This window comes from Burkholderia cenocepacia, assembly GCF_900446215.1.
Lineage (GTDB): Bacteria > Pseudomonadota > Gammaproteobacteria > Burkholderiales > Burkholderiaceae > Burkholderia > Burkholderia cenocepacia.
In genome coordinates this window covers 56229-112322 of record NZ_UAQZ01000003.1, presented here as the reverse complement: position 1 = coordinate 112322, position 56094 = coordinate 56229, and the positions used below count along the sequence as shown (strand labels likewise).

59 protein-coding genes, 6 tRNA genes and 3 rRNA genes (2 of these 68 running past the window's edge) are annotated in these 56094 nt (G+C 61.5%); 10 read left to right on the top strand and 58 right to left on the bottom strand.

Annotated features, from left to right (window positions below; translation table 11 throughout):
• The 56 genes from dsbD to DTA15_RS10945 form a co-directional block, all read right to left on the bottom strand.
• Positions 1-1154: the 5' portion of a protein-disulfide reductase DsbD gene (gene dsbD / locus DTA15_RS11235; protein ID WP_012492294.1), read on the bottom strand. The gene continues 691 nt to the left of window position 1, outside the view; 1154 of the gene's 1845 nt are visible here — the first part of the coding sequence; it begins with the start codon at positions 1152-1154; its stop codon lies off the left edge, out of view.
• Entirely contained in the window at positions 1147-1473 is a 327-nt protein-coding gene (cutA, locus tag DTA15_RS11230; RefSeq protein WP_006494457.1) for a divalent-cation tolerance protein CutA, read from the bottom strand. Before cutA ends, dsbD begins: the two co-directional genes overlap by 8 nt.
• Before the next feature lie 203 nt (positions 1474-1676).
• Positions 1677-2072, bottom strand: a complete 396-nt coding sequence (gene rplQ, locus DTA15_RS11225) for a 50S ribosomal protein L17 (protein WP_006477175.1) — start codon at positions 2070-2072, stop codon at positions 1677-1679.
• 138 nt (positions 2073-2210) lie between these two features.
• On the bottom strand, positions 2211-3188 hold the full coding sequence (locus DTA15_RS11220; protein WP_006477176.1) for a DNA-directed RNA polymerase subunit alpha: 978 nt from the start codon (positions 3186-3188) through the stop codon (positions 2211-2213).
• 124 nt (positions 3189-3312) lie between these two features.
• Positions 3313-3936 carry a 30S ribosomal protein S4 gene (gene rpsD, locus DTA15_RS11215; RefSeq protein ID WP_006477177.1) on the bottom strand — a complete coding sequence of 208 codons (624 nt, stop codon included), beginning with the start codon at positions 3934-3936 and terminating at the stop codon, positions 3313-3315.
• A gap of 154 nt (positions 3937-4090) precedes the next feature.
• Complete coding sequence (gene rpsK / locus DTA15_RS11210) at positions 4091-4492, bottom strand: 30S ribosomal protein S11 (protein ID WP_004197937.1); 402 nt, start codon at positions 4490-4492, stop codon at positions 4091-4093.
• Positions 4493-4520: 28 nt separating this feature from the next.
• Positions 4521-4886: a 30S ribosomal protein S13 gene (rpsM, locus tag DTA15_RS11205; protein WP_006400641.1), complete on the bottom strand. Its 366-nt coding sequence runs from the start codon at positions 4884-4886 to the stop codon at positions 4521-4523.
• A gap of 38 nt (positions 4887-4924) precedes the next feature.
• A complete protein-coding gene (rpmJ, locus tag DTA15_RS11200; protein ID WP_004199844.1) occupies positions 4925-5041 on the bottom strand; it encodes a 50S ribosomal protein L36 in 117 nt (38 codons plus the stop codon).
• Between the two features lie 20 nt (positions 5042-5061).
• Positions 5062-5280, bottom strand: a complete 219-nt coding sequence (gene infA, locus DTA15_RS11195; protein ID WP_004521905.1) for a translation initiation factor IF-1 — start codon at positions 5278-5280, stop codon at positions 5062-5064.
• Between the two features lie 7 nt (positions 5281-5287).
• Complete coding sequence (secY, locus tag DTA15_RS11190; RefSeq protein WP_006482915.1) at positions 5288-6637, bottom strand: preprotein translocase subunit SecY; 1350 nt, start codon at positions 6635-6637, stop codon at positions 5288-5290.
• A 42-nt stretch (positions 6638-6679) separates the two neighbouring features.
• On the bottom strand, positions 6680-7114 hold the full coding sequence (rplO, locus tag DTA15_RS11185) for a 50S ribosomal protein L15 (RefSeq protein ID WP_006482880.1): 435 nt from the start codon (positions 7112-7114) through the stop codon (positions 6680-6682).
• A 26-nt stretch (positions 7115-7140) separates the two neighbouring features.
• Positions 7141-7323 (bottom strand): 50S ribosomal protein L30, encoded by a 183-nt coding sequence (rpmD, locus tag DTA15_RS11180; RefSeq protein ID WP_006400644.1) that lies wholly within the window; start codon positions 7321-7323, stop codon positions 7141-7143.
• 15 nt (positions 7324-7338) lie between these two features.
• Positions 7339-7857 (bottom strand): 30S ribosomal protein S5, encoded by a 519-nt coding sequence (rpsE, locus tag DTA15_RS11175; protein WP_006482895.1) that lies wholly within the window; start codon positions 7855-7857, stop codon positions 7339-7341.
• Between the two features lie 14 nt (positions 7858-7871).
• Complete coding sequence (gene rplR, locus DTA15_RS11170) at positions 7872-8237, bottom strand: 50S ribosomal protein L18 (protein ID WP_006477183.1); 366 nt, start codon at positions 8235-8237, stop codon at positions 7872-7874.
• Between the two features lie 12 nt (positions 8238-8249).
• Positions 8250-8780: a 50S ribosomal protein L6 gene (gene rplF, locus DTA15_RS11165; RefSeq protein WP_006477184.1), complete on the bottom strand. Its 531-nt coding sequence runs from the start codon at positions 8778-8780 to the stop codon at positions 8250-8252.
• Between the two features lie 18 nt (positions 8781-8798).
• Positions 8799-9194: a 30S ribosomal protein S8 gene (gene rpsH, locus DTA15_RS11160; RefSeq protein ID WP_006477185.1), complete on the bottom strand. Its 396-nt coding sequence runs from the start codon at positions 9192-9194 to the stop codon at positions 8799-8801.
• Positions 9195-9208: 14 nt separating this feature from the next.
• The gene (rpsN, locus tag DTA15_RS11155; RefSeq protein ID WP_006482884.1) at positions 9209-9514 is read right to left on the bottom strand and encodes a 30S ribosomal protein S14; all 306 of its coding nucleotides are present in this window, start codon (positions 9512-9514) and stop codon (positions 9209-9211) included.
• A gap of 7 nt (positions 9515-9521) precedes the next feature.
• On the bottom strand, positions 9522-10061 hold the full coding sequence (gene rplE / locus DTA15_RS11150; protein WP_006482882.1) for a 50S ribosomal protein L5: 540 nt from the start codon (positions 10059-10061) through the stop codon (positions 9522-9524).
• Between the two features lie 16 nt (positions 10062-10077).
• On the bottom strand, positions 10078-10386 hold the full coding sequence (gene rplX, locus DTA15_RS11145) for a 50S ribosomal protein L24 (protein ID WP_006477187.1): 309 nt from the start codon (positions 10384-10386) through the stop codon (positions 10078-10080).
• A gap of 9 nt (positions 10387-10395) precedes the next feature.
• On the bottom strand, positions 10396-10764 hold the full coding sequence (gene rplN / locus DTA15_RS11140; RefSeq protein ID WP_006482918.1) for a 50S ribosomal protein L14: 369 nt from the start codon (positions 10762-10764) through the stop codon (positions 10396-10398).
• Positions 10765-11073: 309 nt separating this feature from the next.
• On the bottom strand, positions 11074-11346 hold the full coding sequence (rpsQ, locus tag DTA15_RS11135) for a 30S ribosomal protein S17 (RefSeq protein ID WP_006477189.1): 273 nt from the start codon (positions 11344-11346) through the stop codon (positions 11074-11076).
• A complete protein-coding gene (rpmC, locus tag DTA15_RS11130) occupies positions 11343-11537 on the bottom strand; it encodes a 50S ribosomal protein L29 (RefSeq protein WP_006400652.1) in 195 nt (64 codons plus the stop codon). The genes rpsQ and rpmC overlap by 4 nt, the downstream gene beginning before the upstream one ends.
• Positions 11538-11546: 9 nt before the next feature.
• The gene (rplP, locus tag DTA15_RS11125; protein WP_006482873.1) at positions 11547-11963 is read right to left on the bottom strand and encodes a 50S ribosomal protein L16; all 417 of its coding nucleotides are present in this window, start codon (positions 11961-11963) and stop codon (positions 11547-11549) included.
• A 2-nt stretch (positions 11964-11965) separates the two neighbouring features.
• Positions 11966-12766: a 30S ribosomal protein S3 gene (gene rpsC, locus DTA15_RS11120; RefSeq protein ID WP_006482899.1), complete on the bottom strand. Its 801-nt coding sequence runs from the start codon at positions 12764-12766 to the stop codon at positions 11966-11968.
• Positions 12767-12777: 11 nt separating this feature from the next.
• Positions 12778-13107 carry a 50S ribosomal protein L22 gene (rplV, locus tag DTA15_RS11115; RefSeq protein ID WP_004199272.1) on the bottom strand — a complete coding sequence of 110 codons (330 nt, stop codon included), beginning with the start codon at positions 13105-13107 and terminating at the stop codon, positions 12778-12780.
• 12 nt (positions 13108-13119) lie between these two features.
• Positions 13120-13395, bottom strand: coding sequence for a 30S ribosomal protein S19 (gene rpsS / locus DTA15_RS11110; protein ID WP_004199273.1), 276 nt, complete (start codon positions 13393-13395; stop codon positions 13120-13122).
• Positions 13396-13405: 10 nt separating this feature from the next.
• The gene (gene rplB, locus DTA15_RS11105; protein WP_006482900.1) at positions 13406-14233 is read right to left on the bottom strand and encodes a 50S ribosomal protein L2; all 828 of its coding nucleotides are present in this window, start codon (positions 14231-14233) and stop codon (positions 13406-13408) included.
• Between the two features lie 2 nt (positions 14234-14235).
• On the bottom strand, positions 14236-14550 hold the full coding sequence (gene rplW, locus DTA15_RS11100; protein WP_004199275.1) for a 50S ribosomal protein L23: 315 nt from the start codon (positions 14548-14550) through the stop codon (positions 14236-14238).
• Entirely contained in the window at positions 14547-15167 is a 621-nt protein-coding gene (rplD, locus tag DTA15_RS11095; RefSeq protein WP_006482894.1) for a 50S ribosomal protein L4, read from the bottom strand. The genes rplW and rplD overlap by 4 nt, the downstream gene beginning before the upstream one ends.
• On the bottom strand, positions 15167-15817 hold the full coding sequence (gene rplC / locus DTA15_RS11090; protein WP_006482922.1) for a 50S ribosomal protein L3: 651 nt from the start codon (positions 15815-15817) through the stop codon (positions 15167-15169). The genes rplD and rplC overlap by 1 nt, the downstream gene beginning before the upstream one ends.
• Positions 15818-15995: 178 nt before the next feature.
• Positions 15996-16307 carry a 30S ribosomal protein S10 gene (rpsJ, locus tag DTA15_RS11085; RefSeq protein ID WP_004199280.1) on the bottom strand — a complete coding sequence of 104 codons (312 nt, stop codon included), beginning with the start codon at positions 16305-16307 and terminating at the stop codon, positions 15996-15998.
• 287 nt (positions 16308-16594) lie between these two features.
• Complete coding sequence (tuf, locus tag DTA15_RS11080) at positions 16595-17785, bottom strand: elongation factor Tu (protein WP_006482910.1); 1191 nt, start codon at positions 17783-17785, stop codon at positions 16595-16597.
• 42 nt (positions 17786-17827) lie between these two features.
• Positions 17828-19930 carry an elongation factor G gene (gene fusA / locus DTA15_RS11075; protein WP_006482929.1) on the bottom strand — a complete coding sequence of 701 codons (2103 nt, stop codon included), beginning with the start codon at positions 19928-19930 and terminating at the stop codon, positions 17828-17830.
• A gap of 123 nt (positions 19931-20053) precedes the next feature.
• A complete protein-coding gene (gene rpsG / locus DTA15_RS11070) occupies positions 20054-20524 on the bottom strand; it encodes a 30S ribosomal protein S7 (RefSeq protein WP_006477195.1) in 471 nt (156 codons plus the stop codon).
• 172 nt (positions 20525-20696) lie between these two features.
• On the bottom strand, positions 20697-21077 hold the full coding sequence (gene rpsL / locus DTA15_RS11065; protein ID WP_006400662.1) for a 30S ribosomal protein S12: 381 nt from the start codon (positions 21075-21077) through the stop codon (positions 20697-20699).
• 226 nt (positions 21078-21303) lie between these two features.
• Entirely contained in the window at positions 21304-23151 is a 1848-nt protein-coding gene (gene recQ, locus DTA15_RS11055) for a DNA helicase RecQ (RefSeq protein ID WP_006482904.1), read from the bottom strand.
• Positions 23152-23430: 279 nt separating this feature from the next.
• A complete protein-coding gene (gene rpoC / locus DTA15_RS11050; protein WP_006482896.1) occupies positions 23431-27672 on the bottom strand; it encodes a DNA-directed RNA polymerase subunit beta' in 4242 nt (1413 codons plus the stop codon).
• Between the two features lie 21 nt (positions 27673-27693).
• On the bottom strand, positions 27694-31800 hold the full coding sequence (rpoB, locus tag DTA15_RS11045) for a DNA-directed RNA polymerase subunit beta (protein WP_012492293.1): 4107 nt from the start codon (positions 31798-31800) through the stop codon (positions 27694-27696).
• Positions 31801-32181: 381 nt separating this feature from the next.
• Entirely contained in the window at positions 32182-32556 is a 375-nt protein-coding gene (gene rplL / locus DTA15_RS11040; RefSeq protein ID WP_006482911.1) for a 50S ribosomal protein L7/L12, read from the bottom strand.
• A gap of 63 nt (positions 32557-32619) precedes the next feature.
• Positions 32620-33117 carry a 50S ribosomal protein L10 gene (rplJ, locus tag DTA15_RS11035; protein WP_006482916.1) on the bottom strand — a complete coding sequence of 166 codons (498 nt, stop codon included), beginning with the start codon at positions 33115-33117 and terminating at the stop codon, positions 32620-32622.
• Positions 33118-33426: 309 nt separating this feature from the next.
• Positions 33427-34125, bottom strand: a complete 699-nt coding sequence (gene rplA / locus DTA15_RS11030) for a 50S ribosomal protein L1 (RefSeq protein ID WP_006482906.1) — start codon at positions 34123-34125, stop codon at positions 33427-33429.
• Positions 34126-34557: a 50S ribosomal protein L11 gene (gene rplK, locus DTA15_RS11025; protein ID WP_006477201.1), complete on the bottom strand. Its 432-nt coding sequence runs from the start codon at positions 34555-34557 to the stop codon at positions 34126-34128.
• A 141-nt stretch (positions 34558-34698) separates the two neighbouring features.
• Positions 34699-35256 carry a transcription termination/antitermination protein NusG gene (gene nusG, locus DTA15_RS11020; protein ID WP_006400672.1) on the bottom strand — a complete coding sequence of 186 codons (558 nt, stop codon included), beginning with the start codon at positions 35254-35256 and terminating at the stop codon, positions 34699-34701.
• Position 35257: 1 nt separating this feature from the next.
• On the bottom strand, positions 35258-35638 hold the full coding sequence (gene secE / locus DTA15_RS11015; protein ID WP_006482892.1) for a preprotein translocase subunit SecE: 381 nt from the start codon (positions 35636-35638) through the stop codon (positions 35258-35260).
• Between the two features lie 42 nt (positions 35639-35680).
• Positions 35681-35756, bottom strand: a tRNA-Trp gene (locus DTA15_RS11010).
• A gap of 59 nt (positions 35757-35815) precedes the next feature.
• Positions 35816-37006, bottom strand: coding sequence for an elongation factor Tu (tuf, locus tag DTA15_RS11005; protein ID WP_006482910.1), 1191 nt, complete (start codon positions 37004-37006; stop codon positions 35816-35818).
• A 66-nt stretch (positions 37007-37072) separates the two neighbouring features.
• Positions 37073-37147 (bottom strand) — tRNA-Thr (locus DTA15_RS11000).
• Between the two features lie 22 nt (positions 37148-37169).
• Positions 37170-37243, bottom strand: a tRNA-Gly gene (locus DTA15_RS10995).
• A 43-nt stretch (positions 37244-37286) separates the two neighbouring features.
• A tRNA-Tyr gene (locus DTA15_RS10990) sits at positions 37287-37372 on the bottom strand.
• A gap of 305 nt (positions 37373-37677) precedes the next feature.
• Entirely contained in the window at positions 37678-37932 is a 255-nt protein-coding gene (locus tag DTA15_RS10985) for a hypothetical protein (RefSeq protein ID WP_034178289.1), read from the bottom strand.
• Positions 37933-39539: 1607 nt separating this feature from the next.
• A 5S ribosomal RNA gene (gene rrf / locus DTA15_RS10980) occupies positions 39540-39652 on the bottom strand.
• 155 nt (positions 39653-39807) lie between these two features.
• Positions 39808-42688, bottom strand: a 23S ribosomal RNA gene (locus DTA15_RS10975).
• A 279-nt stretch (positions 42689-42967) separates the two neighbouring features.
• A tRNA-Ala gene (locus tag DTA15_RS10965) sits at positions 42968-43043 on the bottom strand.
• A 39-nt stretch (positions 43044-43082) separates the two neighbouring features.
• Positions 43083-43159: transfer RNA gene (locus DTA15_RS10960), tRNA-Ile, on the bottom strand.
• A gap of 63 nt (positions 43160-43222) precedes the next feature.
• Positions 43223-44755 (bottom strand): 16S ribosomal RNA (locus DTA15_RS10955).
• Together the 16S, 23S and 5S rRNA genes with 2 tRNA genes alongside form the textbook arrangement of a ribosomal RNA operon.
• A 565-nt stretch (positions 44756-45320) precedes the next feature.
• Positions 45321-46586, bottom strand: coding sequence for an SGNH/GDSL hydrolase family protein (locus DTA15_RS10945; RefSeq protein ID WP_006482890.1), 1266 nt, complete (start codon positions 46584-46586; stop codon positions 45321-45323).
• Between the two features lie 200 nt (positions 46587-46786).
• Here DTA15_RS10945 and paaA point away from each other — a divergent pair, with 200 nt between their 5' ends.
• The 8 genes from paaA (at position 46787) to DTA15_RS10905 (ending at position 53040) form a co-directional block, all read left to right on the top strand.
• Positions 46787-47785, top strand: coding sequence for a 1,2-phenylacetyl-CoA epoxidase subunit PaaA (gene paaA, locus DTA15_RS10940; RefSeq protein WP_006482888.1), 999 nt, complete (start codon positions 46787-46789; stop codon positions 47783-47785).
• A gap of 35 nt (positions 47786-47820) precedes the next feature.
• Complete coding sequence (gene paaB, locus DTA15_RS10935; RefSeq protein WP_006482881.1) at positions 47821-48105, top strand: 1,2-phenylacetyl-CoA epoxidase subunit PaaB; 285 nt, start codon at positions 47821-47823, stop codon at positions 48103-48105.
• 10 nt (positions 48106-48115) lie between these two features.
• Positions 48116-48919: a 1,2-phenylacetyl-CoA epoxidase subunit PaaC gene (gene paaC / locus DTA15_RS10930; RefSeq protein WP_006482907.1), complete on the top strand. Its 804-nt coding sequence runs from the start codon at positions 48116-48118 to the stop codon at positions 48917-48919.
• Positions 48920-48944: 25 nt separating this feature from the next.
• Positions 48945-49499, top strand: coding sequence for a 1,2-phenylacetyl-CoA epoxidase subunit PaaD (paaD, locus tag DTA15_RS10925; RefSeq protein ID WP_006482879.1), 555 nt, complete (start codon positions 48945-48947; stop codon positions 49497-49499).
• Between the two features lie 2 nt (positions 49500-49501).
• Positions 49502-50590, top strand: a complete 1089-nt coding sequence (gene paaE, locus DTA15_RS10920) for a 1,2-phenylacetyl-CoA epoxidase subunit PaaE (RefSeq protein ID WP_006482925.1) — start codon at positions 49502-49504, stop codon at positions 50588-50590.
• Positions 50591-50717: 127 nt separating this feature from the next.
• Positions 50718-51539, top strand: a complete 822-nt coding sequence (locus DTA15_RS10915; RefSeq protein ID WP_012492290.1) for a DUF1835 domain-containing protein — start codon at positions 50718-50720, stop codon at positions 51537-51539.
• Between the two features lie 13 nt (positions 51540-51552).
• Positions 51553-52158: a TetR/AcrR family transcriptional regulator gene (locus tag DTA15_RS10910; protein ID WP_006482923.1), complete on the top strand. Its 606-nt coding sequence runs from the start codon at positions 51553-51555 to the stop codon at positions 52156-52158.
• Between the two features lie 234 nt (positions 52159-52392).
• Positions 52393-53040, top strand: a complete 648-nt coding sequence (locus tag DTA15_RS10905) for a GNAT family N-acetyltransferase (protein WP_006482926.1) — start codon at positions 52393-52395, stop codon at positions 53038-53040.
• 66 nt (positions 53041-53106) lie between these two features.
• On the opposite strand, the gene DTA15_RS10900 is transcribed toward DTA15_RS10905, so the two are convergent.
• Positions 53107-53631 (bottom strand): Lrp/AsnC family transcriptional regulator, encoded by a 525-nt coding sequence (locus DTA15_RS10900; RefSeq protein WP_006482889.1) that lies wholly within the window; start codon positions 53629-53631, stop codon positions 53107-53109.
• Between the two features lie 214 nt (positions 53632-53845).
• On the opposite strand from DTA15_RS10900, the gene hppD reads away from it, so the two are divergent.
• Complete coding sequence (gene hppD / locus DTA15_RS10895) at positions 53846-54943, top strand: 4-hydroxyphenylpyruvate dioxygenase (RefSeq protein WP_006482885.1); 1098 nt, start codon at positions 53846-53848, stop codon at positions 54941-54943.
• Positions 54944-55076: 133 nt separating this feature from the next.
• Here the strand turns inward: hppD and DTA15_RS10890 are convergent, their stop codons facing one another.
• Positions 55077-55271: a hypothetical protein gene (locus tag DTA15_RS10890; RefSeq protein WP_006482893.1), complete on the bottom strand. Its 195-nt coding sequence runs from the start codon at positions 55269-55271 to the stop codon at positions 55077-55079.
• A 329-nt stretch (positions 55272-55600) separates the two neighbouring features.
• On the opposite strand from DTA15_RS10890, the gene DTA15_RS10885 reads away from it, so the two are divergent.
• Positions 55601-56094, top strand: partial view of an indolepyruvate ferredoxin oxidoreductase family protein gene (locus DTA15_RS10885; protein ID WP_006491408.1) — the start only. The gene runs 3097 nt beyond the window's last position; only the first 494 of its 3591 coding nucleotides appear in the window; the start codon lies at positions 55601-55603; its stop codon lies beyond the right edge, outside the window.

Genomic DNA, 56094 nt, shown 5'->3' with positions numbered 1-56094 from the left:
TCCATCCACGCGCCGGCGCGCGGCAGCACCGTCCCGGCCCCGACGCCGACCACCAGCAGCGGCACGCCGAGGCCGAGCCCCATCGCGAACAGCGCCGCGCCGCCGAGCAACGCGTTGCCGGTATGCGCGATGAACGCGAGCACCGCGAACAGCGGCGCCGTCATGCACGCGCCGACGACCAGCGCCGACAACGCGCCCATCGCCGCGACCGCGACGAAGTGGCCGCCCTGGCGCGCGCTCGATGCCTCGGCCGCGCCGTTCTGCCAGCGCTCCGGCAACGCGATGTCCTTGCCCGAGATCAGCGACACTGCAAACGCGGTCAGCAGCACGCCGAACGCGCCAAGCACCCACGGATTCTGCAGCCACGCGCCGAGGCTCTGGCCAACCAGCGCGGCGGCGATGCCGAGCACCGTGTAGACCAGCGCCATGCCGACCACGTAGGTCAACGACAACGCAAAGCCACGCGCATGCGTCGCGCGCGTGCCCTGGCCGATGATGATCGCGGACACGATCGGAATCATCGGATACGAACACGGCAGCAGGCTCAGCACGACGCCCGCGACGAAGTAGAGCGCGACGATCGTGAAGAAGCCGTGGCCTTCGAGCAGCGACTGCGCGAAATCGGCGCTCGTGACCTTGTCGAACCAGCTACCCGCGGCAGCCGTGTCGCCGGACGACGATGCGGCGCCGAGCGCGGCGCCATCGACCTTCATCACGTGCTCGGCCGGCGGATAGCAGATCCCTTCGTCCGCGCAGCCTTGCGACGTCACCGCGAGCTCGAACGGCCCGGCCGCCTGCTTCACCGGCACGTGAACGACGACTTCGTCGCGATAGGTCTCGACGTCCTTCTGGAACGTCTGGTCGAACTTCACGTGGCCGGCCGGGAACTGCGGCTCGCCGAGCGTCGCCTGGCCACTCTTCACCGCGAACGCGAACCGCTCGCGATACATGTAATAGCCGTTGGCGATCTTGAAGCGGACGTCCACCTGTCCCGGCGATTCGCTCGCGCTGAACTTGAACGCGACCGACGGATCGAGGAAATCGTCGGCCGCGCGCGCGACGGACAGACCGCCCAGCACGAACACGAACGACAACAGGACCGCAACAAACCGCAGCGCGCGCACGCGCACCGAAAGCGCCATACCGTTAAACATGAAATAGACGTTGAGTTTCGTTGGTCACCCACTGGCCATACGCGGCCGATGCCGTCGTTTGCCACGAGACGATTTCAGGCGTCTCGTAAGGATGATGCGCGACAATAAATCGCTCCAGTTCGAGCGCTCGCACGGGACTCGTCTTGAACAGCAACTGGATCTCTTCGGCCGTTTCGACCTTGCCCTGCCAGTGATAGCGCGACTTGATCGTGCCGAGCTCCGATACGCATGCGGCCAACCGCGCGTCGAGCGCGCCGTCGGCAAGCGCCGCAGCCGTCGCCGCATCGGGCACCGTCGTCAGCATCAGCACCACTATCATCCGCGCCCTCCTCGCTGGTCTGCCGGCTCCTGCCGGCGCCGGTCACCCCGTTCAGGGGCCGCACCGGTTGCCCCGTATCGTAACGCAGCCCGCGCGACGCTGCCGGCACCGGCCTGCGACAATCGATCGCAGCCGACATCCCAAAAACAAAAAGGGCCAAGCATTCGCTCGGCCCCTTTCAGATCCTGCTGCGTACCGGAAGCTTACTCAGCTTCTTGCACGTTTTCCGTTTCGTCGACTTCCGGACGGTCGAGCAGTTCGACCAGTGCCATCGGTGCGTTGTCGCCCACGCGGAAGCCGAACTTCAGCACGCGCAGGTAGCCGCCCGGACGGTTCGCGAAACGCGGACCGAGCACGTCGAACAGCTTCGCCACCGAGTCACGATCGCGCAGGCGGTTGAACGCCAGGCGACGGTTTGCCAGCGACGGCTTCTTGCCGAGCGTGATCAGCGGCTCGACGACTTTACGGAGTTCCTTCGCCTTCGGCAGCGTCGTCTTGATGACTTCGTGCTCGATCAGCGAGTTGGACATGTTACGGAGCATAGCCAGACGGTGGCTGCTCGTGCGGTTCAGTTTCCGCAGACCATGACGATGGCGCATTTCAGTTTCCTTGATTCAAAGTTTTGATCCAGCTCTTCTATCGCACCTCGGAGGGTGCACGGGCCGGTAACGAAAAAAAGCAAGGTGCGGATTTTAAAGGAAAATCCGCATCTTTGCCAACTACAGCAACAACCGGGCTTACTTGTCGAGACCAGCCGGCGGCCAGTTCTCGAGCTTCATGCCCAGCGTGAGACCGCGCGAAGCGAGCACTTCCTTGATCTCGTTGAGCGACTTGCGACCGAGGTTCGGCGTCTTCAGCAGCTCGTTTTCCGTGCGCTGGATCAGATCGCCGATGTAGTAGATGTTCTCGGCCTTCAGGCAGTTCGCCGAACGAACCGTCAGCTCGAGATCGTCCACCGGACGCAGCAGGATCGGATCGATCTGCGGTGCACGCGACGGCGCTTCGGCTGCCGTTTCCGTGCCTTCCAGCGCCGCGAACACGGACAGCTGGTCGACCAGGATGCGGGCCGACTGGCGGATCGCTTCTTCCGGCGTGATCACGCCGCTCGTCTCGATGTTCATCACGAGCTTGTCGAGGTCGGTACGCTGCTCGACACGTGCGCTTTCAACCGCGTAGCTCACGCGGCGAACCGGCGAGAACGAGGCGTCGAGGACGATGCGGCCGATGATCTTGGCCGTGTCTTCGCCGTAGCGACGGACGTTGCCGGGCACGTAGCCGCGACCCTTTTCGATCTTGATCTGAACGTCGAGCTTGCCACCCTTCGACAGGTGCGCAATCACGTGATTCGGGTTGATGACTTCGCAATCGTGAGCCAGCTCGATATCGCCGGCCGTCACGACGCCTTCGCCTTCCTTGCGCAGCGTAACCGTCACTTCGTCACGGTTATGCAGCTTGAACACCACGCCCTTCAGGTTCAGCAGCAGGTTGACGACGTCTTCCTGCACGCCATCCAGCGTCGAGTACTCGTGCACCACGCCTGCGATCGTGACTTCGGTCGGCGCGTAGCCTACCATCGACGACAGCAGCACGCGGCGAAGCGCATTGCCCAAGGTGTGGCCGTAACCGCGTTCGAACGGTTCCATGACCACCCTCGCGTGGTTCTCGCCCAGCGATTCCACGGCGATGATCTTGGGTTTCAGCAAACTGGTTTGCATGGGCTTTCCTTTTCAATACCCTCGGCTCGTTACACCGATAAGGCTGACCGGTAACAACCAGAAAATAAACAGCCGAGGCCCCTCCTTGCGCAACGCAATCGGGGTACCTCGGCCGTCAATCGGATTAACGCGAATACAATTCGACGATCAGGCTTTCGTTGATGTCGCCTGCGATTTCAGCGCGTTCCGGCATTTGCTTGAACGTGCCTTCGAACTTCTTCGCATCGACTGCAACCCAGCTCGGCATGCCGCCTTGCTCGGCCAGCGACAGCGCTTCGACGATACGCGCCTGCTTCTTCGCCTTTTCGCGGATCGCGACGACGTCACCCGCCTTCACTTGCTGCGACGGGACGTTCGCGACGACGCCGTTCACGGTGATCGACTTGTGGCTCACCAGCTGACGCGCTTCAGCGCGGGTCGAGCCGAAGCCCATGCGATACACGACGTTGTCGAGGCGCGACTCGAGCAGTTGCAGCAGGTTTTCACCCGTGTTGCCCTTGCGGCGATCGGCTTCGGCGAAGTAACGACGGAACTGACGCTCCAGCACGCCGTAGATACGCTTGACCTTCTGCTTTTCGCGCAGCTGCGTACCGTAGTCGGACGTACGTGCGCCCGAGGTACGGCCGTGCTGACCCGGCTTGCTGTCGAGCTTGCACTTGTCGGCGAGCGAGCGGCGTGCGCTCTTCAGGAACAGGTCGGTGCCTTCACGGCGGGACAGCTTGGCTTTGGGGCCGATATAACGTGCCACTTTGCATTCCTTTATCAATCAGTCACGCGGATCGAAATCCGCGCTAGTCCGCTCCCTTTGGGGCGAACGGTGGGCTTAGTCAATCAAAAAAGCAACGCCCGTCGACGCTGAGCGGCGACAGGCAATGCGCTAGCACGAACGTGCCAGCACATCCTTAGATACGACGACGCTTCGGCGGGCGGCAGCCGTTGTGCGGAATCGGGGTGACGTCCGAAATCGCGGTGATCTTGATGCCGAGGCCGTGCAGTGCGCGCACTGCCGACTCGCGACCCGGGCCCGGGCCCTTGATCCGCACTTCCAGATTCTTCACGCCGTATTCCATCGCGACGCGGCCAGCCGACTCGGCTGCGACCTGAGCAGCGAACGGCGTCGATTTGCGCGAGCCCTTGAAGCCCTGACCGCCCGACGTCGCCCATGCCAGAGCGTTGCCTTGGCGATCGGTGATCGTGATGATCGTGTTGTTGAACGACGCGTGAACGTGAACCACGCCTTCAGCGACGTTCTTCTTAACCTTCTTGCGAACGCGTTGCGCCGCGGTGTTCGAAGCCTTAGCCATTACGTTTTCCTGTAACTGTCAGTTCCGCTTACTTCTTCAGCGCTTGCGCTGCACGACGCGGACCCTTGCGGGTACGTGCGTTCGTACGCGTACGCTGACCGCGCATCGGCAGGCCCTTGCGATGACGGACGCCGCGGTAGCAACCGAGGTCCATCAGGCGCTTGATGTTCATCGTCACTTCACGGCGCAGATCGCCTTCGACGACAAACTTGCCTACTTCTTCACGCAGCTTTTCCAGGTCTGCGTCGGTCAGATCCTTGACCTTCTTCGAAAAATCGACGCCAGCTGCCACGCAGATGCTGCGCGAACGGGTGCGGCCGATACCGAAGATAGCCGTCAGGCCGATCTCGGTATGCTGGTGATTCGGGATGTTAACCCCTGCGATACGAGCCATTGTTTTTCCTCAAACAAAAAGCGCAAACAAACGCGCGGTCAGCCTTGGCGCTGCTTGTGGCGCGGATCCGAGCTGCAGATCACGCGAACGACGCCTTTGCGCTTGATGATCTTGCAATTGCGGCAAATGCGCTTAACCGATGCCATCACTTTCATGATAATACCCTTTTTTCAAATCACTTCGCCCGGAACACGATCCGCGCACGAGACAGATCGTAAGGCGTCAATTCAACCGTCACCTTGTCGCCCGGCAGGATGCGGATGTAGTGCATCCGCATCTTCCCGGAAATATGCCCCAACACGACATGGCCGTTTTCCAGCTTCACGCGGAAGGTCGCATTCGGGAGGTTTTCAATCACCTCACCCTGCATCTGGATTACATCGTCTTTGGCCATAGTCCTTTCAACGCATCGGGATGTTGCCGCCCTTGAAGTTAGCCTTCTTGAGCAGTGACTCATACTGTTGCGACATAACGTACGACTGCACCTGCGCCATAAAGTCCATCGTGACGACGACAATGATCAGCAGCGACGTTCCACCAAAATAAAACGGCACGTTCCAGCGCAGCACCAGGAATTCCGGCAGCAGACACACGAAGACGATGTAGATCGCACCGGCCAGCGTCAGACGCGTGAGGATGCGGTCGATATATCGTGCGGTCTGATCGCCCGGACGGATGCCCGGAACAAACGCGCCGCTCTTCTTCAGGTTGTCTGCGGTCTCCCTGCTGTTGAACACCAGTGCGGTGTAGAAGAAGCAGAAAAACACGATTGCCAGCGTGTACAGCAGCACATAGACCGGCTGGCCCGGCTTCAGCGCTTCCGCAACGTTATGCAACGTATTGGAAATCCAGCTTCCTGTCGGCTGACCGGTACTGAACCAGCCGAGAATCGTTGCCGGGAACAGAATGATCGACGATGCAAAGATCGGCGGAATCACGCCCGACATGTTCAGCTTCAGCGGCAGATGCGACGACTGCCCACCGTAGATCTTGTTGCCGACCTGACGCTTTGCGTAGTTCACGAGGATCTTGCGCTGACCGCGTTCGATGAACACGACCAGGTAAGTCACCGCGGCGATCAGAACGACGATGATGATCGCCGAAATGATGCTCATCGAACCCGTACGCACCAGCTCGAACAACCCACCCACGGCATTCGGGAACCCTGCTGCGATCCCGCCGAAGATGATGATCGAGATACCGTTGCCCAGACCACGCTCGGTAATCTGCTCACCGAGCCACATCAGGAACATCGTGCCCGTTACCAGCGTCACGACCGTCGTCAGACGGAACAGCATGCCGGGATCGGTGACGAGGCCCGGCTGGTTTTCCAGCGCAGCCGCGATACCGAATGCCTGGAAGGTCGCGAGCACCACGGTGAAATACCGCGTGTACTGCGTGATCTTCCGTTGCCCTGCCTGCCCTTCCTTCTTCAGCGCCTCGAGCTGCGGCGAAACGATCGCCAGCAACTGCATGATGATCGACGCCGAGATGTACGGCATGATCCCCAGCGCAAAGATCGTGAAGCGGGAAAGCGCGCCACCCGAGAACATGTTGAACATGCCCAGGATGCCGCCCGCCTGGCTCTGGAACAGCTTAGCCAGTTGATCCGGATCGATGCCCGGCACGGGAATGTGCGCGCCGATGCGATAGACGATCAGCGCCAGGAGCAGGAACATCGCTCGCCGGCGCAGATCGCCGAATTTCGCCGTGCTTCGACCGGGTTTTGCAAGACTCGGGCTGTTAGCCAAGTACCTTCTCCGATGAATGCAAGTGACGACGCGCTACGCGTGTCACTCGGCGAACGAACCGCCAGCCGCTTCGATCGCAGCGCGCGCACCCTTGGTGGCACCGAGACCCTTCACGACGATCTTGCGCTTCAGTTCGCCCGTCGCGATGATCTTTGCGCTCTTCGTCAGCTCGCCGACCAGGCCGGCTTGCTTCAGTGCGAGCAGATCGATCTCGTCGACCGGCAGCTTCTCGAGGTCGCCCAGGCGCACTTCACCGACGAATTCCTTCGTCAGCGACGTGAAGCCGCGCTTCGGCAGACGACGTTGCAGCGGCATCTGACCGCCTTCGAAACCGACTTTGTGGAAGCCGCCCGAACGCGATTTCTGACCCTTGTGACCACGGCCAGCCGTCTTGCCGAGGCCCGAACCGATGCCACGACCGACGCGACGCTTGGCGTGCTTGGCGCCAGCTGCCGGCTTCAGGTTATTCAATTCCATATCAACTCCTTGATCCGTAGGGCCGCTTACGCGATGACCTTAACGAGGTACGAGACCTTGTTGATCATGCCGCGGACCGCCGGCGTGTCCTGCAGCTCGCTAACCGAGTTGAGTCGGCGCAGGCCCAGGCCACGCACGGTCGCGCGGTGCGATTCGCGGGTCCCGATCAGGCTCTTGACGAGCTGAACCTTGACAGTTTTTTCAGACATGGTGACCACCCGGGCTTAGCCCAAAATTTCTTCGACGGACTTGCCGCGCTTCGCCGCGATGTCTGCTGGGGTCGACTGCTTACGCAGGCCGTCCAGCGTGGCGCGAACGAGGTTGTACGGGTTCGTCGAACCGTGGCTCTTCGCCACGACGTTCTGAACGCCCATCACGTCGAACACTGCGCGCATCGGGCCGCCGGCGATCACGCCCGTACCTGCCTTCGCCGGAGCGAGGAGGACAGCGGATGCGCCGTGCTTGCCGTGCACTTCGTGTTGCAGCGTGCCGTTCTTGAGCGGCACCTTGAACATGTTGCGGCGAGCTTGTTCCATTGCCTTCTGGACAGCGACCGGCACTTCCTTCGCCTTGCCCTTGCCCATACCGATGCGGCCATCACCGTCGCCAACCACGGTCAGTGCGGCGAAGCCGAGAATACGGCCACCCTTCACGACCTTGGTCACGCGGTTGACCGAAATCATCTTTTCGCGAAGGCCGTCGTCGCGCTCGTCAGCCTGAACTTTCGCTTGCATCTTTGCCATGACGAATTCCTTCCTTAGAACTTGAGCCCAGCTTCGCGAGCTGCCTCAGCCAGCGCCTTGACGCGGCCGTGGTAGCGGAAGCCCGAGCGGTCGAAGGCGACGGATTCGATGCCGGCAGCCTTTGCCTTTTCGGCAATACGCTTGCCGATCAGCGTCGCGGCATTGACGTTGCCGCCCTTGCCCGACTTGTCGGCCAGTTCTGCGCGCACTTCCGCTTCGAGCGTCGACGCGCTGGCCAGCACCTTGGTGCCGCAGGGCGAGAACACTTGAGCGTAGATGTGCGTGTTCGTGCGATGCACGGCGAGACGCGCGACCTGCAGCTCAGCGATCTTGATACGCGTCTGGCGAGCGCGGCGCAGGCGAGATTGAGTCTTATCCATGATTGCGCACCCTTACTTCTTCTTCGTTTCTTTGAGGATCACAACCTCGTCGGCATAACGCACGCCCTTGCCCTTGTACGGCTCCGGCGGACGGTAACCGCGGACTTCCGCAGCCACTTGACCGACTTGTTGCTTGTTGATCCCCTTGATCACGATTTCGGTTTGCGTCGGGGTTTCAGCCTTGACGCCTTCCGGCATCTGGTGCACCACCGGGTGCGAGAAACCCAGCGACAGGTTCAGCTTGTCGCCTTGCGCTTGCGCACGGTAACCGACGCCAACCAGCGTCAGCTTGCGCTCGAAACCCTTGGTCACGCCGTGCACGGCATTCGCGATGATCGCGCGCATCGTGCCCGACAGTGCATTTGCTTCGCGGCTTTCGTCGACCGGCGACAGATTCAGCGTGCCGTCGTTGTTCGCCACGTTCACGAGCGGATTGATCGCTTGCGTGATGGTGCCCAGCGGGCCCTTGACGGTGATTGCACCGTCGGCCAGCTTGACTTCCGCGCCTTGCAGCGCGATCGGGCTCTTACCTACTCGAGACATGTTTCTCTCTCCTCGGCTTTAAGCGACGTAGCAGATGACTTCGCCGCCGACGCCGGTAGCGCGCGCCTTGCGGTCGGTCATCACGCCCTTCGGCGTCGACACGATTGCCACACCGAGGCCATTCATGACCTGCGGAATGTCGTTACGGCCGCGGTACACGCGCAGACCAGGCTTCGACACGCGCTCGAGGCGTTCGATGACCGGGCGACCTGCGTAGTACTTCAGCGCGATATTCAGTTCGGACTTCGCACCTTCCGCCTTCACGGCGAAATCGTCGATATAACCTTCGTCCTTCAGGACTTGCGCGATTGCAACCTTGACCTTCGACGAGGGCATCGCGACCGATACCTTCTCGACCATCTGCGCGTTGCGGATGCGAGTCAGCATATCGGCGATAGGATCACTCATGCTCATTTACGTTTCTCCTATTACCAGCTCGCCTTGGTCAGGCCAGGAATCTCGCCACGGAATGCGATTTCACGAATCTTGTTACGCGCGAGGCCGAATTTACGGAACGTGCCACGCGGACGGCCCGTGATCGCGCAGCGGTTACGCTGGCGGGTCGGGTTTGCGTTGCGGGGCAGTTGCTGCAGCTCCAGGCGTGCTTCGTAGCGCTCTTCTTCCGACTTGCTTTGGTCTTCGACGATCGCCTTCAGCGCTTCGCGCTTTGCTGCGAACTTCGCGACCAGGCGGGCGCGCTTCTTTTCACGTTCGATCAGTGCCAGTTTAGCCACGGTAACCTCAGTTTCTGAACGGGAACTTGAAGCTGGCGAGCAGAGCCTTTGCTTCGTCGTCGGTCTTCGCAGTCGTCGTGATGCTGATGTTCAGCCCACGCAGTGCGTCGATCTTGTCGTAATCGATTTCGGGGAAAATGATCTGCTCTTTCACACCGATGTTGTAGTTGCCACGGCCATCGAAAGCACGACCCGACACGCCGCGGAAGTCACGCACGCGGGGCAGGGCAACCGTCACGAAACGGTCGAGGAATTCGTACATCGCGCGGCCACGCAGCGTCACCATCGCGCCGATCGGGTAACCCTGGCGGATCTTGAAGCCTGCGATTGCCTTGCGGGCCTTCGTGACGACCGGCTTCTGGCCGGCGATCTTCGTGAGGTCGCCAACGGCGTTCTCGATGATCTTCTTGTCAGCGATCGCTTCGCCAAGACCCATGTTCAGCGTGATCTTGGTGATGCGCGGCACTTCCATGACCGACTTGTAACCGAACTTCTCGATCAGGCCGGGCACAACCTTTTCTTTGTAAAACTCTTGAAAACGAGCCATTTTTTACTCCGCTGCGTCAGGCGCTCAGTACGGCACCGGTCGTCTTCAGGAAGCGAACCTTCTTGCCTTCCTCGACCTTGATGCCAACACGCGACGCCTTGCCATTCGCGTCGACCAGTGCGACGTTCGAAATATGCAGGGGCATCGTCTTCGCTTCCACGCCGCCCGTCGTACCCTTCATCGGGTTCGGCTTCACATGCTTCTTGACGAGGTTGATACCTTCAACCGTCACATGTTCAGCACCGACAGCCAGCACGACGCCGCGCTTGCCCTTGTCCTTGCCAGTGACGACGATGACTTCGTCACCTTTGCGAATCTTGTTCATCGCGACTCCTTACAGCACTTCCGGCGCCAGCGAAACGATCTTCATGAATCGTTCGCTACGCAGCTCACGCGTCACCGGCCCGAAAATACGGGTGCCGATCGGCTCGAGCTTGTTATTCAAAAGCACAGCGGCGTTGCCGTCGAACTTGATCAGCGAGCCGTCTTGACGGCGCACGCCCTTGGCGGTGCGGACCACCACGGCGTTGTAAATTTCGCCTTTCTTCACGCGCCCGCGCGGCGTTGCCTCTTTGACGCTCACCTTGATGATGTCGCCAATGCCGGCATAACGACGCTTCGAGCCGCCGAGCACCTTGATGCACAGGACTTCACGTGCACCCGTGTTGTCGGCTACTTCGAGCCGAGATTCGGTCTGGATCATGGTTTGTCTTTCCCAACTTAATCCGGATGCACCACCATGATGCATTCGGTCAGTCTTGGTCCCGTCAGCCAATCGGCTGCTTGGGTTGGAACAGCAGCGACGGCAAACGAAACCCGCCATCGCAATTCGGTGAATCTTTCGGACAGGCAGGCGCCAGTCCGCTTCCCCCACCAACTTCGCCCGCGACGGGGCTCCCATAAAGAGGGAAGACCGGGATTATAACAAATAATCCCGGTCACGCAAGCAAAAACTTTGCGATTTCAAGCACTTCGTGGAGAAGTGCCCGTTACTGCCTACTGCGCTGCCCGCTTAGATGACGCGAGCGGCTTCGACGAGGCGCGACACCGTCCAGGCCTTCGTCTTCGAAACAGGACGCGTTTCCTGAATTTCGACGAGATCGCCTTCGTTGTAGGTGTTCGCTTCATCGTGCGCGTGGTACTTCTTCGAACGCACGACATACTTGCCGTAGATCGGGTGCTTGACGCGGTGCTCGATCAGCACGGTGACGGTCTTGTCCATCTTGTTGCTGACGACCCGACCGACCAGCGTCCGCTTCAGCGAGGTTTTCACGCTATCGTTCATTTCTGGTTCGCCTTCTGAGTCATGACGGTCCGCACACGTGCGATGTCGCGACGAACCTTCTTCAGCTGGCTCGTGTTCGTGAGCTGCTGGGTCGCGAGTTGCATGCGCAGGCCGAATTGCGCCTTCAGCAGGTCCGCCAGCTCCTTGTTGAGCGCGGCCTGGTCTTTCTGGAGAAGTTCGGAAGCCTTCATGTTTTCTCCTTAGGCGCCGAGCTGGCGCACGATGAATGCCGTCTTCAGCGGCAGCTTGGCTGCAGCCAGACGGAACGCTTCGCGTGCCAGTTCTTCGGTTACGCCGTCCATTTCATAGAGCATCTTGCCCGGCTGAATCTCGGCGACGTAGTACTCCGGGTTACCCTTACCGTTACCCATACGCACTTCGGCCGGCTTCTGCGAAATCGGCTTGTCCGGGAAGATCCGGATCCAGATACGGCCGCCACGCTTGATGTGACGCGTCATTGCACGACGCGCCGCTTCAATCTGACGTGCGGTCAAACGACCGCGACCGATCGCCTTCAGGCCGAATTCACCGAACGACACTGCGTTGCCGCGCGTCGCCTTGCCGGTGTTACGACCCTTCTGCTCTTTACGATACTTTCTGCGTTTCGGTTGCAGCATCGTTATTCTCCAGTCTTGCCGTCTTCGGGCTTGCCGGCGCCACGGCGCGGTGCGCCACGACGAGCACCCGGAGCGCCGCCTTCGCCGTCACGGCGCGGACGACGGTCGCCCGGACGCGCATTGCGACGCGGACGCTTGTCTTCGGCTACTTCTTCCACCACCGGTGCGTCGTTGCGGCCGAGCGTATCGCCCTTGTAGACCCACACCTTGACGCCGATGATCCCGTAAGTCGTCTTCGCTTCCGAAGTCGCGTAGTCGATATCAGCACGCAGCGTGTGAAGCGGCACGCGACCTTCGCGATACCACTCCGTACGAGCGATTTCGATACCGTTCAGACGGCCTGCGCTCATGATCTTGATGCCTTGGGCACCCAGACGCATCGCGTTCTGCATCGCACGCTTCATCGCGCGACGGAACATGATCCGGCGCTCGAGCTGTTGCGTGATCGAGTCAGCGATCAGCTGAGCATCGGTTTCCGGCTTGCGGATTTCTTCGATGTTGACGTGAACCGGCACGCCCATGCGGCGTTGCAGTTCCGTCTTCAGCTGTTCGATATCCTCGCCCTTCTTGCCGATGACCACGCCCGGACGCGAGCTGTAAATCGTGATGCGCGCGTTCTTCGCCGGACGCTCGATGACGACCCGACCGACCGAAGCGTTCTTCAGCTTCTTCTTCAGGTATTCACGAACACCGATGTCTTCCTGCAGCATCGCCGCGAAATTGTTGTTGTTCGCGTACCAACGCGAAGCCCAATTGCGGCTGACAGCCAGGCGGAAGCCAGTCGGATGAATTTTCTGTCCCATCGTATGGCTCCTTAATTCCCGACCGTCACAGTGATGTGACAGGATTGCTTCTCGATGCGGTTACCGCGGCCCTTTGCGCGCGCGGTGAAACGCTTGAGCGATGCAGCCTTGTCGACGTAGATGCTCTTGATCTTGAGCTCGTCGATATCAGCGCCTTCGTTGTGCTCCGCATTCGCGATTGCCGACAGCACAACCTTCTTCACGATGCCAGCCGCCTTCTTCGGCGAGAACGTCAGAACGTTCAGCGCCTTGTCGACCGGCAAACCGCGGATCTGGTCAGCCACAAGGCGCGTTTTTTGCGCCGAGATGCGGGCACCGCGATGAATTGCTTTCACTTCCATCTTGATTGCCCCTTATTTCTTGGCCTTCTTGTCGGCTGCGTGACCCTTGAACGTACGGGTCAGTGCGAACTCGCCAAGCTTGTGGCCGACCATGTTTTCCGAGATGTACACCGGAACGTGTTGACGGCCGTTGTGAACAGCGATCGTCAGGCCGATGAAATCCGGCAGAATCGTCGAGCGACGCGACCAGGTCTTGATCGGCTTTTTGTCGCGCGAAGCTGCAGCCGCCTCAACTTTCTTCAGCAAATGGGCGTCGCAGAACGGACCTTTTTTAACAGAACGTGCCATTGCCTACTCCTTAACGCTTGTGACGGCGCTGGACGATCATCGTCGTCGTGCGCTTGTTGCTGCGGGTGCGGTAACCCTTAGCCGGCGTACCCCACGGGCTCACCGGGTCGCGACCTGCAGCCGTCTTGCCCTCACCACCACCGTGCGGGTGATCAACCGGGTTCATCGCAACGCCACGCACCGTCGGGCGGATACCGCGCCAGCGGTTCGCGCCAGCCTTGCCGATCTGGCGCAGGCTGTGCTCTTCGTTGCCGACTTCACCGATCGTTGCACGGCACTCGATGTGCACGCGGCGGATTTCGCCCGAACGCAGACGAACCTGCGCGTAGACGCCTTCGCGTGCCAGCAGCATGGCCGACGTGCCAGCCGAACGCGCCATTTGCGCACCCTTGCCCGGCAGCATCTCGATGCAGTGGATCGTCGTACCGACCGGAATGTTGCGGATCGGCAGCGTGTTGCCTGCACGGATCGGCGCTTCCGAACCCGACATCAGCTGTTGGCCGACGGTCAGGCCCTTCGGGGCGATGATGTAGCGACGTTCGCCGTCTGCGTAGAGCACCAGCGCGATGTTCGCGCTGCGGTTCGGGTCGTACTCGAGACGTTCGACCTTTGCCGGGATGCCGTCCTTCGTGCGACGGAAATCGACGATACGGTAGTGCTGCTTGTGACCACCACCCTTGTGACGCGTGGTGATACGACCGTTGTTGTTACGGCCGGCGGTCGAGCTCTGCGAGTCGAGCAGTGCCGCGAACGGCTTGCCCTGGTGCAGGTTCTTGTTGACCACCTTGACCATCGCGCGGCGACCCGGCGATGTCGGCTTAACTTTAACGATTGCCATGATTACTTGGCCTCCGCTTCAAAGTTGATTTCCTGGCCGGGCTTCAGGCAGACGTACGCCTTCTTCACGTCCTTGCGGCGGCCCATCGAACGGCCAAAGCGCTTTTGCTTGCCCTTCTGAACCAGCACGTTGACGGAATCAACTTCAACCTTGAACAGCAGCTCGACAGCCGCCTTCACTTCCTGCTTCGTGGCATCCGGTGCGACTTCGAACACGACTTGCTCGTTCTTGTCGGCAACCAGCGTCGCCTTTTCCGAGATCACCGGTGCGAGCAGGACCTGCATCAAACGATGATCGTTCTTGCGAATCTCGCTCATGACAGCAACTCCTCGATCTGGGCGACCGCAGCCTTCGTGACCAGCACTTTCTTGAAGTAGATCAGCGACAGCGGGTCAGCGTAGCGCGGCTCGACAATCGCCACGTGCGGCAGGTTGCGCGAAGCCAGGTACAGGTTCTCGTCGACCGTGTCGGTGATGATCAGCACGGAGTCGAGACCCATGGTCTTGAATTTGTCGGCCAGCAGCTTGGTCTTCGGCGCTTCGAGGATGATGTCCTCGACGACCGACAGACGGCCTTCACGGGCCAGCTGCGAGAAGATCGAGCAGAGACCTGCGCGATGCATCTTCTTGTTGACCTTGTGCGAGAAGTTTTCTTCCGGCGAATTCGGGAAGATACGACCACCGCCACGCCACAGCGGGCTCGACGACATACCGGCACGAGCGCGGCCCGTACCCTTCTGGCGCCACGGCTTCTTGGTCGTGTGCTTGACTTGCTCACGGTCCTTCTGTGCGCGGTTACCCTGGCGAGCATTCGCCTGGTAAGCGATGACGACCTGGTGGATCAGCGCTTCGTTGTAGTCACGACCGAACACGACGTCCGATGCGTTGACCACTGCACCTTCCTGACCATTTTCGTTCAGGAGCTTGAGTTCCATTATTTCGCCCCCTTGGTCTTGACGGCCGGCGTCACGAAGACCTTGCCGCCCTTCGCGCCCGGAATCGCACCCTTCACGAGCAGCAGCTTGCGCTCTGCGTCGATACGAGCGATTTCGAGGTTCTGCACCGTCACCGTCACGTCACCCATGTGACCCGTCATGCGTTTACCCGGGAAAACACGACCCGGATCCTGCGCCATACCGATCGAGCCCGGCACGTTGTGCGAGCGCGAGTTACCGTGCGTGGCACGGCCGGAGGAGAAGTTGTAACGCTTGATCGTACCGGCGTAGCCCTTACCGATCGACACGCCTTGCACGTCGACCTTCTGGCCCACTTCGAAAAGATCTGCACCGACCACGGCGCCATTCGACAGCTCGGCTGCCTTGGCCGCGTCAATGCGGAATTCCTTGAGGATTTCACCGGCTTCGACACCGGCTTTGGCGAGATGACCTGCCAGCGGCTTCGTCACGCGCGATGCGCGGCGGGAGCCGAATGCAACCTGCACGGCCGTGTAGCCGTCGGTTTCAACAGTCTTGATCTGCGTCACGCGGTTGTCCGACACGTCCAGCACGGTGACGGGAATCGAATCCCCTTCCGCCGTGAAGATACGGGTCATGCCAACCTTGCGACCTACGAGTCCAAGGCTCATCATTTTCTCCATTCCCGACTGCGATTGGTCGGGGCTGATTTACAAAATGCCGGGCACGCAAGGCCCAACTTTTTTACGCGAATACGCGAAAAGCCAAGCAGTATAGCCCGACTTCTCGATTTCCGCAAGCAATACAAAGACTTAGCGCCATCCGGTACGCCGGTCGGCGCCGAAAGCCTTACTGCAGCTTGATTTCCACGTCGACGCCAGCCGGCAGGTCGAGCTTCATCAGCGCGTCGACGGTCTTGTCCGTCGGGTCGACGATGTCCATCAGGCGCTGGTGGGTACGGATTTCGAGCTGATCGCGCGACGTCTTGTTGACGTGCGGCGAACGCAGGATGTCAAAACGCTGGATGCGCGTCGGCAGCGGCACCGGGCCACGGACGATTGCGCCAGTCCGCTTCGCGGTATCGACGATTTCGGCAGCCGATTGATCGATCAGACGATAGTCGAAAGCCTTCAGGCGAATGCGGATTTTCTGTTGCTGCATGACAATTCCTTGAAAAGAGCGAGGCGATATTGCATCGCCGGACACTAAAAGAACGTGAAACATGACACCAGCGGGGAGCGAAGCATCAGGTTCCGGACGGTACTTCCACTGCTAAGCCCGCGATTCTACACGAAATTCCGGAGCAGTGTGGCGTGTTTCTCGGCCCGCGCAACGCGCGGCCGCAAAAACAAAACCGGGCGCCAGCACAAGCTGGGCACCCGGTTTCGGCGGTACAACGGCGTACCGCGGGAATCGCGGACCCCACCGGGATCCGCGGATCGTCGATATTACTCGATGATCTTGGCGACGACGCCGGCGCCGACCGTACGGCCGCCTTCGCGGATCGCGAAGCGCAGACCTTCTTCCATCGCGATCGGAGCGATCAGCTTCACCGTGATCGACACGTTGTCGCCCGGCATCACCATTTCCTTGTCCTTCGGCAGCTCGATCGAGCCCGTCACGTCCGTCGTACGGAAGTAGAACTGCGGACGGTAGTTGTTGAAGAACGGCGTGTGACGGCCGCCTTCGTCCTTGCTCAGCACGTACACTTCAGCCGTGAAGTGCGTGTGCGGCGTGATCGAACCCGGCTTCGCCAGAACCTGGCCACGCTCCACGTCTTCACGCTTCGTGCCGCGCAGCAGGATACCCACGTTGTCGCCCGCCTGACCTTGGTCCAGCAGCTTGCGGAACATTTCAACGCCCGTGCAGGTCGTCTTCACCGTCGGCTTGATACCGACGATTTCGATTTCCTCGCCGACCTTCACGATGCCGCGCTCGACACGACCCGTCACCACCGTACCACGGCCCGAGATCGAGAACACGTCTTCCACCGGCATCAGGAACGCGCCGTCAACTGCACGCTCCGGCGTCGGGATGTACGTGTCCAGCGCGTCGGCCAGGCTCATGATCGCCACTTCGCCCAGCTCGCCCGTGTCGCCTTCCAGCGCCAGCTTCGCCGAACCCTTCACGATCGGCGTGTCGTCGCCCGGGAAGTCGTACTTCGACAGCAGTTCGCGAACTTCCATCTCGACCAGCTCGAGCAGTTCAGCGTCGTCCACCATGTCGCACTTGTTCAGGAACACGATGATGTACGGAACGCCAACCTGACGCGCCAGCAGGATGTGCTCACGCGTTTGCGGCATCGGGCCGTCTGCTGCCGAGCAAACCAGGATCGCGCCGTCCATCTGCGCCGCGCCCGTGATCATGTTCTTCACATAGTCAGCGTGGCCCGGGCAGTCGACGTGTGCGTAGTGGCGGTTAGCCGTTTCGTACTCGACGTGCGCCGTGTTGATCGTGATGCCGCGCGCCTTTTCTTCCGGTGCCGCGTCGATCTGGTCGTATGCCTTCGCTTCGCCGCCGAACTTCTTCGTCAGAACCGTCGTGATCGCTGCCGTCAGCGTCGTCTTGCCGTGGTCAACGTGACCAATCGTACCAACGTTCACGTGCGGCTTGGTCCGCTCAAACTTTTCTTTTGCCATGATTCTCTTCTTTCAAAAAATAATCAGTTGGTAGCTACAGATTTACTTCGACTTCGCGCTGATGATCGCTTCGGCAACGTTGCGCGGAGCTTCAGCGTAGTGCTTGAACTCCATCGTGTACGTTGCACGACCTTGCGTCAGCGAGCGCAGCGACGTCGAGTAGCCGAACATTTCCGACAGCGGCACTTCGGCGCGCACGATCTTGCCGCCGCCAACCATGTCTTCCATGCCCTGGACGATACCGCGACGGCCCGACAGGTCGCCCATCACGTTGCCCATGTAGTCTTCCGGCGTCTCGACTTCGACAGCCATCATCGGCTCGAGGACGACCGGATTCGCCTTGCGCATCGCTTCCTTGAACGCCATCGAACCGGCCATGCGGAACGCGTTTTCGTTCGAGTCAACGTCGTGGTACGAACCGAACGTCAGGTGAACCTTCACGTCGACGACCGGGAAGCCAGCCAGCACGCCCGACTTCAGCGTGTCCTGGATACCCTTGTCGACCGCCGGGATGTATTCACGCGGAATCACACCACCCTTGATCTCGTCGAAGAACTCGTAGCCCTTGCCTTGTTCGTTCGGCTCGAGCGTGATGACCGCGTGACCGTACTGGCCGCGACCACCCGACTGCTTGACGAACTTGCCGTCGACATCCTTCGCCGTCGAACGGATCGTTTCACGGTACGCAACCTGCGGCTTGCCGACGGTCGCTTCCACGCCGAATTCACGCTTCATCCGGTCGACCAGAATTTCGAGGTGGAGCTCGCCCATGCCCGAAATGATGGTCTGGCCCGACTCTTCGTCGGTCTGCACGCGGAACGACGGGTCTTCCTGAGCCAGACGGTTCAGGGCGAGGCCCATCTTTTCCTGGTCGGCCTTGGTCTTCGGCTCGACCGCCTGCGAAATCACCGGCTCCGGGAACACCATGCGTTCGAGAACGATCGGGTTCGCCGGGTCGCACAGCGTGTCGCCCGTGGTTGCTTCCTTCAGGCCGACCGCTGCAGCGATGTCGCCTGCGCGGACTTCCTTGATTTCTTCACGCTGGTTCGCGTGCATCTGCAGAATACGACCGAGGCGTTCCTTCTTGCCCTTGGTCGAGTTCAGCAGCGTGTCGCCCGAGTTGACGACGCCCGAGTACACACGGAAGAAGATCAGCTGGCCGACGAACGGGTCGGTCATGATCTTGAACGCGAGCGACGAGAACTTCTCTTCGTCCGATGCCTTGCGCTCTGCTTCTTCACCGTTTTCGAGTTCGCCCTTGACCGGCGGGATGTCGACCGGCGACGGCAGGAAGTCGATCACGGCGTCGAGCATACGCTGCACGCCCTTGTTCTTGAACGCGGTACCGCACAGCATCGGCTGGATTTCGCACGCGATCGTACGATCACGCAGCGCCTTGACGATGTCGGCTTCCGGCAGATCGCCTTCTTCCAGGTACTTGTTCATCAGGTCTTCGCTGGCTTCGGCAGCCACTTCGACCATCTTTTCGCGCCATTCCTTGCAGGTCTCCGCGAGCTCGGCCGGGATGTCGACGTAGTCGAACTTCGTGCCTTGCGACGCTTCGTCCCAAATGATCGCCTTCATCTTGATCAGGTCGACGACGCCCTTGAAGTTCTCTTCCGCGCCGATCGGCACCACGACCGGAACCGGGTTCGCCTTCAGGCGCAGACGGAGCTGGTCGTAGACCTTGAAGAAGTTCGCGCCGGTACGGTCCATCTTGTTGACGAACGCGAGACGCGGCACCTTGTACTTGTTCGCCTGACGCCACACCGTTTCCGACTGCGGCTGCACGCCGCCCACTGCGCAGTACACCATGCACGCGCCGTCGAGCACGCGCATCGAACGCTCCACTTCGATCGTGAAGTCGACGTGGCCCGGGGTGTCGATGATGTTGATGCGGTGTTCCGGATAGTTGCCGCCCATGCCCTTCCAGAAGGCCGTGGTAGCAGCGGACGTGATCGTGATGCCACGTTCCTGTTCCTGCTCCATCCAGTCCATCGTGGCTGCGCCGTCGTGGACTTCACCGATCTTGTGGTTCACACCGGTGTAAAACAGAATGCGCTCGGTCGTCGTCGTTTTGCCGGCGTCGATGTGAGCGCTAATACCGATATTGCGGTAGCGCTCGATAGGAGTCTTGCGAGCCACTTTGATCCTCTACTGGGATGACGTGACGCAGCCCTGCTGCATCACGCCTCAACACAAACGGGCGAGGCGCCTGAAAAGCGCACCCGCCCGGAATTTATTTCCGCAAACAGCCCAGCCAGGCGCTTAGAAACGGAAATGCGAGAACGCGCGGTTGGCTTCTGCCATGCGGTGAACTTCGTCGCGCTTCTTCATCGCGCCGCCACGGCCTTCGGCCGCTTCGGAGAGTTCACCTGCCAGGCGCAGGGCCATCGACTTCTCGCTACGCTTCTTCGCAGCCTCACGCAGCCAGCGCATCGCCAATGCCATACGACGCGACGGGCGCACTTCGACCGGAACTTGATAGTTGGCACCACCAACGCGACGGCTCTTCACTTCGACCACCGGCTTCACGTTGTTGAGCGCAACCGTGAACACTTCCAGCGGGTCCTTGCCACCCTTGGTCTGGATTTGTTCGAATGCGCCATAAACGATGCGCTCTGCGACCGACTTCTTGCCGGACAGCATCAGCATGTTCATGAACTTGGCAACATCAACGTTGCCGAACTTCGGATCCGGCAACACTTCCCGCTTGGGGACTTCGCGACGACGCGGCATGATTCTTCCTTTACTTGTTCAGTTGGAGCTGGATTCAGCTCCGCGGCCACCAACAAACCCGATCACATCTTCACGACTAACCAGCTTGGCCGGGTGACCACTTACTCGACAGCACCGGCAATCCGGCACTCCCGCCTTGACCGCCCTGCGGCGATCCCTGATCAAAAACTGCTTACTTGGCAGCCTTTGCACGCTTCGCGCCGTACTTCGAGCGCGCTTGCTTACGGTCCTTGACGCCCTGGGTATCCAGCGAGCCGCGAACCATGTGGTAACGCACACCCGGCAAGTCCTTCACACGGCCGCCGCGGATCAGCACAACCGAGTGTTCCTGCAGGTTGTGGCCTTCACCGCCGATGTACGAAATCACTTCGAAGCCGTTCGTCAGACGAACCTTGGCGACCTTACGGAGTGCCGAGTTCGGCTTCTTCGGCGTCGTCGTGTACACACGGGTGCACACGCCGCGACGCTGGGGGCAGTCCTGCAGGGCCGGGCTCTTGCTCTTCGTCGTTTCCGACTGACGGCCTTTGCGAACCAGTTGGTTGATGGTTGGCATTGTTTATTCCTGAAATTGAACAAAATCTGCACGCCGATTTCGGGCAAAGCGAGAATCGACGCACAGTTGACTTCCGAACCGGCGAATCGGGCGCGAACTATTGAACGCGACTCGGCCCACCGAATACCGGAACCCAGCATGATATTCCGGAAATGCCAACTAAGTCAACGGCTTGCGTGATCTGCCGGCCGATCGCGCGGTTTACGTGAGGGGTCGGAACGCTGTGTCAGGCCGATTCGACGACGTCGATGATCTCGTCGCCGAAGCGCTCGAGCTTGCGCACGCCCATGCCGGGAATGTGGCGCAGGTCGTCGATCGTCTCCGGCGCGTTGCGTGCGATTTCGGCGAGCGTCGCGTCGTGGAAGATCACGTAGGCCGGCACGCCGTCCGTCTTCGCGGTTTCCGCGCGCCATGCGCGCAGCGCGTCCCACCGCGCACGCTCGCGGGCGCCCATGCCGGCCGTCGGGTCGACGCGCGTGCCGCTGCGGCTCGACGACTGGCGGGTGCGCTGCGGCTTCACGTAGCGGCGCAGCGTGACTTTTTCCTCGTTCTTCAGCACGGGCTTCGCGGCCTCGGTCAGCATCAGCGCGCCGAAGCCGCCATGGTCGACCGCCAGGTAGCCGTACGCGACGAGCTGCCGGAAAATCGCGCGCCACTCGGGCTCGGACAGCGCCGCGCCGATGCCGAACGTGCTGAGCTGGTCGTGGCCGCGCTGCAACACCTTTTCGGTACGCCCGCCGCGCAGGATCTCGATCAGGTGGCTCGAGCCGAAATTGAAGCCGCTCGCGCGCTGCGCGCGGAACACGCACGACAGCGCCATCTGCGCCTCGCGCGTCGCATCCCACGACGCGGGCGGCTCGAGGCACGTGTCGCAGTTGCCGCACGGCTGGCTCGCCTCGCCGAAGTAATTCAGCAGCCGCACGCGGCGGCACGAGATCGTCTCGCACAACCCGAGCAGCGCATCGAGCTTCGACGTCTGCACGCGCTTGTGTGCGTCGTCCGCATCGGACTCGTCGATCATCTTGCGTTGCTGGACGACGTCGCCCAGCCCATACGCCATCCACGCGTTCGCGGGCATCCCGTCGCGGCCGGCGCGGCCGGTTTCCTGGTAATAGCCTTCGACGCTCTTCGGCAAATCGAGGTGCGCGACGAAGCGCACGTCGGGCTTGTCGATGCCCATGCCGAACGCGATCGTCGCGCACATCACGATGCCTTCCTCGCGCTGGAACATTTCCTGGTGCTTCTGCCGCACCTCGAATTCCATCCCCGCGTGATACGGCAGCGCGCGCACGCCCTGCGCCTTCAGCCATTCAGCCGTTTCCTCGACCTTGCGGCGCGACAGGCAATAGACGACACCCGCATCGGTCGTGCCGTCGGCATTCGTGTGCTCGGCGCGGATGAAGTCGAGCAGCTGCGCGCGCGCGTTGTCCTTTTCGACGATCCGGTAACGGATGTTCGGACGGTCGAAGCTCGACACGAACACGCGCACGTCGTCGAGCGCGAGACGATGGATGATCTCGTCGCGCGTGATCGCATCGGCCGTGGCGGTCAGCGCGATGCGCGGCACGGACGGGAAGCGCTCGTGCAGCACCGACAGCTGGATGTATTCCGGGCGGAAATCGTGCCCCCATTGCGACACGCAGTGCGCTTCGTCGATTGCGAACAGGCCGATCTTCGCGCGCTCGAGCAGCTCGAGGAAGCGCCCCGTCATCAAGCGCTCCGGCGCGACGTACAGCAGGTCGATTTCGCCTTCGCGCAGCGCGCGCTCGGTGGCCGCGGCCTCGGCGCCCGACAGCGTCGAATTCAGGTAGGCCGCGCGCACGCCGACTTCGCTCAACGCGGCGACCTGGTCCTGCATCAGCGCGATCAGCGGCGACACGACGATGCCGGCGCCCTGCCCGGCCTCGCGGCGCAGCAGCGCGGGAATCTGGTAGCACAGCGACTTGCCGCCGCCGGTCGGCATCAGCACGAGGCAATCGCCGCCGCCGGCGACGTGCTCGACGATCTCGCCCTGCTGGCCGCGAAAGGCGGAATAACCAAAGACTTCGTCGAGTATTTCGAGGGCGCGGGACATGAATGAGAACTGGGACGGCTAAGCGATGACCGCAATTTTAACAACCCGCTCGCGCGACGCGTGGCGAATCGCGCGATGTTGGCCGTTCGGTCAGGGTTCGTTCGCGTGCATCACGGGCCTGCCGCGGCCGGATCGGACGCGATCGCCGGGCATGTGCCGCGGCGCTGCGCAGGCACGTGATGCGCGTGAACGAAGGATGAAAAAAAACCGCCCGGCAGAACCGGGCGGTTTCGGTGACAGCGATGATAGCAAGGCAACGCGGCTTGCGCCGCCCCGCGCTTACTCGGCTGCCGGGTGTTGCGGCTCTTCCGCCGGCGCGCTCGGCGTGCCGAAGTCGAATGCCTCTTCCGCTGCGATCTGGTCGAAACGCTCGCGATCCGACGATTCCTTCGCCTTGCGTGCCTTGTGGAACGCGAGCCCCGTACCGGCCGGAATCAGACGGCCGACGATCACGTTTTCCTTCAGGCCGCGCAGATCGTCGCGCTTGCCCATGATCGCCGCTTCGGTCAGCACGCGGGTCGTTTCCTGGAACGATGCCGCGGAGATGAACGAGTCGGTCGACAGCGATGCCTTCGTGATACCGAGCAGCACGTTGTCGTACGAAGCCGGGCGCTTGCCCTCGGCGATCATGCGATCGTTCTCGTCCAGCATGTCGGAACGTTCGACCTGTTCACCCGGGATGAAGCGCGTATCACCGTTGTCGGTGATCTGCACACGACGCAGCATCTGGCGAACGATCACCTCGATGTGCTTGTCGTTGATCTTCACGCCCTGCAGGCGGTACACGTCCTGCACTTCGTCGACGATGTAGCGCGACAGCGCCTCGATACCCTGCAGACGCAGGATGTCGTGCGGATCGGCCGGACCGTCCACGATCATTTCGCCCTTGTTGACGACCTGTGCATCGTGAACCAGAACCTGCTTTTCCTTCGCGATCAGGAACTCGTGCTGGTTGCCCTCGAGGTCCGTGATGACGAGACGCTGCTTGCCCTTCGTGTCCTTGCCGAACGACGTCGTACCGGTGACTTCCGCGAGAATGCCGGCATCCTTCGGCGAACGCGCTTCGAACAGTTCCGCCACCCGCGGCAGACCGCCGGTAATGTCACGCGTCTTCTGCGCTTCCGTCGGGATACGTGCGAGCACTTCACCGACCTGCACCTGCTGACCATCCTTCACGGTGATCAGTGCGCCGACCTGGAAGCCGATCTGCACTGCGTGCTCCGTGCCCGGAATCTTCACTTCCTCGCCGTTCGCGTCGAGCAGCTTCACCTGCGGACGCACGCTCTTCGAAGCCTGCGAACCGCGGCGCTTCACGTCGATCACGACCAGCGTCGACAGGCCGGTCACGTCGTCGATCTGCTTCGCGACGGTCACGCCTTCCTCGACGTTCTCGAACTTCACCGTACCACCGTACTCGGTGATGATCGGGCGCGTCAGCGGATCCCACGTGGCGAGCTGCGTGCCGGCCTTGATGGTCGCGCCGTCGAGCTGCAGCAGCGTCGCGCCGTACGGCACTTTGTGACGCTCGCGCTCGCGACCGAAGTCGTCGGTGATCATCGCTTCGCCCGAACGGGAAATGACGATCTGCTCGCCCTTCGCGTTCGTGACGTAGCGCATCGTCGCCGTGAAGCGGACGATACCGTTGCTCTTCGCTTCGACCGACGAAGCCACTGCCGCACGCGATGCCGCACCACCGATGTGGAACGTACGCATCGTCAGCTGCGTGCCCGGTTCACCGATCGACTGCGCCGCGATCACGCCGACTGCTTCGCCGACGTTCACGAGCGAGCCGCGGCCGAGGTCGCGGCCGTAGCAGGCTGCGCACAGGCCGTAACGCGTTTCGCAGGTCAGCGGCGTGCGCACGCGCACTTCGTCGATGCCGAGGCGTTCGATTTCCTCGACCGCCGTTTCGTCGAGCAGCGTGCCCGATTCGTACAGCGTTTCCTGCGTTTCCGGATTCACGACGTCCGCGACCGCGACGCGGCCGAGGATACGGTCGCGCAGCGCTTCGACGACTTCACCGCCTTCGACCAGCGCCTTCATCGCCACGCCGTTCGACGTGCCGCAATCGTCTTCCACCACGACCAGATCCTGCGTGACGTCGACGAGACGACGCGTCAGGTAACCCGAGTTCGCGGTCTTCAGTGCCGTATCAGCCAGACCCTTACGTGCACCGTGGGTCGAGATGAAGTACTGCAACACGTTCAGACCTTCGCGGAAGTTCGCGGTAATCGGCGTCTCGATAATCGAGCCGTCCGGCTTCGCCATCAGGCCTCGCATACCAGCCAGCTGACGAATCTGAACCGCCGAACCCCGGGCGCCCGAGTCGGCCATCATGTAGATCGAGTTGAACGACTCCTGGCGCGTCTCGTTGCCGTCGCGATCGATCACCGGCTCCGTCGACAGCTGCTCCATCATCGCCTTGCCGACCGCTTCCGACGTCGCCGACCAGATGTCGACCACGTTGTTGTAGCGTTCCTGCGCGGTGACGAGACCCGACATGTACTGGCGGTCGTACTCCTTCACCTTCTTCGCGGCGTCGCCGACGATCGTTTCCTTCTGCGGCGGCACGAGCATGTCGTCCACGCAGATCGAGATGCCGGCACGCGTTGCGAGACGGAAACCCGACTGCATCAGCTGGTCGGCGAACACCACCGTCGCGCGCAGACCGCACTTGCGGAATGCCGTGTTGATCAGGCGCGAGATTTCCTTCTTCTTCAGCGGCTTGTTCAGCACCGAGAACGGCAGGCCGTGCGGCAGGATCTCCGACAGGATCGCGCGGCCGACGGTCGTCGCGTACAGCGTGATCTTCGGCACGAATTCCGGCGCGCCTTCCGACGTGTCCTCGTTGCGGACCATTTCGGTGATCCGCACGTTGACGCGCGAGGCCAGCTCGACTTCCTTGTTCTCGTACGCGCGGATGACTTCCGACACGCCCGTGAACGACAGGCCTTCGCCCTTGCCGTTGATCGCTTCGCGGGTCGCGTAGTACAGACCCAGCACGATATCCTGCGACGGCACGATCGACGGATCGCCGTTGGCCGGGAACAGCACGTTGTTCGACGCGAGCATCAGCGTGCGCGCTTCCATCTGCGCTTCGAGCGACAGCGGCACGTGAACGGCCATCTGGTCACCGTCGAAGTCGGCGTTGAACGCCGCGCAGACGAGCGGGTGCAGCTGGATTGCCTTGCCTTCGATCAGCACCGGCTCGAACGCCTGGATACCGAGACGGTGCAGCGTCGGCGCACGGTTCAGCATCACCGGGTGCTCGCGGATCACCTCTTCGAGGATGTCCCACACCACCGGCGTCTGGTTCTCGACCTCCTTCTTCGCAGCCTTGATGGTCGTAGCTACCCCCATCACTTCCAGCTTGTTGAAGATGAACGGCTTGAACAGCTCGAGCGCCATCAGCTTCGGCAGGCCGCACTGGTGCAGCTTCAGCGTCGGGCCGACCACGATGACCGAACGGCCCGAGTAGTCGACGCGCTTGCCCAGCAGGTTCTGACGGAAACGACCGCCCTTGCCCTTGATCATGTCGGCGAGCGACTTCAGCGGGCGCTTGTTCGCGCCCGTCATCGCCTTGCCGCGACGACCGTTGTCGAGCAGCGAGTCGACGGCTTCCTGCAGCATCCGCTTTTCGTTGCGGACGATGATTTCAGGCGCCTTCAGCTCGAGCAGACGCTTCAACCGGTTGTTACGGTTGATCACGCGGCGATACAGGTCGTTCAGGTCCGACGTCGCGAAACGGCCGCCATCGAGCGGCACGAGCGGACGCAGTTCCGGCGGCAGCACCGGCAGCACTTCGAGGATCATCCACTCGGGCTTGATGCCCGAACGCTGGAATGCCTCGAGGACCTTCAGGCGCTTCGCGTACTTCTTGATCTTCGCTTCCGAGCCCGTGTTCTTCAGCTCGGTGCGCAGCGTCTCGACCTGCTCGTCGATGTTGATCGCGCGCAGCAGTTCACGCACGCCTTCCGCGCCCATTTCGGCACGGAATTCGTCGCCGTATTCCTCGACCTTGTTGTAGTAATCCTCCTCGGTCATGATCTGCCGCGCCTTCAGCGGCGTCATGCCCGGTTCGATCACCACGTACGCTTCGAAGTACAGCACGCGTTCGATGTCGCGCAGCGTCATGTCGAGCACCATGCCCAGACGCGACGGCAGCGACTTCAGGAACCAGATGTGCGCGACCGGCGAGGCCAGCTCGATGTGGCCCATCCGTTCGCGACGCACCTTCGCCAGCGTCACTTCGACGCCGCACTTCTCGCAGATCACGCCGCGGTGCTTCAGGCGCTTGTACTTGCCGCACAGGCACTCGTAGTCCTTGATCGGCCCGAAGATCTTCGCGCAGAACAGACCATCGCGTTCCGGCTTGAACGTACGGTAGTTGATGGTCTCCGGCTTCTTCACTTCGCCGAACGACCACGAACGGATCTTGTCGGGCGAGGCCAGACCGATCTTGATCGCGTCGAAAACTTCTTCCTGTTGGACTTGCTTGAATAGATCGAGCAGAGCTTTCATTGCTTTCTCTCCGTAGTCCGATTAATTGCGGTCGAGATCGATATCGATACCGAGCGAGCGGATTTCCTTCACGAGCACGTTGAAGGATTCCGGCATGCCTGCATCGATCACGTGGTCGCCCTTGACGAGGTTTTCGTACACCTTCGTCCGGCCGGTCACGTCGTCCGACTTCACCGTCAGCATTTCCTGCAGCACGTAGGACGCGCCGTACGCTTCGAGTGCCCACACTTCCATTTCACCGAAACGCTGGCCACCGAACTGCGCCTTACCACCCAGCGGCTGCTGCGTGACGAGCGAGTACGGGCCGGTCGAACGCGCGTGCATCTTGTCGTCGACCAAGTGGTGCAGCTTCAGGTAGTGCATGTAGCCGAGCGTCACGCGACGTTCGAACATTTCACCCGTGCGGCCGTCGTACAGACGGACCTGGTTCTTCGACGGGTTCATGCCGAGCTGTTCGGCGATGTCGTCCGGGAACGCGAGGTCGAGCATCTTGCCCATTTCTTCCTCGGTCGCACCGTCGAACACCGGCGTCGCGAACGGCACGCCTTCGCGCAGGTTCTTCGCGAGTTCGAGGATCTCGTCGTCGGTGAAGCTTTCCAGATCTTCCTGGCGGCCCGACTCGTTGTAGATCTTCGTCAGGAACGTGCGCAGTTCCTCGATCTTCGCCTGACGCTGCAGCATTTCGCCGATACGCCAGCCGAGGCCCTTCGCGGCCCAGCCGAGGTGCACTTCCAGAACCTGACCCACGTTCATCCGCGACGGCACGCCGAGCGGGTTCAGCACGACGTCTGCCGGACGGCCATCGGCCATGTACGGCATGTCTTCGATCGGGACGATCTTCGACACGACACCCTTGTTACCGTGACGGCCTGCCATCTTGTCGCCAGGCTGCAGACGGCGCTTCACCGCGAGGTACACCTTGACCATCTTCAGCACGCCCGGCGGCAGTTCGTCGCCTTGCGTGAGCTTCTTGCGCTTTTCTTCGAACGCGAGATCGAACTGGTGACGCTTCTCTTCGATCGAGTTCTTGATCGCTTCGAGCGATGCCGCTGCTTCGTCGTCCGCGAGGCGGATGTCGAACCAGTGGTAGTGGTCGAGATCTTCCAGGTAAGCCTGGTCGATCTTCGTGCCCTTCGCGAGCTTCTTCGGACCGCCGTTCGCGACCTTGCCCACGAGCATGCGGGCGAGACGCTGGAACGCGTCGCCTTCCACGATGCGCAGCTGGTCGTTCAGGTCGAGACGGTAGCGCTTCAGTTCGTCGTCGATGATCTGTTGCGCACGCTTGTCGCGCTGGATGCCTTCACGCGTGAACACCTGGACGTCGATCACGGTGCCGCTCATGCCCGACGGCACGCGCAGCGACGTGTCCTTCACGTCCGAAGCCTTCTCGCCGAAGATCGCGCGCAGCAGCTTCTCTTCCGGCGTCAGCTGGGTCTCGCCCTTCGGCGTGACCTTGCCGACCAGCACGTCGCCTGCTTCGACTTCAGCACCGATGTACACGATGCCCGATTCGTCGAGACGGCCGAGCTGGACTTCCGCCAGGTTCGAGATGTCGCGCGTGATTTCTTCCGGCCCGAGCTTCGTGTCGCGTGCAACGACGTTCAGCTCTTCGATGTGGATCGACGTGTAGCGATCGTCCGCGACCACTTTCTCCGAGATCAGGATCGAATCCTCGAAGTTGTAGCCGTTCCACGGCATGAACGCGATCAGCATGTTCTGGCCGAGCGCGAGCTCGCCCAGGTCCGTCGAGGCGCCGTCGGCCAGCACGTCGCCGCGCGAGACCTTGTCGCCCATCTTCACGATCGGACGCTGGTTGATGTTCGTGTTCTGGTTCGAACGCGTGTACTTGATCAGGTTGTAGATGTCGACACCGACTTCACCCGCGACTGCTTCGTCGTCGTTCACGCGAATCACGATACGGCCTGCGTCGACGTAGTCGACCACACCGCCGCGGAACGCCTGGACCGTCGTACCGGAGTCGACCGCGCAGGTACGCTCGATGCCCGTACCGACGACCGGCTTTTCCGGACGCAGACACGGCACGGCCTGACGCTGCATGTTCGAGCCCATCAGTGCGCGGTTCGCGTCATCGTGCTCGAGGAACGGAATCAGCGATGCGGCCACCGACACGATCTGCGACGGCGCGACGTCCATGTACTGGATACGGTCCGGCGTGACCATCATCGTTTCGCCGGCTTCGCGCGACGACACGAGTTCGTCGATGAGTCGGCCGTCTTCGTCGATCGCGGCGTTCGCCTGAGCGATCATGTAGCGGCCTTCCTCGATCGCCGACAGGTAGTCGATCTGATCGGTCACCTTGCTGTCCACGACCTTGCGGTACGGCGTCTCGAGGAAGCCGTACTCGTTCAGGTGCGCGTACAGCGCGAGCGAGTTGATCAGGCCGATGTTCGGACCTTCCGGCGTTTCGATCGGGCACACGCGGCCGTAGTGGGTCGGGTGCACGTCGCGGACTTCGAAGCCTGCGCGTTCGCGCGTCAGACCGCCCGGGCCCAGTGCGGAAACACGGCGCTTGTGCGTGATTTCCGACAGCGGGTTGGTCTGGTCCATGAACTGCGACAGCTGCGACGAGCCGAAGAACTCGCGAATCGCCGACGAAATCGGCTTCGAGTTGATCAGGTCGTGCGGCATCAGGTTTTCGCTTTCGGCCTGGCCGAGGCGTTCCTTGACCGCGCGCTCGACACGCACGAGACCGGCGCGGAACTGGTTTTCCGCCAGTTCGCCGACGCAACGCACGCGACGGTTGCCGAGGTGGTCGATGTCGTCCACTTCGCCCTTGCCGTTGCGCAGCTCGACGAGGATCTTGATCGTCGCGAGGATGTCGTCGTCCTGCAGCGTCATCGGGCCGACGATCTCGTCACGGCCGACGCGGCGGTTGAACTTCATGCGGCCGACCTTCGACAGGTCGTACGCTTCTTCGCTGTAGAACAGACGGTTGAACAGGGCCTCGACCGCTTCTTCGGTCGGCGGCTCGCCCGGACGCATCATGCGGTGGATCGCGATGCGCGCGGCCGTCTTGTCGGTCGTTTCGTCGACACGCAGCGTCGACGAGATGTACGGGCCCTGATCCAGATCGTTCGTGTAGAGCGTCTGGATGTCCTTGATGCCCGCTTCGCGCAGCTTCTCGAGCACGCTTTCCGTGACTTCGTCGTTCGCGCTCGCGATCACTTCGCCGGTGTCGCCGTCGACGACGTTCTTCGCCAGCACGCGGCCGAGCAGATAGTCTTCCGGCACCGAGATGAACTTGGTCTTCGCGGCTTCGAGGTCGCGAATGTGCTTCGCGTTGATCCGCTTGTCCTTCTGGACGATGACCTTGCCATCACGATCCGTGATGTCGAAACGCGCGACTTCACCACGCAGGCGCTCGGGCACGAACTCGAGTTGCGCGCCTTCGTCCATCAGCGTGAAATTGTCGAACACGAAGAAGTTCGCGAGGATCTGTTCCGGCGTCAGGCCGATGGCCTTCAGCAGGATCGTGACCGGCATCTTGCGGCGACGGTCGACGCGGAAGTACAGGATGTCCTTCGGATCGAATTCGAAGTCGAGCCACGAACCGCGGTACGGAATGATCCGTGCCGAGAACAGCAGCTTGCCCGAGCTGTGCGTCTTGCCCTTGTCGTGTTCGAAGAACACGCCAGGCGAACGATGCAGCTGCGAGACGATGACACGCTCGGTGCCGTTGATGACGAACGAGCCCGTCGGCGTCATGAGCGGAATTTCGCCCATGTACACTTCCTGCTCCTTCACTTCCTTGACGACCGGCTTGTTCGGCGATTCCTTGTCGAGGATGACGAGGCGGACCTTCGCGCGCAGCGCGGAGCAGTACGTCAGGCCTCGCTGCTGGCATTCCTTGATGTTGAATGCCGGCGAGGACAGCGCATAGCTCACGAACTCGAGGCGCGCGAAACCGTTGTGCGAAACAATGGGAAATACCGACGTGAACGCGGCCTGCAAACCCTCGGGCTTACGTTGCGTCGCGGGCACATCGGCTTGCAGAAACGTGCTGAATGATTCAAGCTGAGTAGCCAGCAAGAACGGAACTTGGTGAACGATGGGGCGCTTCGCGAAACTCTTGCGAATGCGCTTCTTCTCGGTGAAGGAATATTGCATACGATCTCCGAATCACGGCGGGTGCTATCGAGGCGGAATACCTGGACGTTTCAAACCCGAGTGTTCACCGACTGAGACCCGATGGCCGTTCGACGGCTTGAACGAGCCGAGAAGCTTGGTGGTTGGCCGCTACCAACCGCTGGCTGACGGCAGCGGATGCCTGTGTTGCCCGCTACCCGACCAAACTTGCCTTCTGCAGTCGCTTCAGAAGACAAAGAGAACCGCCAATCGTGCGTGATTCATCACAACGATCAGGCGGTTTTCTTTGGCTTCTGGGGCCGATTATTCGGGCTCCCGAATGAGTGCCAGAATAACGTCCCCACAAAGCACAAAAAGGCCGGCGGTGAAAATACCGCCAGCCTTCGCACAGCGCGCCGAAACTTACTTGACTTCGACCTTCGCGCCAGCTTCTTCCAGCTTCTTCTTGGCTTCTTCAGCAGCAGCCTTGTCGACGCCTTCCTTGATGGGCTTCGGTGCACCGTCAACCAGGTCCTTCGCTTCCTTCAGGCCCAGGCCCGTCAGTTCGCGAACGGCCTTGATGACCGAAACCTTGTTGGCGCCGGCTTCAGCCAGGACGACCGTGAATTCGGTCTTCTCTTCTGCAGCAGCAGCAGCGCCGCCGCCTGCCGGGCCAGCGACTGCCACTGCAGCTGCCGACACGCCAAACTTCTCTTCGAACGCCTTGACCAGTTCGTTCAGTTCCAGAACGGTCATCCCTTCGACTGCTGCCAGGATGTCTTCTTTTGCGATTGCCATTTGAAATACTCCTAAATTGAATTCGGATACAGCCAGCGATCAGTAACGCTGATGCACGTTCGCTTATGCAGCTTCCGCTTGCTTCTTCTCGGCCAGCGCGGCCAGAGCACGCGCGAAGCCCGAAACAGGCGCTTGCATAACGAACAGCAGCTTCGAGAGCAGTTCTTCGCGGCTCGGGATGCTTGCCAGCGCTTGCACGCCAGCCTTGTCCATCACCTTGCCATCGAACGAACCAGCCTTGATGACCAACTTGTCATTGCTCTTGCTGAAGTCGTTGACGACCTTAGCAGCAGCAATTGCATCTTCCGAGATGCCGTAGATCAACGGACCAGTCATCTGCTCTGCCAGCGGAGCAAACGGCGTACCTTCGACGGCGCGACGCGCCAGCGTGTTCTTCAACACGCGCAGGTAAACCTTTTGCTCACGCGCTTGCGCGCGCAGCTTGGTCAGATCGCCAACCGCAATTCCACGATACTCAGCCAGCACAACGGTCTGGGCCTTCGCGACTTGCGCGGAAACCTCAGCGACGACGGCTTGCTTGTCTTCTCTATTAAGCGGCACGGTTAGCCTCCAGAAACGATACGTTCGGCATGGCCGGCATGGCCGAAACCTCACGTACCTCGTTCAACAACGGCGTCCGACCTCGTTAGGAGTATTTCCACCTCACGCCGCGAATCGCTTCGCGGCCTGCGGCTTCACCACTGCAAAACTTTTTCGGGTTCGCCATCTGCGTTGGCTTGAATTAAGGGGATCACCCGACTGCTGCGCCCCACCAACGGTCTTTGATAACCGGTTGTCCGCCCTGCTGCACGAACAACCGCCCAAAGCCCATGTGGGCCGCTTCGCGAACGAAACGGCCCGAATACTTGCTTACTGTGCTGCCAGCGTAGCCTGGTCGACACGCACGCCGACGCCCATCGTGCTCGACAGTGCGATCTTGCGCAGGTACACGCCCTTGCTCGTTGCCGGCTTTGCCTTCTGCAGCGCTTCGATCAGCGCCGACAGGTTCGAACGCAGCGCGGTCGGCTCGAACGATGCACGGCCGATGGTCGCGTGGATGATACCGGCCTTGTCGACACGGAATTGCACCTGACCAGCCTTCGCGTTCTTGACGGCGGTGGCGACGTCCGGCGTGACCGTACCGACCTTCGGGTTCGGCATCAGGCCGCGCGGGCCGAGGATCTGGCCGAGCGTACCGACGATACGCATCGTGTCCGGCGAAGCGATCACGATGTCGAAGTCCATCTGGCCAGCCTTGATCTGCTCAGCCAGGTCTTCCATACCGACGATTTCCGCGCCTGCTGCACGAGCCTGCTCGGCCTTTTCGCCTTGCGCGAACACGGCAACGCGAACCGACTTGCCCGTACCTGCCGGCAGAACGACCGAACCACGAACGACCTGGTCCGACTTCTTCGCATCGATGCCGAGCTGGACTGCGACGTCGATCGACTCGTCGAACTTCGCGCTCGCGCATTCCTTCACGAGGCTCAGTGCGTCTTCGATCGCGTACAGCTTCTGACGGTCGACCTTGGCGGCAAATGCCTGACGGCGCTTGGAGATCTTAGCCATTTACACGCCCTCCACAGTGATACCCATCGAGCGTGCGCTACCAGCGATGGTGCGAACGGCTGCGTCCAGATCAGCTGCCGTAAGGTCCGGCATCTTGGTCTTCGCGATTTCTTCGGCTTGAGCGCGCGTGATCGAACCGACCTTGTCGGTGTGCGGCTTGCTCGAGCCCTTGTCCACCTTCGCCGCCTTCTTGATCAGGACGGTCGCCGGCGGCGTCTTCATCACGAACGTGAAGCTCTTGTCAGCGAATGCCGTGATGACCACCGGCACCGGCAGACCCGGCTCCATGCCTTGAGTCTGCGCGTTGAACGCCTTGCAGAACTCCATGATGTTCAGGCCGCGCTGGCCCAGTGCCGGACCGACCGGCGGCGACGGGTTGGCTTTACCTGCAGGGATCTGCAGCTTGATAAAGCCGATAATCTTCTTTGCCATTTGAAACCTCATTGGAACGCCGGAGAAGGCGTTCGGTGAGTGATAACGCGCTTTCGCCGCTGGCTACTGACGCTCCTCAACGGCCATGACGCGGGCCGTAAGCGCGAAGGTGGGCAGCCGAGGCTGCCCACCGAATCGGGATCAAACTTTTTCGACCTGGCCGAATTCGAGTTCGACCGGGGTGGATCGGCCAAAAATCGTGACCGACACACGCACACGCGATTTTTCGTAGTTGACTTCTTCGACGGTGCCGTTGAAGTCCGTGAACGGGCCTTCCTTGACGCGCACCATCTCGCCGACTTCGAACAGGGTCTTTGGGCGCGGCTTTTCGACGCCTTCCTGCATCTGCGACATGATCTTCTCGACTTCCTTCGGGGAAATCGGGGTCGGGCGGTTACGCGCACCGCCGACGAAACCGGTGACCTTCGCCGTGTTCTTCACGAGGTGCCACGTTTCGTCCGTCATTTCCATTTCCACGAGCACGTAGCCGGGGAAGAAACGACGCTCGGTCACTGCCTTGTGGCCGCCTTTGACTTCGACCACTTCTTCGGTCGGGACCAGGATCTGACCGAATTTGTCCTGCATGCCAGCACGTTCGATGCGCTCCTGAAGCGCACGTTGCACGCTCTTCTCCATACCGGAGTAGGCGTGCACGACGTACCAACGCTTTCCGCTCGGGGATGCCGGAGTATCGCTCATATCATTTCCAACCCAGAATCGCCGAGAAAATCACCCATTCGATCGATTTGTCGCTCAACCAGAGGAAAATCGCCATCACGAGCACGAAACCGAACACGACGAGTGTGGTTTGCGTTGCTTCCTTGCGGGTGGGCCATACGACCTTCCGGACTTCCTTGTACGAATCCTTGGCAAACGCGATGAGGCTCTTGCCAGGGGCGGACATCAGCCCGACGGCCACGCCGGCGATGATACCTACCGCCAACGCGGCACCGCGGACATACCACTGCTGATTGGCCAGCCAGAAGAAGCCCACGAATCCGGCCAACACCAGCAATACGCCCAGGGCCAGCATCAGCTTATCGCCGGAGGTATTTACAGTTTCGACGGATGGATTCGCCATAACACCTTAAAACAAATGCCACGTGGGACACGTGGCGATTTTTGGCAGGGGCAGAGGGAATCGAACCCCCAACCTTCGGTTTTGGAGACCGACGCTCTGCCAGTTGAGCTATACCCCTAAACCATGTTGGGGCCGGCTGATGCCAGCCCCAAAACTGTCGATCAACGAATAACTGGCTTACTCGATGATCTTGGCGACGACGCCGGCGCCGACCGTACGGCCGCCTTCGCGGATTGCGAAGCGCAGACCTTCTTCCATCGCGATCGGAGCGATCAGCTTCACCGTGATCGACACGTTGTCGCCCGGCATCACCATTTCCTTGTCCTTCGGCAGCTCGATCGAGCCCGTCACGTCCGTCGTACGGAAGTAGAACTGCGGACGGTAGTTGTTGAAGAACGGCGTGTGACGGCCGCCTTCGTCCTTGCTCAGCACGTACACTTCAGCCGTGAAGTGCGTGTGCGGCGTGATCGAACCCGGCTTCGCCAGAACCTGGCCACGCTCCACGTCTTCACGCTTCGTGCCGCGCAGCAGGATACCCACGTTGTCGCCTGCCTGACCTTGGTCCAGCAGCTTGCGGAACATTTCAACGCCCGTGCAGGTCGTCTTCACCGTCGGCTTGATACCGACGATTTCGATTTCCTCGCCGACCTTCACGATGCCGCGCTCGACACGACCCGTCACCACCGTACCACGGCCCGAGATCGAGAACACGTCTTCCACCGGCATCAGGAACGCGCCGTCAACTGCACGCTCCGGCGTCGGGATGTACGTGTCCAGCGCGTCGGCCAGGCTCATGATCGCCACTTCGCCCAGCTCGCCCGTGTCGCCTTCCAGCGCCAGCTTCGCCGAACCCTTCACGATCGGCGTGTCGTCGCCCGGGAAGTCGTACTTCGACAGCAGTTCGCGAACTTCCATCTCGACCAGCTCGAGCAGTTCAGCGTCGTCCACCATGTCGCACTTGTTCAGGAACACGATGATGTACGGAACGCCAACCTGACGCGCCAGCAGGATGTGCTCACGCGTTTGCGGCATCGGGCCGTCTGCTGCCGAGCAAACCAGGATCGCGCCGTCCATCTGCGCCGCGCCCGTGATCATGTTCTTCACATAGTCAGCGTGGCCCGGGCAGTCGACGTGTGCGTAGTGGCGGTTAGCCGTTTCGTACTCGACGTGTGCCGTGTTGATCGTGATGCCGCGCGCCTTTTCTTCCGGTGCCGCGTCGATCTGGTCGTACGCCTTCGCTTCGCCGCCGAACTTCTTCGTCAGAACCGTCGTGATCGCTGCCGTCAGCGTCGTCTTGCCGTGGTCAACGTGACCAATCGTACCAACGTTCACGTGCGGCTTGGTCCGCTCAAACTTTTCCTTGGCCATTTTCAACTCCCAAAAGGAATTTCACAGGTTGCGCCGCGCGCAAACAAGACACTGACTTTTTACTGCTGGTGCCCATGGGCAGGATCGAACTGCCGACCTCTCCCTTACCAAGGGAGTGCTCTACCACTGAGCCACATGGGCGCTACGCTTCAACTTAGCGGTCTGGAGCGGGTGAAGGGAATCGAACCCTCGTCGTAAGCTTGGAAGGCTTCTGCTCTACCATTGAGCTACACCCGCACGGGCCACTAACGATTCCTTACCGCTCACTGCGCTGATATCTTGGTGGAGGAGGTTGGATTCGAACCAACGTAGGCGTAAGCCAACAGATTTACAGTCTGCCCCCTTTAGCCACTCGGGCACCCCTCCGTAGAGAACTGACGATTATGGGGGTGCATCGCACTCCTGTCAAGCATATCCGGAAGATTATTTTCACTTTCTTCCCGACTCCTGCTTCCCCGCCGATCCCCGCCCTTGCCCGGCTAAGGCAAGCGCGAGATGTTGCCGACCGGCGCCACATCTTCGTCAGACTCCGCCTTCAGCGCGGATCTGCATCTGCGCTAAAAACGAAAGACCGCCATCATACGGCCTCTTTCGCACAATGCCAAGCGGGTAGACACAAAATTTCGGCAAATTTCGTGCCGGGCGTGTTCGGCCAGCCGGGCGTCGGGGGTTCACGGGAGGTTCGTCAGCGCTTCTTGCAGGAAATAGCGGCTTTGCAGCGGGCACTGCAGGCTGCCTGCCCCGATCCAGGCCAACATGGGGACAAAGGCTTTCGCCGCGCCCTTCGGCGATCGGGGCGAGCCGGTCTCATCGCCGAATTCGATCACCCTGTTGCGTTCGATGACTTTCCCGAGGAGCACGATATCGTCCCGAATCGCCGGCCTCCCTCCGGTGCCCATCTCGACGCGGCAGTCTGCTTCCTTCATATGCCGAGCCTGATCTGTAACGGCATTCCTTTGTGGTGCAGCGACATGCCGCGGCTTCGGCAGACTCTTGGTGCCGCTCAAGGCCGATCAGGACGATTCGACAGCCAGCATGACTCTCGGCTGCACCGCCGTTACCGGCGCCGTGCTCCGCGGTTGGGGAGCATCAACGATTGCAGCCCGCGCTCGATTCCTTGATGTGTGGGTCGGCACGCGCCGGCTCTCTCGCGGCACAACAGCGGAATCGGGAAGCGATGGCTCGATGCCGTCTCGAGGGATGAACCCGACGGTTCTGCACGTCCCGCTGCCCTGCTTGCGGGCACTGCAGGCGACGCGTGCCCTGGTCCAGGCCTCTCTCTGGCCTTGCTACCGCCGCGTCGAACGTTCCGCCGGTCGGCATCGCAGTGTTCGTCGTGCAAACCGCTCAGCGTCAGCATCGAATCGGCATCGCGGCGAATCTTCGGCGTACACCGAGACATCACAGCTGTTCGTATGGTGCCCGCCACGTCCAGCTGCGCCGCCGATGTCGGCGCCGCGCTCCACGGATGAGCCGCCGTCACGCCATACGCTCCCAAAGACGTTGGAAAGCGGATAGATGACGCAGGAGCGTCGACATCCGAAGTGCGCTGCCCGGCAGTGTTCGAGCTGCCCCGGACTCACGACCGGAACACGACACCGCAGTCTCCATCTGCAGGAGACTCTCTGCCCGGCGATCCGAATACGGTACGCACAAAACGCGCTCTAGACGTCGACGCCGACAGCACACCCTTCACATCGACGGGAAAGGGTGAGGTCACGTAGGTGAAGCTACCCATCCGCTCATCGGCGAAATTTACGCGTTACGGAACGGTCAACGGGTGGCCGTCGAGAAGAATCGCACCGCTTTTTGATCTTCTTTGGCCCCGCGATACGCACACGGCTCGGCGGACCGTCGACCGCGACTCAAGCGTAGCTCGCGGCCCGATAGGGTTATTTCAGGGGAGATATAGCGAGTTAGAACGGAAATGCCGCCTAATAGCAACGCCGCGCCTCCCTGGCGCGACGCAGCCCGGTTGCGTGATTTCGCGAGGAACGCACGCACATTTGGCACTTGCGACAAGAGAGCCGGACGCGCGGACATCCCGCCCGTTCTTGCCCCCAACCCGCGGGAGATAGAGCGAGCGCAGGGCGCATCCGCTGCCACGCGATATGCGCAGCGCACCGAGGCAGAAGACGCGCTCGATACACCGGCGATCAAGGCGCGTTGATCGATTACCGGGTGACGGGGGTTAGCCAGACCTGGCGGGCGCCTGTGTCGAGCAAGGCCGGGCGGAAGATTACTCTCGCGAAGTTGCCCAAGGCGATTTCTCGCCGCGGACCTGATGGCCGCCGACACAAACGAAAAACAGAAGGTTCGTGATTTCAGCAACATCAGTTGCTGGCGTACAGGCATCCCGACGGGCGAGATGCATTTGGCCAATCTCGAGGAGACGATTTCGATTTGAGCCAACGCCTTCGACACCCAACTCGTGCCACACGGCGCTTCGCCGCATGCTTTTTGGCGCACCAATGTTTTTGGCGCACCAATGCAAAAACCCCCGCCTTTCGGGCGGGGGTTTCTGGCTTAGGGAGCCTGACGATTACCTACTTTCACACGGGAATCCGCACTATCATCGGCGTAGAGTCGTTTCACGGTCCTGTTCGGGATGGGAAGGGGTGGGACCGACTCGCTATGGTCATCAGGCAAAGAGGGTTGTTCTGCTGGCGTGGCCAACAGAACCAATCTTGGAAGAAGCAGTAATTTTGAGTTGTGTGTATCACACACGAGAATCCAACTTGTCGCTCTGGATCGCGGCCAGTGCTTTCACACGGCGCCGATCTACAAGGCAGACTTGTTATAGGATCAAGCCTTACGGGCAATTAGTATCAGTTAGCTGAACGCATTACTGCGCTTACACACCTGACCTATCAACGTCCTGGTCTCGAACGACCCTTCAAGGGGATCTAGTCCCCAGGGATATCTCATCTTAAGGCGAGTTTCCCGCTTAGATGCTTTCAGCGGTTATCTCTTCCGAACATAGCTACCCGGCGATGCCACTGGCGTGACAACCGGTACACCAGAGGTTCGTCCACTCCGGTCCTCTCGTACTAGGAGCAGCCCCCTTCAAATATCCAACGCCCACGGCAGATAGGGACCAAACTGTCTCACGACGTTTTAAACCCAGCTCACGTACCTCTTTAAATGGCGAACAGCCATACCCTTGGGACCGGCTACAGCCCCAGGATGAGATGAGCCGACATCGAGGTGCCAAACACCGCCGTCGATATGAACTCTTGGGCGGTATCAGCCTGTTATCCCCAGAGTACCTTTTATCCGTTGAGCGATGGCCCTTCCATACAGAACCACCGGATCACTATGACCTGCTTTCGCACCTGCTCGACTTGTCGGTCTCGCAGTTAAGCACGCTTATGCCATTGCACTATCAGCACGATTTCCGACCGTACCTAGCGTACCTTCGTACTCCTCCGTTACGCTTTGGGAGGAGACCGCCCCAGTCAAACTGCCTACCATGCACTGTCCCCGACCCGGATCACGGGCCAAGGTTAGAACCTCAAACAAACCAGGGTGGTATTTCAAGGACGGCTCCACCGAAACTAGCGTTCCGGTTTCATAGCCTCCCACCTATCCTACACAGATCGGTTCAAAGTCCAATGCAAAGCTACAGTAAAGGTTCATGGGGTCTTTCCGTCTAGCCGCGGGTAGATTGCATCATCACAAACACTTCAACTTCGCTGAGTCTCGGGAGGAGACAGTGTGGCCATCGTTACGCCATTCGTGCAGGTCGGAACTTACCCGACAAGGAATTTCGCTACCTTAGGACCGTTATAGTTACGGCCGCCGTTTACCGGGACTTCAATCAAGAGCTTGCACCCCATCATTTAATCTTCCGGCACCGGGCAGGCGTCACACCCTATACGTCCACTTTCGTGTTTGCAGAGTGCTGTGTTTTTATTAAACAGTCGCAGCCACCAGTTTATTGCAACCCCTTCACCCTCCTGGCGCAGGCCAGTCAAGCTACAAGGGCGTACCTTATCCCGAAGTTACGGTACCAATTTGCCGAGTTCCTTCTCCCGAGTTCTCTCAAGCGCCTTAGAATACTCATCTCGCCCACCTGTGTCGGTTTGCGGTACGGTCATCGTTAGACTGAAGCTTAGAGGCTTTTCTTGGAACCACTTCCAATTGCTTCGCTCCCTAAGGAGCTCGCGCCACACCCTTGAATCCTGCGCCCGGATTTGCCTAAGCGCCTTCTCCAATGCAGCGACCGGGACTTCCAACACCCGGACAACCTTCCGCGATCCGTCCCCCCATCGCATCTAACAATGGTGCAGGAATATTGACCTGCTTCCCATCAGCTACGCATTTCTGCCTCGCCTTAGGGGCCGACTCACCCTACGCCGATGAACGTTGCGTAGGAAACCTTGGGCTTACGGCGAGGGGGCCTTTCACCCCCTTTATCGCTACTCATGTCAGCATTCGCACTTCCGATACCTCCAGCACCCTTTACAAGGCACCTTCGCAGGCTTACGGAACGCTCTCCTACCATGCGAGCAAGCTCGCATCCGCAGCTTCGGTATATAGCTTAGCCCCGTTACATCTTCCGCGCAGGACGACTCGATCAGTGAGCTATTACGCTTTCTTTAAAGGGTGGCTGCTTCTAAGCCAACCTCCTGACTGTTTTAGCCTTCCCACTTCGTTTCCCACTTAGCTATATTTGGGGACCTTAGCTGGCGGTCTGGGTTGTTTCCCTCTTGACACCGGACGTTAGCACCCGATGTCTGTCTCCCGTGATTGCACTCTTCGGTATTCGGAGTTTGCTATGGCGGGGTAATCTGCAATAGACCCCCCAACCATGACAGTGCTCTACCCCCGAAGGTGAGACACGAGGCACTACCTAAATAGTTTTCGGAGAGAACCAGCTATTTCCAGGTTTGTTTAGCCTTTCACCCCTATCCACAGCTCATCCCCTAACTTTTCAACGTTAGTGGGTTCGGACCTCCAGTACGTGTTACCGCACCTTCATCCTGGCCATGGATAGATCACCTGGTTTCGGGTCTACGCCCAGCAACTGAACGCCCTATTCGGACTCGCTTTCGCTACGCCTGCCCTATACGGTTAAGCTTGCTACTGAACGTAAGTCGCTGACCCATTATACAAAAGGTACGCCGTCACCCCTTGCGAGGCTCCGACTGTTTGTATGCATGCGGTTTCAGGATCTATTTCACTCCCCTCCCGGGGTTCTTTTCGCCTTTCCCTCACGGTACTGGTTCACTATCGGTCGATCACGAGTATTTAGCCTTGGAGGATGGTCCCCCCATCTTCAGACAGGATTTCACGTGTCCCGCCCTACTTGTCGCACACCTAGTTCTTTCATACTGTTTTCGCCTACAGGGCTATCACCTGCTATGGCCGCACTTTCCAGAGCGTTCGGCTAACAATACAAATAAAGAGTGCAAGGCTCATCCCATTTCGCTCGCCACTACTTTGGGAATCTCGGTTGATTTCTTTTCCTGCGGTTACTTAGATGTTTCAGTTCACCGCGTTCGCTTCACTAGACCTATGTATTCAGTCTAGGATGACCCAAAAGGGCCGGGTTTCCCCATTCGGACATCTACGGATCAAAGCTCGTTTGCCAGCTCCCCGTAGCTTTTCGCAGGCTACCGCGTCCTTCATCGCCTGTGATCGCCAAGGCATCCACCACATGCACTTGTTCGCTTGACCCTATAACGAGTCTGTCTCGTTACAGGTTGAGTTCTCGCGTTGTGCCGTATTCCAAAATCGAGCCGAACAATGAAGTTCGAATCATCTTGAGATACATCGATACAATCACAACCCGGATAGTTTTCACGTCCATCTCGAGACGCTTCCGCTATCCAAATTACTTACTTCTTCCAGATTGTTAAAGAACGACAGCCGATATCTGTTGATATCCTCTGACTGGCTCAATCGCCAATGACAAAGACTCGAACAATCGTCATTCGAATGTTTGTCATTGAGGATTGGTGGAGGCAGACGGGATCGAACCGACGACCCCCTGCTTGCAAAGCAGGTGCTCTCCCAGCTGAGCTATGCCCCCATGTACAGATTTGCCTCAGGTGTACCTACCGCCAGACAATGGTGGGTCTGGTTGGATTCGAACCAACGACCCCCGCCTTATCAAGACGGTGCTCTAACCGACTGAGCTACAGACCCCTGAGTCTGTCTTTAATTTACAGCCGATAAGCGTGAGCGCTCAACTTTGCGAGATAGCTCTGGAAAGGAGGTGATCCAGCCGCACCTTCCGATACGGCTACCTTGTTACGACTTCACCCCAGTCATGAATCCTACCGTGGTGACCGTCCTCCTTGCGGTTAGACTAGCCACTTCTGGTAAAACCCACTCCCATGGTGTGACGGGCGGTGTGTACAAGACCCGGGAACGTATTCACCGCGGCATGCTGATCCGCGATTACTAGCGATTCCAGCTTCATGCACTCGAGTTGCAGAGTGCAATCCGGACTACGATCGGTTTTCTGGGATTAGCTCCCCCTCGCGGGTTGGCAACCCTCTGTTCCGACCATTGTATGACGTGTGAAGCCCTACCCATAAGGGCCATGAGGACTTGACGTCATCCCCACCTTCCTCCGGTTTGTCACCGGCAGTCTCCTTAGAGTGCTCTTGCGTAGCAACTAAGGACAAGGGTTGCGCTCGTTGCGGGACTTAACCCAACATCTCACGACACGAGCTGACGACAGCCATGCAGCACCTGTGCGCCGGTTCTCTTTCGAGCACTCCCACCTCTCAGCGGGATTCCGACCATGTCAAGGGTAGGTAAGGTTTTTCGCGTTGCATCGAATTAATCCACATCATCCACCGCTTGTGCGGGTCCCCGTCAATTCCTTTGAGTTTTAATCTTGCGACCGTACTCCCCAGGCGGTCAACTTCACGCGTTAGCTACGTTACTAAGGAAATGAATCCCCAACAACTAGTTGACATCGTTTAGGGCGTGGACTACCAGGGTATCTAATCCTGTTTGCTCCCCACGCTTTCGTGCATGAGCGTCAGTATTGGCCCAGGGGGCTGCCTTCGCCATCGGTATTCCTCCACATCTCTACGCATTTCACTGCTACACGTGGAATTCTACCCCCCTCTGCCATACTCTAGCCTGCCAGTCACCAATGCAGTTCCCAGGTTGAGCCCGGGGATTTCACATCGGTCTTAGCAAACCGCCTGCGCACGCTTTACGCCCAGTAATTCCGATTAACGCTTGCACCCTACGTATTACCGCGGCTGCTGGCACGTAGTTAGCCGGTGCTTATTCTTCCGGTACCGTCATCCCCCGACTGTATTAGAGCCAAGGATTTCTTTCCGGACAAAAGTGCTTTACAACCCGAAGGCCTTCTTCACACACGCGGCATTGCTGGATCAGGCTTTCGCCCATTGTCCAAAATTCCCCACTGCTGCCTCCCGTAGGAGTCTGGGCCGTGTCTCAGTCCCAGTGTGGCTGGTCGTCCTCTCAGACCAGCTACTGATCGTCGCCTTGGTAGGCCTTTACCCCACCAACTAGCTAATCAGCCATCGGCCAACCCTATAGCGCGAGGCCCGAAGGTCCCCCGCTTTCATCCGTGGATCGTATGCGGTATTAATCCGGCTTTCGCCGGGCTATCCCCCACTACAGGACATGTTCCGATGTATTACTCACCCGTTCGCCACTCGCCACCAGGTGCAAGCACCCGTGCTGCCGTTCGACTTGCATGTGTAAGGCATGCCGCCAGCGTTCAATCTGAGCCAGGATCAAACTCTTCAGTTCAAACCTGTTACTGTTTTCGGTTCTTTCGAACCGGTCGCTCACTCAAAGCTGACAGGAATATGAATCACTTCATAAACCTGACTTACTTTAGTGTGAGACTCTTGATACTTTTGCTATCTGATCCGAGGATCAGCTCGCTGCCATCAAGCGCCCACACTTATCGGCTGTTAATTTTTAAAGAGCATGTCTGCGAGGGATCTTGAACCCCTCAGCAGCGCTGCGTTTTCAGCAGCAGAGAAGCGAGATTATGAACCGTGTTTCGCAGCTCGTCAACAACTTTCTGAACGACTTCGTTGCGACTGCGGGGCTCAACTTCCGTACCGCCGAGGCTCGCTACCTCCGAACTCCAACGGCACTGCTTCCCTTCCTTCCGCGCCGCGTTTCCGTTAGCGCGAAAGAGGCGTGATTCTAAGCACCTGCCCCCATCCATGCAAGCGCTTTGTGAAGAAAGTTTGAAAAAGCCTCCGTGCGCTACCGCGCACGGAGGCTTTGGGCTCGACGGGCCGGGAAGCGCGGTCGATCCACCAGCCGTCGGCAACGTTCCCTTCTATATATAGAGAGCGTGTCAGCTGCCGCCCGCAGCAGCCTGCAGTCGCTCAATCGGCACCGCGTCGGCCATCGCCGTGTAGCCGGCGTCGCTCGGATGGATACCGTCGCCGCTATCGTATCGGCGTTGCAGCACGCTCGGGCGCGCCGGATCGCGCAGCGCCGCGTCGAAGTCCACGACGCCGTCGAACCCGCCGCCGCTGCGGATCCACCGGTTCACCTCGAGCCGGATCGCCTCGCGCCCGGCCGGCAGCGCCGCCGGCGTGAGTGTCGCGCCGAAGACCTTCACGCCCTGTCGGTGCGCCGTCTCGATCAGCCGGCGATAGCCATCGATCAGCGATGCAGCCGTCACCGGCGTATGCGGGTGATCGCAATCGAGCCCCGCGCGCGGCGGCATCGCCGCGAAATTGATGTCGTTGATCCCGATCAGCACGATCGCCGCCTTCACGCCCGAGCGCGACAGCGCGTCACGCTCGAACCGCGACGCAAGCGACGTGCCGTAACACGCGGAATCGCTGAGCAGCCGGTTCCCGCTGATGCCGAGATTCACGACGCCGACCGAATCGGCACCCGCTGCCGCCAGCCGGCGTGCGAGCGCGTCGGGCCAGCGGCGGTTCCGGTTCACGCTGGAGCGCAGCCCGTCGGTGATCGAATCGCCGATCGCCGCGACGCTGGCGTGTGCGGGACCAGCTTCGACGGCCAGTTCGGTCACCCACGCATATTGGGTAAAGCGGGTGCGAAACGTCTCGGCGCCCGGATCGTTCACGTGATCACCCGGCCCGGACACATAGTTGAACTGGTTCGACACACGATGCCAGACCGTCATCCGCTGGTTCGGCCCCATCTGGAGGCTGATCGCATACGGCTGCGCGGCCGTCACGCCGATCGCCACCGGGTCGCTTTCGAGTTCCTGGCCCGGCGCGAGCGTCACCGACGCCTTGCCGCCGAACCGGACCGGCACCGCCGCACCACCGGCGAGCGCGGCCCCTTCGCCGGCGCGCGCGAGACTCGCGGCCTCGACGACCAGCGGCGCGCGACCGTATGCGTTGCTCACGCGAATCCGCGCCGCCCGCCCCGACACGGTCGGGTAGACGATCTGACGCACGGTTCGCCCGGCCACGTCTGGCGCGCGGTAGAGCGGCGGCGGTGCGGCGAGGTCGGGAATCGGCTGCAGCGCGGTCGCCCACGCAGCGACCCACCCGGCCGGCGCGGCCGACGCTGCAAGCGGCGACACGAGAACGGCCGCACCCAGCACAGCCGCGGCGAAACTGCTTCGAAATGACATCGGCAAAATCCTCATCGGAAAGCGGGCATTGTGCCGCAGAAGATGCCGGCCCCACGTGCGGAGCCGCACTTGCTCCGCTTGATCGTGCCCCGATGTCCCTCGTTTACCCGAGTCCCGCCGCAAATCCACAACAAATTTATTAACCGACCGGTCGGTTGGTTTATACTTCGCACACACTCAACCGGACGAGAGCCTTCGCCATGTACACGCAATCCCTCGACATCCCCGGCAACGTCGCGCCGCTCGACGCCGCAACCGAGTCGCCCGAGCAGACGCGGTTCGATGCGGTGATGGCCGCGGACGGCAAGATCGAACCGCAGGACTGGATGCCCGACGCGTATCGCAAGACGCTGGTGCGCCAGATCTCGCAGCACGCGCACTCCGAAGTCGTCGGCATGCTGCCGGAAGGCAACTGGATCTCGCGCGCGCCGAGCCTGAAGCGCAAGGCGATCCTGCTCGCGAAGGTGCAGGACGAAGCCGGCCACGGCCTCTACCTTTATAGCGCGGCCGAAACGCTCGGCGTATCGCGCGATTCGCTGATCGACGCGCTGCACGCCGGCAAGGCGAAATACTCGAGCATCTTCAACTACCCGACGCCGACCTGGGCCGACGTCGGCGTGATCGGCTGGCTGGTCGACGGCGCCGCGATCATGAACCAGATCCCGCTGTGCCGCTGCACGTACGGTCCGTACGCGCGCGCAATGATTCGCGTGTGCAAGGAAGAGTCGTTCCATCAGCGCCAGGGTTTCGACGCGTTGCTGTCGATGATGAAGGGCAGCGACGCGCAGCGCGCGATGGTCCAGCAGGCCGTGAACCGCTGGTGGTGGCCGGTGCTGATGATGTTCGGCCCGAGCGACGCCGATTCAGTCCACAGCAGTCAGTCCGCCAAATGGGGCATCAAGCGGATCTCGAACGACGATCTGCGCCAGAAATTCGTCGATGCGACGGTCGACCAGGCGAAGGTGCTCGGCGTGACGCTGCCCGACCCCGACCTGAAATGGAACGAAGCGCGTGGCCACCACGACTACGGCGCGATCGACTGGGACGAATTCTGGCGCGTGGTCAACGGCGACGGCCCGTGCAACAAGGAACGCCTCGCGACGCGTGTGAAAGCCCACGAGGATGGCGCCTGGGTGCGCGAAGCCGCGCTCGCGCACGAAGCGAAGCGCCGCGCCCGCGCCGAACAGCAGGCCGCCTGAGCGGCCCCCTCGAATTCAGGAATCAGGAGAAAACGATGAACAAGGAATGGCCGATCTGGGAAGTGTTCGTGCGCAGCAAGCAGGGCCTCGACCACAAGCATTGCGGCAGCCTGCACGCGGCCGACGCGACGATGGCGCTGCGCATGGCGCGCGACGTCTACACGCGTCGCCAGGAAGGCGTGAGCATCTGGGTGGTGCCGTCGTCGGCGATCACCGCGTCGGACCCGAGCGAGAAGGCCGAACTGTTCGAACCGGCGGGCGACAAGATCTACCGTCATCCGACGTTCTACACGCTGCCCGACGAAGTCAACCACATGTAACGCCCGCGCCATGACGATCACGCCCGAACACCTCTCCTACGTGCTGCGCCTCGCGGACAATGCGCTGATCCTCGGTCAGCGCAACGCCGAATGGTGCGGCCACGGCCCGATCCTCGAGGAAGACATCGCGCTCACCAACATGAGCCTCGACCTCATCGGCCAGGCGCGCATGCTGTACACGCACGCGGCCGAGCTCGAGCGCCAGCTCACCGGCGCGACGAAGACCGAGGACGACTACGCGTACTTCCGCACCGAGCGCGAGTTCGCGAACTTCACGCTCGCCGAACTGCCGCACTACGGCCCGGTCTCCGGCACCGCGCACGCCGACAAGGACTACGCGGTGACGATCGTGCGCAACTTCCTGTACGCGGCGCTGATGCTGCACGTATGGAGCGCGCTGGAGACGTCGACCGACACGCAACTGGCGGCGATCGCCGCGAAATCGGTGAAGGAAACCCGCTATCACGTCCAGCATGCGCGCGAGTGGCTCGTGCGCCTCGGCGACGGCACCGACGAATCGCACCGCCGTGCGCAGGCCGCGCTCGACTACCTGATGCCGTACACACGCGAATTTTTCGCCGCCGATGCGATCGACGACGCGATCGTCGCACCGGGCATCGGCCCGGCGCCGGCCGCGATCGAGGCCGCGTGGCGCGCGGACGTGGATGACGCGCTCGCGGAAGCCACGCTCACGTTGCCGGCGCCGGTGAAGCATGTGACGACCGGCAAGCAGGGCGAGCACTCGGAGCACATGGGCTACCTGCTCGCCGAAATGCAGAGCCTCGCGCGCCAGCATCCCGGCGCGAGCTGGTAACCGGCCCACGCCACGGAGCCCGACGATGTCCGCCCAGACCGCCGCCCCTGCCCCCGCCGCGCACCGCGACGATCCGTTGCTCGCCCGCGCGTGGGACGTGCTCGAAGCCGTGCCCGATCCGGAGATCCCGGTCGTGTCGATCCGCGAGCTCGGCATCCTGCGCGACGTCCGCCGCGCGGATGACGGCCAGCTCGAAGTCGTGATCACGCCGACCTACTCGGGCTGCCCGGCGATGTCGCAGATCGCCGAGGACATCGCCGCCGCGCTGCAGGCCGCCGACTTGCCGCCGCACCGGATCGAGACGGTGCTCGCTCCCGCGTGGACGACCGACTGGATTACGCAGGAAGCGCGCGACAAGCTGCGCGCGTACGGCATCGCGCCGCCGGTCGGCCAGTGCGGCAGCGCCGCGCCGCGGGAGAACGTCGTGCGCTTCGTGCCGCGGCCGGTCGCGGCGCCCACCTGCCCGCGCTGCGGCTCCGCGCGCACCGAACGTCTCGCGCAATTCGCGTCCACGGCCTGCAAGGCGCTGTATCGCTGCGTCGACTGCCGCGAACCCTTCGACTACTTCAAACCCTACTGAATATGGCGACCCCGCAATTTCACCCGCTGCGTATCCGCGACGTGCGGCCCGAGACCGCCGACGCCGTGACCGTCTCGTTCGACGTGCCGCCCGAATTGCGCGACGCGTACCGCTTCACGCAGGGCCAGTTCGTCACGCTGAAGACCCACATCGACGGCGAGGAGACGCGCCGCTCGTATTCGATCTGCGTCGGCACGACGGACTACGACCGTGACGGCGAACTGCGCATCGGCATCAAGCGCGTGCGCGGCGGCCGCTTCTCGAACTTCGCGTTCGATACGCTGAAGCCCGGCCACATGATCGACGTGATGACACCGGATGGCCGCTTCTTCACGCACCTGAACGCCGACCACGGCAAGCAGTACGTCGCGTTTTCAGGCGGCTCGGGGATCACGCCGGTGCTCGCGATCGTGAAGACGACGCTCGAACTCGAGCCGCGCAGCACGTTCACGCTGATCTACGGCAACCGCAGCGTCGACGCGATCATGTTCGCGGAGGAGCTCGAGGACCTGAAGAACCGCTACATGAACCGCTTCGTCCTCTACCACGTGCTGTCGGACGATCTGCAGGACGTCGAGCTGTTCAACGGCGTGCTCGACCAGGCGAAATGCGCGGAATTCCTCGCCACGCTGACACCGGCCGACGCGATCGACGAGGCGTTCATCTGCGGCCCGGCGCCGATGATGGACGCCGCCGAAGCCGCGCTGAAGGCGGCCGGCGTGCCGCAGGCGAAGGTGCACGTCGAGCGCTTCGGCACGCCGCTGCCGCAGGCCGGCGCACCGGTCGTCGAGATCACCGACCAGACGCCGGCCGCCGATCTCGAGATCGTGCTCGACGGCAAGAAGCGCAAGCTGCGCTTGCCGTACGAAGGCGTGAGCCTGCTCGACGTGGGCCTGCGCGCGGGCCTCGCGCTGCCGTATGCGTGCAAGGGCGGCGTGTGCTGCACGTGCCGCGCGAAGGTGGTCGAAGGCGAAGTGCGGATGGAGAAGAACTACACGCTCGAGGAGCACGAGGTGGAGGATGGTTTCGTGCTGACGTGCCAGTGCCACCCGATCAGCGACAAGGTCGTCGTGAGCTTCGACGAACGTTGAGCGGCATCGCGTCGCGGCGCCCGACGGTTTCTCGCCGTCACACATCTCGCTTACACTAGGGGCCGCCGGCCGGCTGGACATCGCAACGTCCGCCCGTCGGCGGTTTTCTTTTGTTGACGACAGGCCGATGAGTACCATTCATGTGATTCAGGGCGGCACCGCCGCCGCGTCGCTGCGCGAGGCTCTCGTGCAAGCCGGACGCGACGAGCGCGTCGTCGGTTTGCTCGACGATCTCGGCGTCGGGCCACTGAAGGGCGCCGACGAGACGCCCGACACGCGCGCCGCTTTCTGGCAGCACGTGCTCGGCGACCAGATTCCCGACTGGAACGCGGAAATCGAAGGCGAATTCGCCCGCCTCGACCAGCTCGCGATGGATACCGGCCAGGTCGTCGTGTGGCATGCGCCGAGCGTCGGCGACAAGCTGCTGCTGCGCCGCGTCGCCTATCACCTGCGCAACGTGCCGCAGCGCCTGAACGAGGTACGGCTGTCGGCCGCCGACCTCGACGCCGCGCAGCGCGCATCGCTGTCGCGTACCGACCAGGCCTGCGCGACCGGGATGTTCTCGCCCGCGGAACTGGCGCGCAAGCGGCCGGTGGCCGCGCCGATCTCGGTCCTGCGCATCGGCCGCCTTGCGCTCGAGTGGCAGGAGGCGAAGCACCTGAACGCCGAGCTGCGTTATTGGGTCAGCAACACGATCAAGAGCGGCCACTACGCCGATCTCGACGCGCTGATCGTCGCGCGCGCGGAAACCGACTGGCAGCCCGCGCGGCGCCTCGTCGGCAGCATCATGGCCGCCGCCGACCGCGGCGGGCTGTTCGTCAGCGACTCGATCGCGTGGTGGCGCTGCCGCGAACTCGCGGCCACCGGCCGACTCGAGCTGCAGGACGACGCGCCCGCGGCCCTCTCTTCCACGCAGGTGCGCGCGGCCCCGGCCGCCGCGCACCGCTAATCCTCCTTCGACCATGGCCCGAACCCGAGCGCCCGACCACGAATCCCAGCGCGAGCAGATCCTCGACCTGGCCGCCGAGAAATTCGCGCAGACGAGCTACCCGAGCACGTCGATGTCCGATCTCGCGACCGCGAGCGGCACGTCGAAGGCGCGGCTCTATCACTATTACGAGAGCAAGGAAGCGATCCTGTTCGACCTGCTCGATCGCTACACCAAACGGCTGATGCTGATCATCGCCGAGGTCGAGGGTGCGAGCCAGCGGCGCGGCCTCAGCGAGCGCGACGCGTTCGCCGAGCTCGTGCGCGCGTTCCTCGCCGAATACGAGACGTCGCACAGCCGCCACGTCGCGCTGCTCAACGACGTGAAGTATCTGGAGGATGCGCAGCGTGAAATCGTGCTCGACCGCCAGCGCGACATCGTCGCGGCGTTCACGCGGCAGCTCGCGCGCGCGTATCCCGACCGCATCTCGAAGGAAAACCAGACCTCCGTGACGATGATGGTGTTCGGGATGATCAACTGGACCTTCACATGGCTGAAGCCGGGCGGGCGCCTCGGCTACCGCGACTTCGCCGAACAGGTAATCGACCTGATCGAACGCGGGCTGTCGACAGCGGCCTGATGCCGCGCAGCAGCATGCGTTGCGCGGCGGGCACAGTGCGACCGCCCGTCGCGCGTTTCATATGATGAATTTTAAATCCATTAAAAATCAAATAGATAGACGAATAATTAAGCGGATTTAGAATTCACCCTCGGCACAAATAACGTCAAATGCGGGTTTTCCCTTACCTCGGTCGGGTAGAATGCTGTTGCATTGCACAAGCCGCTTGTGCAGCCACACACTGAGGAACCCACGATGAACACGCGATCCAACCGCCGTGCCGATGCTGTCGGCCACGCCGGTACTGCGCCGGTTCTCGTCAGGGAACTGGCTTCCAAAGACCGTGAGCAGATGCTCACCCACTTTCTCTCGCTCGACGAAGAGGACCGCCTGCTGCGCTTCGGCCAGGTGGTGCCCGACCACGTGATCGAGAACTATGTCCGCACGATCGATTTCGGTCGCGATACCGTATTCGGCGTGTTCGACCACGATCTCGAACTGATCGGCGTCGGCCACCTGGCCTATCTGCCGGCCGAAGGCGACAAGCGCACGGCCGAATTCGGCGTGTCGGTGCTCGAAAGCGCACGCGGCCGCGGCGTCGGCTCGAAGCTGTTCGAGCGCGCGGCGATGCGCAGCCGCAACACGCACGTGACGATGCTGTACATGCACTGCCTGTCGCGTAACGCGACGATGATGCACATCGCGAAGAAATCCGGGATGCGGATCGAGTACGCGTACGGCGAAGCCGATGCGTACCTGTCGCTGCCGCCCGCCGACCACTCGACGATCATCGCCGAGATGCTGCAGGAACAGGCCGCGGTGTTCGACTACGCGATGAAGCGCCAGGCACGCCGCACGACGAAGTTCATCGAATCGCTGATACCCGCCGCACTGACGGCCTGACGTCGACGGCGTCGGCCAGCCGGGCCGCGCCTGTGGCGCACCCGGCTCCCCTCCTTTCCCCGCCCGCTAGCGCACCGACCGAATCGGCAACGCCGTCGTTTCCTTGAAGCAGTCGAGCGAGAAGCTCGTCTTCACGTCGATCACCGACGGGTGATGCAGCAGATGCTCCTGCACGAAGCGGGAGAAATGCGCCATGTCCTCGACCTGCACGCGCAGCAGGTAATCCATGTCGCCCGTCATCGCGTGGCACGCGACCACTTCCGGCCAGGCCTGCACGGCCGCGCGAAACAGCTCCGCGTGCGTCGCGCCCGCGCGCGCCGACGTCTCGTCGACCCGGACCGGCGCGAGGCCGCCACGCTTTTCGAGCCGCACGCTCACGTACGCGAGCAGGTCGAGCCCGAGCTTCTGCGGATTCAGCAGTGCGACGTAGCCGGTGATCACGCCGATGTCCTCGAGCCGCCGGATCCGCCGCAGGCACGGGCTCGGCGACAGGTTCACGCGCTCGGCGATCTCCTGGTTCGACAGGCGCCCGTTCTCCTGAAGAATCGCGAGAATTCGCCGATCGATGGCATCCAATTCGGCTTGCGCCATCTTCTGCCCTCCGTTGATTATTTTGAGACTGGAAATTGCGCCATCGTAGGCGCGGGCGATCAAGTTCGCAAGTTTCCGCTCGCGGCCGCCCGCTACACTCTGTCGCATGTCTCGACGCGCCGCACACGCTCATTGCGGAGGCGGCCGTCGACATCGAACCAGGCCGAGCAGGCGCACGCCGCCCCGGCCGATCGCCCCGCACAGGAGACACGACATGCAGATCCCCACCTGGGACAACCCCGTCGGCACCGACGGCTTCGAATTCATCGAATACACGGCACCGGACCCGAAAGCGCTCGGACACCTGTTCGAACGGATGGGTTTCACCGCGATCGCGCGCCATCGCCACAAGGACGTGACGGTGTACCGCCAGGGCGACATCAACTTCATCATCAACGCCGAACCCGATTCGTTCGCGCAACGCTTCGCGCGGCTGCACGGCCCGTCGATCTGCGCGATCGCGTTCCGCGTGCAGGACGCCGCGAAGGCGTACCAGCGTGCGCTGGAACTCGGCGCGTGGGGCTTCGACAACAAGACGGGCCCGATGGAGCTGAACATCCCGGCGATCAAGGGGATCGGCGATTCGCTGATCTATTTCGTCGACCGCTGGCGCGGCAAGAACGGCGCGCAGCCGGGCGCGATCGGCGACATCAGCATCTACGACGTCGACTTCGAGCCGATTCCCGGCGCGAACCCGAACCCGGTCGGGCACGGCCTCACCTACATCGACCACCTGACGCACAACGTGCATCGCGGCCGCATGCAGGAATGGGCCGAGTTCTACGAGCGCCTGTTCAACTTCCGCGAAGTGCGCTACTTCGACATCGAAGGCAAGGTGACCGGCGTGAAGTCGAAGGCGATGACGTCGCCGTGCGGCAAGATCCGCATCCCGATCAACGAGGAAGGCTCGGACACGGCCGGCCAGATCCAGGAATACCTCGACGCGTATCACGGCGAAGGCATCCAGCACATCGCGCTCGGCGCGAGCGACATCTACCAGGCGGTCGACGGGCTGCGCAGCAAGGAAGTGAAGCTGCTCGACACGATCGACACGTATTACGAGCTGGTCGACCGCCGCGTGCCGAACCACGGCGAATCGCTGGCCGAGCTGAAGAAACGCAAGATCCTGATCGACGGCGCGCGCGACGACCTGCTGCTGCAGATCTTCACCGAGAACCAGATCGGGCCGATCTTCTTCGAGATCATCCAGCGCAAGGGCAACCAGGGCTTCGGCGAAGGCAACTTCAAGGCGCTGTTCGAATCGATCGAGCTCGACCAGATCCGCCGCGGCGTCGTGCAGGACAAGGCCTGACGCTTGCACCGCGCGGCAGCGGCCTCGACAGCCGGGCCGCCCGCGCGATCCGGCCGCACAAAGAAAAAGGGCGGGAATCCGACGATTCCCGCCCTTTTGTATTTCGGCGCGGCCCGCAAGCCGCGCGATCGCATCAACGCACGTTCGCCTTCGACTCGGCGGCACGCTCGGCCGACGGCTGGGCTGCGGCGTCCTGGGCCGGCACGATCTGCTGCATCTGCGCGCCGGCTGCCGCCAGTGCGCTCGCGCCTCGCGCGTGCACCGGGCCGGTCATCGAGAAAAACGCGGCGGACACGATCAGGAAACTCTGGATATGACGTGTGTTCATTGCACCTCCTGTAAAACTGCCGGCGCCTCCCCGACTGCGTCGGAACGAACCCACGCGGCCGGGCACCTCCGGCAGGCCGACAAGATTAACGGCATTTGCCCGAAGATCAACTCAGCTTTACATGCTTTTACATGATGTAACGCATCATCCGCCCCGTTTTCGCGGGGCGCCGCCGCGCATTCCCCGCGTTGCAACCGATGGGCGGCGGGTTTGCCCCAGTGCTACCATCCCGTAAAACCGGCGAACATGCCGGCCACTGCAGACGCGTCCAAAAGATGCCGACGCAACCGAAGTTTTGGTGATCCCAGACCGGGTGGAGGAGACAGTTAATGAATGCCCCGCTAGACGCAGACCAACGCGCGTCGCTAGAAGCCGCGCTGAAGTCCGTCACGCTTGACGACAAATACACACTGGAACGCGGCCGCGCGTACATGAGCGGCATCCAGGCCCTCGTGCGCCTGCCGATGCTCCAGCAGGAACGCGACCGCGCCGCCGGTCTCAATACGGCCGGCTTCATCTCCGGCTATCGCGGCTCGCCGCTCGGCGGCCTCGATCTGTCGCTATGGAAAGCCAAGCAGCACCTGGCCGCCCACCAGATCGTGTTCCAGCCCGGCCTCAACGAAGATCTCGCCGCCACCGCCGTGTGGGGCTCCCAGCAGGTGAACCTGTACCCCGGCGCGAAATACGACGGCGTGTTCGGCATGTGGTACGGCAAGGGCCCGGGCGTCGACCGCACCGGCGACGTCTTCAAGCACGCGAACTCGGCCGGCTCGTCCCAGCACGGCGGCGTGCTGGTGCTCGCCGGCGACGACCACGCGGCGAA

Coding starts and splice junctions, on each gene's coding strand:
- DTA15_RS10905 (WP_006482926.1), top strand. CDS start 52,393: ATGAACACGCGATCCAACCGCCGTGCCGATGCTGTCGGCCACGCCGGT.
- rpsH (WP_006477185.1), bottom strand. CDS start 9,194: ATGAGCATGAGTGATCCTATCGCCGATATGCTGACTCGCATCCGCAAC.
- rpmD (WP_006400644.1), bottom strand. CDS start 7,323: ATGTCTGAAAAAACTGTCAAGGTTCAGCTCGTCAAGAGCCTGATCGGG.
- hppD (WP_006482885.1), top strand. CDS start 53,846: ATGCAGATCCCCACCTGGGACAACCCCGTCGGCACCGACGGCTTCGAA.
- DTA15_RS10915 (WP_012492290.1), top strand. CDS start 50,718: ATGAGTACCATTCATGTGATTCAGGGCGGCACCGCCGCCGCGTCGCTG.
- rpsM (WP_006400641.1), bottom strand. CDS start 4,886: ATGGCTCGTATCGCAGGGGTTAACATCCCGAATCACCAGCATACCGAG.
- rpsE (WP_006482895.1), bottom strand. CDS start 7,857: ATGGCAAAGATGCAAGCGAAAGTTCAGGCTGACGAGCGCGACGACGGC.
- tuf (WP_006482910.1), bottom strand. CDS start 37,006: ATGGCCAAGGAAAAGTTTGAGCGGACCAAGCCGCACGTGAACGTTGGT.
- rplD (WP_006482894.1), bottom strand. CDS start 15,167: ATGGAACTCAAGCTCCTGAACGAAAATGGTCAGGAAGGTGCAGTGGTC.
- rpsJ (WP_004199280.1), bottom strand. CDS start 16,307: ATGCAGCAACAGAAAATCCGCATTCGCCTGAAGGCTTTCGACTATCGT.
- rplX (WP_006477187.1), bottom strand. CDS start 10,386: ATGAACAAGATTCGCAAAGGTGACGAAGTCATCGTCGTCACTGGCAAG.
- rpsK (WP_004197937.1), bottom strand. CDS start 4,492: ATGGCTAAGGCTTCGAACACCGCGGCGCAACGCGTTCGCAAGAAGGTT.
- infA (WP_004521905.1), bottom strand. CDS start 5,280: ATGGCCAAAGACGATGTAATCCAGATGCAGGGTGAGGTGATTGAAAAC.
- DTA15_RS10985 (WP_034178289.1), bottom strand. CDS start 37,932: ATGAAGGAAGCAGACTGCCGCGTCGAGATGGGCACCGGAGGGAGGCCG.
- rpsG (WP_006477195.1), bottom strand. CDS start 20,524: ATGCCGCGTCGTCGCGAAGTCCCCAAGCGGGAAGTGTTGCCGGATCCG.
- rplR (WP_006477183.1), bottom strand. CDS start 8,237: ATGGATAAGACTCAATCTCGCCTGCGCCGCGCTCGCCAGACGCGTATC.
- paaE (WP_006482925.1), top strand. CDS start 49,502: ATGGCGACCCCGCAATTTCACCCGCTGCGTATCCGCGACGTGCGGCCC.
- rplE (WP_006482882.1), bottom strand. CDS start 10,061: ATGGCTCGTTTTCAAGAGTTTTACAAAGAAAAGGTTGTGCCCGGCCTG.
- nusG (WP_006400672.1), bottom strand. CDS start 35,256: ATGAGCGATACTCCGGCATCCCCGAGCGGAAAGCGTTGGTACGTCGTG.
- DTA15_RS10910 (WP_006482923.1), top strand. CDS start 51,553: ATGGCCCGAACCCGAGCGCCCGACCACGAATCCCAGCGCGAGCAGATC.
- rplW (WP_004199275.1), bottom strand. CDS start 14,550: ATGAGCGAGATTCGCAAGAACGATCATCGTTTGATGCAGGTCCTGCTC.
- paaD (WP_006482879.1), top strand. CDS start 48,945: ATGTCCGCCCAGACCGCCGCCCCTGCCCCCGCCGCGCACCGCGACGAT.
- rplV (WP_004199272.1), bottom strand. CDS start 13,107: ATGGAAGTGAAAGCAATTCATCGCGGTGCCCGCATCTCGGCGCAAAAA.
- paaA (WP_006482888.1), top strand. CDS start 46,787: ATGTACACGCAATCCCTCGACATCCCCGGCAACGTCGCGCCGCTCGAC.
- rpmJ (WP_004199844.1), bottom strand. CDS start 5,041: ATGAAAGTGATGGCATCGGTTAAGCGCATTTGCCGCAATTGCAAGATC.
- rplB (WP_006482900.1), bottom strand. CDS start 14,233: ATGGCAATCGTTAAAGTTAAGCCGACATCGCCGGGTCGCCGCGCGATG.
- rplC (WP_006482922.1), bottom strand. CDS start 15,817: ATGAGCCTTGGACTCGTAGGTCGCAAGGTTGGCATGACCCGTATCTTC.
- rpoB (WP_012492293.1), bottom strand. CDS start 31,800: ATGCAATATTCCTTCACCGAGAAGAAGCGCATTCGCAAGAGTTTCGCG.
- rpoC (WP_006482896.1), bottom strand. CDS start 27,672: ATGAAAGCTCTGCTCGATCTATTCAAGCAAGTCCAACAGGAAGAAGTT.
- rpsS (WP_004199273.1), bottom strand. CDS start 13,395: ATGGCACGTTCTGTTAAAAAAGGTCCGTTCTGCGACGCCCATTTGCTG.
- rpsC (WP_006482899.1), bottom strand. CDS start 12,766: ATGGGACAGAAAATTCATCCGACTGGCTTCCGCCTGGCTGTCAGCCGC.
- cutA (WP_006494457.1), bottom strand. CDS start 1,473: ATGATAGTGGTGCTGATGCTGACGACGGTGCCCGATGCGGCGACGGCT.
- rpsL (WP_006400662.1), bottom strand. CDS start 21,077: ATGCCAACCATCAACCAACTGGTTCGCAAAGGCCGTCAGTCGGAAACG.
- rpmC (WP_006400652.1), bottom strand. CDS start 11,537: ATGAAGGCTTCCGAACTTCTCCAGAAAGACCAGGCCGCGCTCAACAAG.
- rplO (WP_006482880.1), bottom strand. CDS start 7,114: ATGGAATTGAATAACCTGAAGCCGGCAGCTGGCGCCAAGCACGCCAAG.
- tuf (WP_006482910.1), bottom strand. CDS start 17,785: ATGGCAAAAGAAAAGTTTGAGCGGACCAAGCCGCACGTGAACGTTGGT.
- rplN (WP_006482918.1), bottom strand. CDS start 10,764: ATGATCCAGACCGAATCTCGGCTCGAAGTAGCCGACAACACGGGTGCA.
- paaC (WP_006482907.1), top strand. CDS start 48,116: ATGACGATCACGCCCGAACACCTCTCCTACGTGCTGCGCCTCGCGGAC.
- rplF (WP_006477184.1), bottom strand. CDS start 8,780: ATGTCTCGAGTAGGTAAGAGCCCGATCGCGCTGCAAGGCGCGGAAGTC.
- rplL (WP_006482911.1), bottom strand. CDS start 32,556: ATGGCAATCGCAAAAGAAGACATCCTGGCAGCAGTCGAAGGGATGACC.
- rplA (WP_006482906.1), bottom strand. CDS start 34,125: ATGGCTAAGATCTCCAAGCGCCGTCAGGCATTTGCCGCCAAGGTCGAC.
- DTA15_RS11220 (WP_006477176.1), bottom strand. CDS start 3,188: ATGCAAACCAGTTTGCTGAAACCCAAGATCATCGCCGTGGAATCGCTG.
- secE (WP_006482892.1), bottom strand. CDS start 35,638: ATGGCGAATCCATCCGTCGAAACTGTAAATACCTCCGGCGATAAGCTG.
- rplK (WP_006477201.1), bottom strand. CDS start 34,557: ATGGCAAAGAAGATTATCGGCTTTATCAAGCTGCAGATCCCTGCAGGT.
- paaB (WP_006482881.1), top strand. CDS start 47,821: ATGAACAAGGAATGGCCGATCTGGGAAGTGTTCGTGCGCAGCAAGCAG.
- rplQ (WP_006477175.1), bottom strand. CDS start 2,072: ATGCGCCATCGTCATGGTCTGCGGAAACTGAACCGCACGAGCAGCCAC.
- DTA15_RS10945 (WP_006482890.1), bottom strand. CDS start 46,586: ATGTCATTTCGAAGCAGTTTCGCCGCGGCTGTGCTGGGTGCGGCCGTT.
- DTA15_RS10900 (WP_006482889.1), bottom strand. CDS start 53,631: ATGGCGCAAGCCGAATTGGATGCCATCGATCGGCGAATTCTCGCGATT.
- recQ (WP_006482904.1), bottom strand. CDS start 23,151: ATGTCCCGCGCCCTCGAAATACTCGACGAAGTCTTTGGTTATTCCGCC.
- rplP (WP_006482873.1), bottom strand. CDS start 11,963: ATGCTGCAACCGAAACGCAGAAAGTATCGTAAAGAGCAGAAGGGTCGT.
- DTA15_RS10890 (WP_006482893.1), bottom strand. CDS start 55,271: ATGAACACACGTCATATCCAGAGTTTCCTGATCGTGTCCGCCGCGTTT.
- rpsQ (WP_006477189.1), bottom strand. CDS start 11,346: ATGAACGATAGCGTGAAAACCTCGCTGAAGCGGACGCTGGTCGGTCGG.